Below are 53,348 nucleotides of genomic sequence, written 5' to 3'. Positions count from 1 at the left end.
GCCGTTCGCCTTTCAGGCTCCACTCGTGGATTGCTGCTAGCTAACTGCCACTGGCAGTCCTCCTTTTAATTTCAAATGTTGTTTTCCTATGCTTTTTCTTTAAGGCCGCTGGTGAGGAAGGGCGCTAGCGGGTTGGTTGTCGGCTGGGGATTAGATTGTGTCACTTCCAGTGTTTTTGACTTGTGCCTTGTGCCGATGCGTTTAAAAATATGGACTCAGTAAGTAAAAAATGTATGGAGAAGTTTAGCGAGAACAATTGCTCTCGACACATTTTTTAAAGCTGTCTGTTTGATTCAATTAGGGATTTTATCTTTGTTTTAAAAATAACTCAAACGTTGCCTTCCTCGATAAAAAATCAATTCAAACTACTGATTGATCATGTCAAAAACAAATGAATAGGGATTCTCTAGATGAAAGTTGTCGTTAAGTTGTTAATTATTGCTATTATTTATAAAGGAATAGTATATTCGCTGCATCACAACTCTTCTAAACAAAGGCATTGCCTAGTACTGTTAGTAAGAGCCGCGGAGCGCATCCAGAAGTTTCGTTTTGTGCTTGTTTACGATGTTGTGTGACAATCAAGTAGCGGATACTGCATGGAAATAATAGGCATAGGATGCTGTTTTTTGATGTAATAGCTGATACAATTTATTTATATTTGCTTGCAATAACTAAAGTGTTTTTTCTTTTGACATCGCTCGATATGATGCGTACAAGGATGAACTCAACCTAAAAATACGATGTAGCATAAACTAATGAACCAGCAAGAAAATAATACCACGGAATGGCTGTTTGAGATAACACCTAAAAACAATTTTTTCTCCCTAAATCTCAAGGAGGTATGGCAGTATAGGGATTTGCTGATGCTTTTCGTGAAGAGGAACATCATTACTGCATACAAACAAACGGTTCTCGGGCCTTTGTGGTATTTAATTGAGCCTTTGTTCACTTCGGTAATATTTACGTTGATATTTAACAATATGGCCAATATTTCAACTGGAACAGTGCCGCCATTTTTATTCAACTTGGCAGGAATTACTATTTGGAATTATTTCACGGCTTGCTTTTCAGGTACTTCAAACACCTTTTCTGCTAATGCGGGAATCTTTGGGAAAGTCTACTTTCCTCGGTTAATTATGCCACTTGTTGCGGTGATTTCAAATTTGCTGCGGTTCGGGATTCAATTCTTTATTTTTATGGCATTTTTTGGCTATTACTATTATAAAGGGGCCAACATCAGTATCAATGAATATGCCTTTTTGTTTCCGGTCATGGTGTTAATTATGGGGATGTTAGGTTTAGGATTGGGAATGATTATTTCCGCAATGGTCACCAAATACAGGGATTTAAATATTTTAGTGGGATTTGGAATGCGGTTATTGATGTATATTTCGGCAGTAATGTATCCTGTTTCCTATTTTGTGGAAAAATTGCCAAAATATGCCTGGGTAGTGCAATACAATCCGTTGTCGTTTGTCATAGAATCTGTTCGTTATATGCTCTTAAACACGGGTGTTTTTAATCTTAGTATGTTCATTTATACCTTAATCACCACCGTAATCATTTTGTTTGTGGGTATCATCATCTTTAATAGGGCTGAGAAGAGTTTTATAGATACGATTTAGTGGTCAGTGAGTAGTGATCAGTGAGTAGTGAGTAGTGATCAGTATTTAGTAATCAGTGTTCAGTGTGCAGAATCAAGTTCTAGATTAAAAATTTATTATTAAGGAAATTGTTTATTAATTGATTAGATGATTAATAAAATAAATAAATACACGATTAACCTATTTCAACTTTGGAAAAAGATATTATACTAAAAATAGAAAACCTCTCCAAGCAATACCGTCTAGGTGTCGTGGGTACCGGTACGATGGGCGACGATTTAAAACGCTGGTGGGCTAATTTAAGAGGTAAAGAAGACCCGTTTTTGAAGATAGGCGACGTAAATAACCGCGCAATAAAAGGCAGCTCCGATTATGTTTGGGCATTAAAAGACATTAATTTTGAAGTGCAACAAGGTGAAGTGCTGGGCATCATAGGCAAAAACGGCGCAGGAAAATCTACTTTGCTAAAAATACTTTCCAAAATTACCAGCCCTACAACTGGAAGTATAAAATCTAAAGGACGCGTGGCCTCGTTATTGGAAGTAGGCACAGGCTTTCACGGTGAAATGACCGGTCGCGAAAACATATTTTTAAACGGTGCCATTTTAGGAATGACCAAAAAAGAAATAACTGACAAACTGGACGAAATTATAGAGTTCTCCGGTTGTGAGCGATATATAGATACGCCAGTAAAACGCTACAGCAGCGGAATGACTGTGCGTTTGGCCTTTGCCGTGGCGGCATTTTTAGAGCCCGATATTCTAATTATTGATGAAGTTTTGGCGGTGGGCGATGCCGAATTCCAAAAGAAAGCCATTGGCAAGATGCAGGATATTTCTCGTCAAGGTGGCAGAACGGTTTTGTTTGTAAGCCATAATATGGCGGCGGTGAAGAGTTTATGTACGAGAGGAATTTTATTGGAGAATGGTAGAATAAAAGACATAGATAATATTAATAAAATAATCTCCAATTATTTATTAATGAATTCAGATTCTAGTGCTGAATGGAAAAGAGAAGTTGAAACTGATAGTGAATTATTTTTTGATAGAATTTATGTCTCGAACTCCGATTCAAAAATTACAAATCAAATTGCATCAGGTGAAGATTTTACAATAAACATTTTTTTGAATGCCCTTAACAATATAAGTAAGTCTACAGTTTCAATTAAGATTGTAAATGCTGAAGGCATTGCTGTTTTTACAACGTCTTTACACGATTTTGATAATGATTTTGAAGTCATTGAAAAAGGTAATTATGAATTAATTGCTAACATATCTAAAAACATTCTCATACCTGGAAGTTATAATTTGGTTATTGCTTGTTTCATTTCAAGAACCAAACTTTTTGATATTATAGAAGATAAAATATCAATTAAAATTGAGGATTTAGGTGTTAATAAAAGAGATTTAGACAGAGAAGGGTTTGTCGTGCCAAACTACAAATGGGATTTTTTAAAATTAGAATAACTTAGAAATGAAAATTAGTATCTATCATAGTATTATTTATAATTTATTATTAAAAACATATAAATTAAGAGATAGTAAAGGAGTTTTTGCAAAAAAATGGCTACTTCTTTGGAATTATTCAACTAATATTTATTCTGGGGCAGTATCAACTGTCATTCATGGTTTTAAAGTTAAAGTTAATAATGGCAATTCATATGCACTTTATGCAAGATTGTTTCCAAATTATAACAATCCATTATTGCAACTTGTCGATTCGGTTTATAATTTATATAATCGAGAACTCAATATAATAGATATTGGTTCTGCTGTTGGCGATACTAATTTATTTTTGATAAAGAATTTACCTAATAAAATTGAAAAGTTTTACTGTGTAGAGGGTGATTTTGAGTTTTTTCAATATTTAGAAGAAAATAAAAAACACTTTCCAAAAAGTCACTTGTTTAATGCCTTATTAAGTGAATCCGATAATAATAAAATAAATAGTTTGGTAAAAACTCATTTAGGAACGGCTAGTGCCATTGGTAAAGATAAAGTTCAAACAATTAGTTTAGATACGCTTTTATTTGATAAATTAATTAGAGGAGTTGACATAATAAAAATAGATGTCGATGGCTTCGATGGAAGAATACTAAAAGGGTCTGAGAAAATTTTAAAGTATTATAAACCTTTTGTTATTTTCGAATGGCATCCGATTATGATAAAAAAAACTCAAAATGATTTTCATGAACATTTTGAAATACTTTACAAATGTGGATATAATAGATTCGTATGGTTTAATAAGTATGGTGATTTTAGCCATTTTGATTTAAATGAGAATTATTTAAATCTAGAAGAGTTAATTAAATTGTGTTTGAGAAATTTACATGATTTTGATTGGCATTATGATATAGTTGCGATAAATTCTGAATCAGATATAGATATTTTAAAAATTGCAGAGTTAAAAAAAGCGAAATCAAAAGAATCAAGTTTTTAATTTAATATTTGAATATGAATGTATTGTTCGATGCTACTTGGATTGGTACTCATTTTAAGCAAAATGCTATGCATGGAGGATTGAGAGTAATTTATGAATTAACTAAACGGCTTGAAAGCGCTAATGAAGTTGATTTGTTTTACTCATCAAACAGATATGATAGAGTGATAATTAATAATTTACATTCATTTATTAAAGAAAATAATTATTCGAATCATCAAAATAAAATAGCAAATAATCAGACTGAAATATTTAGAATAATTAATTATTTAAATTCAAATCTTAAAAAGCCAATACTATTAAATCATTTTGATAAGCATAAATTAAAAATGATAAATGTTTATCATTCTCCTATTGAAGCGATACCGGAAGCGATAAAAAATTATAAAAATATTAAAAGAGTTTTTTCTTCTCATGATTTGATGCCTTTTACTAGGCCAGATTTAGCACCTGTAAATTTCGCGAAACTTTTAAAACCAGCATATGATTCAATAGATAAAGAAACAAAAGTTATATGTGTATCAAAGTTTACTAAGTCTGAATTATTAAATTATAGGAAAGATTTAGATGAAGACCAAATAGACGTTATTTATTTAGGTGCTGATAAAAACACATTTTTTCCAAATTTATCCACAACAAATTATTTAGTATTAGCCAATAAATATAATTTTAAATTTGAAAAATATTTATTGTGTTTGAATAGAAATCAGAAATATAAAAATACAGAACATATTATTGAAGCCTATATTAGGGTAGTTAATGAAAGTCAAAATACTGATTTGGGATTAGTTTTAATAGGAAATTTTGACGATATAGAAACCAAAAAAAAGTTTATGCTTAAGTATGGTACTTACAAACATATTCATTTCATTGAGTATGTTCCTGATATTGAATTGTCAGTTTTTTATTCAAATGCTTTAAGTTTTGTTTATATGTCACTTTATGAAGGTTTCGGTTTGCCTATAATTGAAGCAATGCAGTGTGGTACACCTGTAATATCATCAAACCAAGCCTCTTTGCCTGAAGTTGTAAATGGATATGGAATTTGTATTGATCCCTTAGATATTGAGTTATTAAGTAATCAAATATACTTAATTTTAAAGGACTCAAAATTATCTAAAAATTTATCAACTAAATCCCTTGAACGATCTAATTTTTTTTCTTGGGAAAAGAATTTAGAAGAGACTATTCAGGTTTATAAAAAAGCAATTAACAATTAAGATGCAAGTAAAAATAAAAGCGATAGCAATCTATTTGCCACAATTTCATCCTATACCAGAAAATGATGAATGGTGGGGAAAAGGTTTTACAGAATGGACGAATGTGACTAAAGCCAAGCCTCTGTTTAAAGGGCATTATCAACCTCATTTGCCTGCTGATTTGGGGTTTTATGATTTGCGATTGGAAGAAGCAAGACTTGCTCAGGAGGCAATGGCTAGGGAATATGGTATTCATGGTTTTTGTTATTACCATTATTGGTTTAATGGAAAAAGAATTTTGCACGAACCTCTAGATAGAAAGCTTCAGAATCCTGAGGAAGATTTTCCATTCATGATGTGTTGGGCTAATGAGAACTGGACTAGAACTTGGGATGGAGCAGATCATGAAGTATTATTAAAACAAGAATATAGTTTAGAAGACGATTATAATCATATTCTGGAATTGATTACTGCTTTTAAGGATGATAGGTATATAAAAGTGAATGGAAAACCTGTTTTTATAATTTATAGACCAAAGTTTTTTCCAGATATCCAAAAAACAATTGAAATATGGAGGAAAGAAGTAAAAAAGGCTGGTTTTCCTGATTTGTATCTTGGTTTTTCTCAAAATTTTGAACATCTATTCGAGCCAAAAACGAAAGGATTTGATTTTGCATTTGAATTCCAACCTAATTTTTCGAATACACCTGCGAGTATACAGTACCCAAGAACCATTTTTGAGAAAGTAATCCGAAAGATTAAAAAGAGTATAAAAAGTAAAGTAGTGCATTTAAATTATTATTTTGGATATTGTGCTTTTGTTGATAAACAAATAAAGGTAGGATTCAAAAAAGATGTTTTTCCTGGAATTACTCCCATGTGGGACAATTCGGCTAGGAGAAAAGAAAATCCATTTATTTTACACAAATCGACTCCTGAAAAATATAAAACGTGGTTAAGTCACATCAAAGAAAATTATCCTTGGGATGCTGTTCCAGAGCAATTTTTGTTTATTAATGCTTGGAATGAATGGGCTGAAGGAAATCATTTGGAACCTTGTCAAAAATGGGGTAATGCTTATTTGGAAGTTACCAAAGAAATATTAAAATAAATGCTTGCAATCATAATTCCATATTTCAAACTCACCTTCTTTGAGGAAACGTTACAATCACTAGCCAATCAAACTGACAAACGCTTTAAAGTCTACATCGGTGATGACGCAAGTCCAGAAAATCCATTGGAGTTACTTGAAAGGTGTAAGGGGAAATTGGATTTTGTGTATCATCGGTTTGGAGAGAATTTAGGAGGAACTAGTTTAACTCAGCAATGGGAACGCTGCATCGAAATTACTGCAGATGAAGAATGGTTAATGATCTTGGGTGATGATGATGTTTTGGGGGAGAATGTGGTGGAGGAGTTTTTTAAACAATATAATACTTTCGAAAATAAAACTAATATTGTAAGATTTGCTACAGTCAGTCATGATTATAAAAAATCACAGACATCAAAAGTTTTTACGCATCCTAATTGGGAAATGGCGGCTGATTCCTATTTTAGAAGGTTAATAGAATTAACTCGAAGCTCTCTTTCCGAATATGTTTTTAAAAGATCAATATATGCAGAATATAAATTTTATAATTATCCTTTGGGTTGGCATAGTGATGATTGGGCATGGCTCGAATTCTCAAATGGAAAGCCTATATTTACAATAAATAAGAGTATAGTAAGTATTGGTTTTTCGGAAATTAGTTTATCTGGTATGGATAATAATAATGAATTAAAAAATGAAGCAAGTTTAAAGTTTTACAGCAATATTTTTAAAAAAAAACTTTCTCTTTTTTCAAAAGAGCAATCATTAGAGTTGTTAATGAGATATGAAATTCTTATAAAAAAAAACAGGAGCTTAACAGTAGAGGAATGGAAGTTATTAATGCATAAATACAGCTTAAATTTTAAATTAGTTCCTTTTATGAAGTTGATAAGGAGAGTCTTGTTTTTTATAGTCAAAAAATGAATCCTTTAGTGTCTATAATTATCCCGACGTATAACCGTGCTCATCTAATCAGTGAAACGCTGGATAGTATTCTTGCGCAAACTTATATTAATTGGGAGTGTATTATAGTGGATGATGGTTCTGTAGATGATACTAAATTAGTTTTACAAAAGTATCTTGATTCAGATATTCGATTTCAATACTATATAAGGCCTGAAAATATGAGAAAAGGTCCTAATTCATGCAGGAATTACGGGTTTAGAAAAAGCAAGGGAGAATTTATAAATTGGTTTGATAGTGACGATATACTTTTCAAAAATTCATTAGAATTAAGGATTAAAAATTTTAATAGTAATAGTGATGTTGTTGTAGGTAAATGTGAAATATTTGATTCATTTATGGGAATTAAAATAGCTGAAAATACAATTTTGTCCTTTGGGAATATTATAAAAGATTATTTCGTGGGAAATATAACATATTATGTTTCAGGTCCCATTTGGAGAAGAAGTTTTTTAGAAAAGCAAAAAGAACTATTTGATGAAAAAATTAGATATCTAGACGATTGGGATTTTAATCTTAGAATGATTTATCAAAAACCAAATATTAAATTTTTAGACATACCAGTTTTTAAATATAGGTCTCATACCAATTCTTTGTCTAAACAAATTGAGTATTCGAATATTGAAGAATTCAAATCGGAATGCCTTGCTAGAAATAAACAGTTAAAATTACTTTCAAAAGTTCTTATTAAAAATACTCAAATAAGAACTTTTATTATAACTAGGCACAAAGTTTTTCTAAAGGAAGCATTAATAAAAAAAGATATAAGTAGTTTTTGTTTTTTTTGGAGATTAATTATGGTGAAAATAAGGTTTGGTAAATTAATATAAACGGTAGGAATGTTTTTGGGTTTCGCTATTTATTATAAAAAAAAATATAAAATTTGACATGTTGATGAATGATACTAATATGACGATTCCAAAAATTATCCATTATTGTTGGTTTGGTGGTAAAACGAAGCCAAAGTTGGTTAGAGATTGTATTAAGTCATGGAAAAAGTATTTGCCAGATTATGAAATTATAGAATGGCATGAAAAGAATACTGATTTAAGTCATCCTTTTGTTAAACACGCCTATGAATCACAAAAATGGGCTTTTGTAAGTGATTATATAAGACTAAAAGTTTTGTATGAAAATGGGGGGATATATTTAGACACAGATATGATGCTATTAAAATCACTTGATGATTTTCTGGAAAACGAATGTTTTTTTGGTGCAGAAGAGGAGAATATTGTAAGTTGTGGTATAATTGGAGCTGTTAAACAAAATAAGTTTATTAAAGAATGTATAGAGCATTATGATTTTATCGATTTAGAAAAAAAAACTAATTGGCATAAAACTGTAGTTACAATTATCATAACTAAATTGTTTAGAACAAAATATCATTTTTATGGAGTTTTTGATAAAAGGATTAATTATGATACGATTACAATTTATCCAATTAACATTTTTTATCCATTCCCTTATGAAAAGAAAGAAGATATTGTCAATTATAAACAGTACATCAAACCAGATAGTTATGCGTTACATTTATGGGTAGGATCTTGGATTGTTTACAACGAATTTAAGTTTTTAAGAAATGGGGAATACTGGAAAGGCTTTAAAATTATATTTCAAAAAACATTATGTAAAAATTTGAATGTTAAATATATAAGAAAAATAATTTCGGCAATAAAGCAGTCATTGACTAAATAATAAATGAATTTAATTATAATAGATGAGGTGTACAAAATATGACATTACGGTTGTTCTGTGTTGTTACAATAGTGCAAATAGATTACAGCCAACTTTAAAACATTTGTTTAAGCAGAAATTAAATTCTGATATTAGTTGGGAAGTTTTACTTATCGATAATAATTCTAACGATAATACGGCAGAAGTAGGTACCGATATTTGGAAAAATTTTCATTCTGAGATCAATTTAACAGTAATTTCAGAACCTATGCCAGGTTTATCATATGCAAGAAAAAAAGCGGTAAGTTCAGCTAAGGGAGAATTGTTACTTTTTTGTGATGATGATAATTGGCTAGATGAGAATTATTTGCAAATTGCTTTTGATTTTATGAAAAACAATCCCAATGTGGGAGTTTTAGGAGGTAAAGGCATTGCCGTTAGTTCAATAGAGTTTCCAGATTGGTTTACCACATATCAAGGAGGTTATGCCGTGGGTGTTCAAAATATAGGAAGTGATAAAATAAATAATAGAGGTTATGTATGGGGTTCGGGAATGGTGGTAAGAACAGGAGAAATTTTGTCATTATATAATTCGGGATTTATTAGTTTACTTACCGGTAGAAAAGGAGTTAATTTAAGTGCGGGTGATGATTCTGAAATATGCAAATGGTTTTTGTTAGTAGAGAAAGATTTGTTTTTTAACGAACAGTTGATTTTCAAGCATTATATTGAGCCATTTCGTTTAACAGTTGAATACTATAAAAATATGAACAACGGTTTTACACTCTCACAAAGAGCTTTAAATCAATATGATTTTATTTTGTTTTTATTGAATAAAAAGAGAAAAGCATCTTTTTTCAAGATTATATCTCTTTTTGTGATTTTTCTATTCGAGAGAAATAGGTTGAAAATCAAAATTCTTTTAGAATTTATAAATAAAACTCCATTGACTTTTCATAGACAAACAAAAAATATTTTGCAATCAAGAAAGCTTTTTATTGAGAATGAAAGCGAAGCATAATTTATTCTTGAAAGGCGAGAATTATAAAATCAATTAAAGTTCTTAATATTAAGAATGGGAATTACGAAATATAGTTACAATATGTTTAAATTATCAATCATTACTATTAATTATAATAATTTGGGAGGTTTAATGTCAACTATTACTAGTGTGCAAAATCAAACTTGGCAAGGGTTTGAGTATATTGTAATTGATGGAGGTAGTAATGATGGTAGTAAAGAATATTTGCTACGCCACAACCAATATATTGATTATTGGGTTAGCGAACCAGACAAAGGGATTTATAATGCCATGAACAAAGGAATAAAGGAAGCCAAAGGGACTTATTTATTGTTTTTAAATAGTGGAGATCATTTTTTTAATGAAAAAGTTTTAGAATTAAATCATGCTGTTTTGATTCAAAATGATTTGATATGTTTTAATTTACAAATGGTTAGAAACGGGATTTCTAAAATTGCAAAATCACCAGCAAATCCATGCTTTTCAGATTTATATACTACTTCATTGCCCCATCCAGCTACTTTTATAAAAAGAGAATTGTTTAATAAAGTCGGTTTATATGATGAGAACTTAAGAATTGTTTCTGATTGGAAATTTTTTCTTTTGGCTTTATTTAAGTTTAATAGTAGTTACCTTAAAGTTGAGCAGACTCTTAGTACTTTCTATTTAGACGGAGTAAGTACTTTGGAAGACAATTCTCACGAAAGAAAGTTGGTATTGAATCAATACTTCAATAAATTTATATCAGATTATGAATGCTTAATTGAAAGTAGAAAATGCGTAAATTCAAATCGCTTTAAAATGCTACAAGAAATCGAAAGAACTGTATTTGGGAAAAAAATAGTTTCATTGTTTTTTAGGACTTATGTCGTAATGTTTTCCAAAAAGAGATTGAGAGATGTGCTAGTTTCTAAAAAATCTTTATAGGTAATTATATTTAGCATTTTGTTTTACTTTTGTAAATACATTCTAATAGAAAAATTAAGTGGAAGATATAAAAATTGATTTTGTAGACTTTTGGCCAGATTTAATAAAGACCAATAATTTTTTTTATAATTTATTATCTGAATTTTATAGGGTGGTAATTGATACTGCAAATCCTGATTTGGTTTTTTATTCTTGTTTTGGTTACGACCATCTCAAATATAATTGTAAAAGAATCTTTTATACAGGTGAGAATATAAGGCCCAATTTTTCTGGATGTGATTTTGCATTTTCGTTTGACTTTAATAATAAAAAGAATCATTACAGACTACCACTATATTTATTTTATATTGATGATCATAAAATGATTAATAAACTAGAAAATTTAAAGGTTAAAGAAGAGTATAGGGAGATTTGGTCTAAGAAAACAAAGTTTTGCTGTATGGTTGTGTCAAATCCTAAAGCCATTAAGAGAATTGAATTTTTTAATACTTTATCTAAGATAAAAAGAGTAGATTCTGGAGGGGCTGTTTTAAATAATGTAGGAGGCCGAGTAAAGGATAAGATGGAATTTATAAATGATTATAAGTTTGTTATTTCTTTTGAAAATGAATCACAAGATGGCTATACTACAGAGAAAATTTTAGAACCTATTTTTAAAGATTGTATTCCTATTTACTGGGGAAATAAATGGGTTCATGAGGATTTTAATCCTGCTAGGTTTATTAATTATCATGATTTTAACTCGGAAGAGGAATTAATTCAAAAATTAATTGAGATTGATCAAAATTTCGATTTAGGTGTCGATATGATATCTCAGGCTGTTTTTGCAACAGAAAAACAAGATTGGAATATAGAAAGAAAACATATTCTTTTAATGATAGAAAGTGTTTTGAAACTAAAGAAAAAACCAATCGCAAAAACTTTTACAGGAAATTTTTATTATTTAAAGATAAAATTGAAAAGTGTGAAAAAGAAATTAAAAAATACACTTGTAAAATAATGATTAAAAAAAGTCCAAAAGTTACCGTAGTAATTCCCTGTTTTAATGACGGAAATTTTATTCAAGAAACAGTGAATTCAGTCTTTAAACAGACTTTTCAGGATTTTCAAGTAATTATTGTTGATGATGGTTCTAATGAATCGACAAAAGAAGTTTTAAAAGCTTTAAAAAATGATCGGGTTAATATAATTACACAAAACAATAGAGGACCAAGTTCAGCTAGAAATACCGGTATGAAAAACGCAAATTCAGAATATATTTTAATAATTGATTCTGATGATACATTTGAAGTTTCTTTTCTTGAAAAAGCAATAACTATTTTAAATGAAAATTCTGATATTGGAGCAGTTTCAAGCCATTGTACTGTTTTTATAAATAATGATGAAGTTATATCAGAACACAGGCCAAAAGGTGGGGGAATAAGCGATTTTTTATTTGATAACAATAGCGTTTCATTTGCCTTGATACGCAAAAAAACTTGGGAAGAAGTTGGCGGCTATGACGAGAAAATGATTAATGGTTTTGAAGATTGGGAATTTTGGATTGCCCTAACAAAAAAAGAATGGAAAGTAGGCATGATTCCAGAACTGTTGTTTAATTATAGGATTAAAGATGAAAATTCTGTAAATCAAAATGCCAAGTTGAATTATAGAGAATCTAATTTAAACTATATTTACAAAAAACACCACGATGTTTATGTCAATCATTTTTCTGAAATGGTAGATTTTTTAACGAATTTAGCCCAACGAAACAAACGAAACGAGATTAAATATAAAAATTCAATTGATTATAAAATTGGTAGATTTATACTATGTCCTTTACGTTTTATTAAAAAATCACTTAAGTAATGGTAGATCCCTTAGTTTCGGTAATTATTACAACATATAATAGACCAACCTACATAAAACAGGCAGTGGAAAGTGTAATTAAACAAACGTATGACAATATTGAAATTTTAGTTGTAGATGATGGTTCTGAAGAAAATTACGCAAAAATTATTTGTGATAAATATATAATATGTACTTATCATTACAAAAAGAATGGGGGGTTGGCTTCCGCAAGAAATTTTGGAGTTTCTATAGCTAAAGGAGAATATGTTGCTTTTTTAGATGATGATGATTTTTGGAGAGAAGATAAAATTGAAAAACAAGTTGAGCTGTTAGAAAATTACCCTAAAATAGATTGCGTTCATTCATCAGCTATTATAGTTAATGAAACCGGACAAGAAACCGGACAAATTATTGGCGCATCACAAAACAAAATTCAAAAAAGATCAGGTTATGTGTTTTGGGATGCATTAGGAGTTTGGGTTGTGAAATCTCCAACACCGCTTATTAGAAAAAGTGTTTTTAAAACCGATATGCAATTTGATGAAAATATAAAAGTGGGTGAAGACGTTGATTTTTACCAACGAATGTTTTATAGGCATATGGTATTATACATTAATGAGCCACTGGCTTATTACAGGGAATATAATAATAATGAAAGGTTATCAGTTCAAACAGAAAAATATGTAGGAATTGAAAGGACGATGTATGAAAATTTTCTAAAAATGGGGATTTGGAACCCTTTTTATTTATGGCTAATAGCCATAAAATTAGCTAAATCTTCTTTAATAAAACAACATGATAAATCAATAGTAAATAAAATAACGAGTCTGATTTCACCTCTTTATTTTCTTAAAAAATATTCATGTGAATTCAAGTAAAGTAGATAATTTGTTATTAAAATAAATGCACATTTTTTTTCAAATAATTCATAAGGCGCTAAAAAAAGAAACTATAAAATTATTGATTTATATTATTATATGGAAGTTTCTAGAATTCCTAAAAATAAATTAGAAGCACTAATTGAAAAATTACAACCATATCAAACAGATAAGGGACTTGTGAGACTTGGTCCAAATGGAGATGGAGGGTATTTAGTTCCAAATGATTTGGAAGGTATAGTTGCTTGTTTTTCTCCAGGGGTAGATTTAACAAGTGGTTTTGAGGAAAATAGTTGTAAATTAGGAATGGAAATATATTTAGCGTCTGTATCAGTTATAAAACCTAATCTAAATTTGCCTGATGATATTTATAATTTTTTGAGCAAATATATTGGTTGTACCAATAACAAAGATTTTTTAACAATTGACGAATGGGTTAAATGTGTAAAGATAGAAGAACATTTCGATTTGTTATTACAAATGGATATTCAAGGGCAGAGTATTGTACAATTTTAAATATGTCAGATTCAATCCTAAACGAATTTAGAATAATAGTTATTTAATTTCATCAATTACAAAATTTATGGAATAATCAATTTTTCGTCATGGCAGAAGAAGTATTTAATAAAATTTTACAATCCCATACTTGTGTACATTTTCATCCAAATAATTGTATAGGAATTGATGTTCAGATGGGAATCGAAATTCCGAAGATTGCTGAATCTACTTTTTTGAGAAAGGATAGAATTCAATATAAAAAACATCAAACTGTGTTTCCTCATGAATTGGATTATGATAATACTGATAGAAATCACATTGTTGTACCTAAAAATTGGCATAAATAATTTTAATTCATGAGAATAGGTTTCAATCCAAATAAAGATAAAATAATTGAAAGTACCGATTTTTTTCATCAGGTGATTCTACCTGTTTATATCGCCAATGAAGAAGGTTATTTCAAAGACAGTTTTACTATTTTGCAATATTGTTTAAATTCCCTTTTTAAAACTAGCCATGGCAAAACCTATTTTACAATAGTTAATAATGGAAGTTGTACTAAGATTGAGGACTATTTAAACCAACTGTATGAAGAAAATAAAATTCACGAACTGATCCACACCACAAATATTGGTAAATTAAACGCCATTTTAAAAGGATTGATTGGTCATCAATTTCCTTTAATAACTATTTCAGATGCAGATGTGTTGTTTTTAAATGATTGGCAAAATGAAACCTATATTATTTTCGAAAGATTTCCCAAGACAGGTGCGGTTTCACCAACTCCCAGCTCTAAAATGCTGCGCCATTATACTTCAAATGTATTATTTGAAAAAGGATTGTCAAAACACTTGTGTTTTACTGAAGTTTTAAATCCCGAAGCAATGAAAGCTTTTGCCCGCAGTGTTGATAACCAAGAATTATATAATGAATGCCACTTAAAAAAATACCTGACAATTTCAAAAGGAAATGTAAAAGCGGTGATTGGGGCAGGTCATTTCGTAACCACATATAGAGGGGCTATTTTCGAAAATTTAAAACAACGAAATTCAAATTATGGTTTAGGAGGAAATAGTGAAGACGAAATTTTGGACAAACCTGTTTTTGATCAGGGATATTGGAGATTGTCCACCCAAGATAATTACGCTTTTCATATGGGAAATATTAAAGAATCTTGGATGAAAGTTCAAGTTGATGCCCTTAAATTAAACTTGGAAATAAATAATACCCTGCCTATTTTAAGGAAAAAAATAGACGCTAAGTTTAAGATAGCCTTACAAAGTTTTATTTTAGCAAAATTATTTTCAAGAAAACCGATTTGGAAGCTGTTTTTAAAATATAAAGGATTAACTAAAAATGAAGCAAATAAGTATTAGCATGAGAATTCTTATAAAAAAAACACTTCTTTATTTTTTAAATTCAGTTGAGGTAAAAAATGAGGTTAGGCTTTCCGGTTTCTCCAGAGGGCTGAAAAATGTTAACTTTGAAGGTAAAAATGCAGTACCTGATCGATGCAATTTTTCGGGTACTGTAATTATTGGATACGCAACAACTTTAGGATATAACAACTTTTTTCATGGAGATATTGCGATTGGTAAATATTGTCAAATTGGTTCGGATGTGGCAATACACGCATCCAATCATCCTACAAATTATCTAACCACCTACATCAATAATAATTTGTTCAATGGTGAATTAAAAAAATTGAAGGAAACCAAAAAAGTAATAATTGGTCATGATGTGTGGATTGGGCATAATGTAATGATTGTTGGAAAGGTTACTGTTGGGAACGGAGCCATCTTAGCAGCGGGTTCTGTGGTAACAAAAGACGTGCCCGCTTATGGCATGGTTGCCGGTGTTCCTGCCAAAATTGTTAAAAATAGATTCTCTGAAAAAATTGTTCAGGAAATAGAAGCGCTTAAATGGTGGGATTTGTCGGAAGCAGAATTAGAGAAAATTAAACCATTGTTTTTTAAGAACTTTGAAAACAAAGAAAGTATTTATGACCATTAAACCTTATTTAATAGCAGAAATTGGCCAAGCCCATGAAGGCAGCTTAGGAATTTTACATTCCTATATCGATGCTGTTGCTTCCACAGGCGTTCAGGCTATCAAATTTCAGATGCACATTGCCGAAGCAGAAAGCAGCGAACGCGAACCTTTTCGGGTGCAGTTCTCTTTTGCCGATAAAACCCGTTTTGACTATTGGAAACGAATGGGGTTTACTTTGGAACAATGGCACGGTATCAAAAAGCATTGTGATGAAGTTGGGCTGGATTTTATCTGTTCCCCCTTTAGTAACTTAGCAGTAGATTGGTTAGAGGAAATAGGGGTACAGCAGTATAAAATTGGTTCGGGCGAAGTTACAAACCTACTGCTGTTGGAAAAAATATCCAAAACTGGCAAACCCATAATTTTATCTTCCGGGATGAGCAGTTATGCTGAATTGGATGCCACCGTACATTTTTTAAAAGGCAGAAACGTCTCGTTTTCCCTATTGCAATGCACGACAGCCTATCCTACGCAACCCGAGAATTATGGATATAATGTCATCCGTGAATTGAAAGAACGCTATAATGTTACAGTTGGATTTTCAGATCATTCGGCTACAATTGCTGCCGGTATCGCTGCTGTCGCTTTAGGAGCTGAAGTACTGGAGTTTCATGTAGTTTTTGATCGGAGTATGTTTGGACCTGATAGTAAATCGTCGTTAACACTATCTGAAGTTTCTGAATTGGTAATTGCTGCCAATGCTATTTACAATGCTTTACAGCATCCAATGGATAAAAATAAAAACAATCAGTATATTGCGCTAAAAGCCATTTTTGAGAAATCACTGGCAGTGAATAAGGATTTACCCAAAGGGCACGTAATAACATTTGATGATCTTGAAACAAAAAAGCCCAAGGGTTATGGAACGGATGCTTTGCGGTTTGAAACTGTTTTAGGTAAGACTCTAAAAAGGGATTTAAAGCAATGGGATTTTTTAAATGAGGAGGACTGGGTATAATGAATTATTGATTGTTTGAAAACCAATATAGAATAGGGTGTATCGAGTCGTCCCTTCGAGTGTTTTTGGCTTGAATAGTCCTGTTTTAAAAATAGAGAGTTCAAAAAGCCAAAAATGTATCGAGAAGTTTTAATTGCACAGGTGATCTTGATACAATTTTTAAAGCCAGCGTATTTCGTTTTTAGAAAGTGGGTATTCGGTTAAAAAATACTCGAACGGAGTGAGTTTTGTAACGATTTAAAAGAATAAAATATGAAGCAATCCTATGTTTATATATTAAAATGTTCTGATGACACTTATTGTATAGGAGTTACAAGTAATTTGGAGAGCAGAACTTTTAAGCATAAAACTGGATTCTATCCTGATTGTTATACTGCAAGCAGGCGCCCACTACTATTAGCTTTTTATTGTGAGTTTACAGATGTAAATTTGGCAATTGAAAAAGAAAAGCAAATCAAGAAGTGGTCTAAAGCAAAAAAAGAAGCATTGATAAAAGAAGATTTTGATGCTTTAGTTAATTTGGCAAAGAAGAGATTTGATAAGTAGGTTCTCGATACAATTTTTAAAGCCAGTGTATTTGCTTTTTAAAAAGAAAGCATTTATTAACTTTAAAAATCACTCGAACTGGCGGTATGAAAATTACAGGCCAAAAAGTATCGATACTTTTTGCTTGTTTAAACTTTTCCCATTTTCCCCTTTTTTTTGTCTACTTTTAAACCCAAGAATAAAAGTAAAAAATGCCAAAAAGAAAAATAACCGTTGTCATTACTGCACGTCCTTCTTATAGTCGTGTAAAAACAGTTTTATCCGCGATTCAAAATCATCCTGATTTGGAATTGCAATTGGTGGTTGCCGCATCTGCCTTGTTGGATCGCTATGGGTCGGCGATAAATTATATTGAAAAAGATGGTTTTGCTATTGCGGCACGCGTGTTTAATGTATTGGAAGGAGAAAATTTAACGGCTGCTGCCAAAACTACCGGTATAGGTATTTTGGAGTTGTCTACCGTATTTGATAATTTAAAACCCGATATTGTGGTCACTGTAGCCGATCGATTTGAAACCATGGCCACGGCAATTGCGGCTTCCTATATGAATATTCCTTTGGCGCACATTCAGGGCGGCGAAGTAACGGGTAATATTGATGAGAAAGTGCGTCATGCCATTACCAAATTAGCCGATTATCATTTTGTAGCCTCAGCAAGTGCGCAGCAGCGGGTGATTAAATTGGGTGAAGACCCTAAAATGGTTTTTAATACGGGCTGCCCGTCTATCGATTTAGCTGAAGAAGTGTTGCTCAGTAAAATGCTTCCTTTTAATCCGTATGAAAAATATGGAGGGGTTGGGGCACAACCCGATTTGGAGAAGGGGTATTTAGTAGTCATGCAGCATCCCGTAACCATAGAATATCAGGATTCCCGTAAACATATTGAAGTTACGCTGGAAGCCATTTACAAATTAAATAAACCCACCCTTTGGTTTTGGCCGAATGTGGATGCAGGAGCCGATGGAACTTCCACCGGAATTCGGGCATTCAGGGAACATCATGAGCTACCCAATGTTCATTTTTTTAAAAATATGGAGGGTGTCGATTTTTTGCATCTGTTGCAGCATAGCGATTGTCTGATAGGCAATTCAAGTGTTGGCATCCGGGAATGCGCCTATTTGGGTGTTCCGGTAGTCAATATCGGCTCCCGACAAAACAAGAGGGACCGGGGTGGCAATAGTGTAGATGTCGAATATTCTCAGCAGCAAATAGAAGAAGCTGTTTTGCAAGCAATACAAACTGGAAAATCAGGTTCTTCCTCCCTTTATGGTGATGGGAAATCAGGTCATCAAATAGCGGAATTGTTAAGACAATTGCCCTTACAATTCCATAAAACCATTATGTATTAGATGAGAATTTTAGCGATAATCCCTGCGCGCGGCGGTACCAAAGGTGTTCCGGGAAAAAACATCAAAGTATTGGGAGGGAAGCCGCTTATTGCCTATACTATTGAAAGTGCATTACAAAGTGCATTGCTCACGACAGTGATAGTTTCTACTGATAGTTTAGAGATAATGGAAATAGCCCAACAATGGAAAGCAGAGGTTCCATTTCAGCGCCCGCCTGAATTAGCAGAGGATGATACTGCATCATTAGCAGTAGTGCAGCATGCCCTTGGGTTTTATGAAGAAAAAGGAGAGGTATTTGACGCGGTTTGTTTGTTGCAGCCTACCAGCCCTTTTCGTGAAGGGGGGGGTATAGACGCAGCCATTCAGCAATTTATGTTAAGTAATGCAGACGCGCTAGTGAGTGTTTTGCCCGTGCCGCATGAGTTCAACCCACATTGGACATTTGAAACTAATGACAAAGGTTTTTTAAAAATTGCAACGGGAGAGAATGAATTAATTACAAGAAGACAAGAATTGCCAAAAGCATTTCATAGGGATGGTTCCATATATATAACAAAAATTGAAACAATAAAGAAAGGCTCTTTGTATGGACAGAAGTTAAGTTACATTGAAAGTAATCCAAATTTCTATGTAAATATAGATACTGCTGATGATTGGATTAATGCAGAGAATTTATTAAAAAATTATTAATGATGGAAGAAATAAATCCTGTTATTTCGTTTGTTAGCCCGGTGTATATGGCAGAAAAAATAGTAGATAAACTTGTGGTTGAAATTCAAAAGGTTATGATTACGATCAACCAGCCTTATGAAATTATTTTGGTCGATGATAGAAGTCCTGATAAAAGCTGGGAAAAGATGAAAGCGATAGCAAACAAATTTTCAGAAGTTAAGAGTGTTAGGTTGAGCAGAAACTTTGGACAACATCCAACAATTATGGCGGGTTTGTCTATGGCAAAAGGAGAATGGATTGTGGTGATGGATTGTGATTTACAGGACCAGCCTAAAGAAGTAGTGAAGTTATTTAACAAAGCCAAGGAAGGATTTGATGTGGTTTTGGCCAAAAGGAAAAATAGACAAGATGGTTTTTTTAAAAAAACATCTTCCTTTATTTTTTCTAAAATATATGGTTATTTTACGGATACTAATTATGATAACGAAATCGCTAATTTTGGTATTTACCATAACAAAGTAATTAAATCAATTTTAGAAATTTCTGATTCTATTAAATTTTTCCCCTTATTCATTAAATTTGTAGGGTACAATTCAACTTCTATAATCGTGGAACACGCAAAAAGAGAAGAGGGAAACTCAAGTTATAATTATATCAAATTGGTAAGTCTTGCTTTTAATTCAATAATTTCGTTTTCCAATAAACCTTTAAAGCTTTTTGTTAAGTTTGGATTGATGATTTCTGCAATATCATTTATGTTTGGATTGTATAATATTTATTTAACGCTAACCAATCAAATAGATGTTTTGGGATATAGTTCCATTATTGTCTCTATATGGTTTTTGTCGGGTATTATTATTACAACTACTGGCGTAACTGGAATTTATGTTGGAAAAATATTTGATCAGACAAAGAATAGACCTGTTTTTATTATTGATGAAATAAGATGAAAGTTAAAGTATTAGAATGGGATTCAAATTTTTTTAATAAGAAAATTGGAGTAATTGAGATAGAAGAAGAAATTGGAATTCTTTTAGATTTTGAGGGCCTTGATTTAATATATGTCAAACAAATTGAAAACGAACACTTTGAAGCTAAGGGTTTTAAGGAGGCCTATGCCGATACAAAAGTTGTTTTTTCTAAAAGTATCTCAAAAAGCAACAATCTCTTAAAGGGTTTTATTTTTTCAGCTTTCGATACAGATATAAATAGAGAGCAAATTTATAAGTTGGCTTATGAAAGTGGTAAGTTTAGTAGATTTAAATTAGATAATAATTTTCAAAAACATGAATTTGAAGCACTATATAAAAGGTGGGTTGATAATTCTTTTAGTAAAGAATATGCAGATGCGATTCTAGTATACAAAGATAATAGCGCCATTTTAGGATTTATTACCTACAAAATTTTTAAAAATTACGCAACTATCTGTTTAATAGCTGTTTGTGTAACCCATCAGGGAAAAGGAATTGGAAGTGCACTTTTAAAAGCAGTAGAAAATGAGCTAGCCAATACGTTTGTTAAAGAGTTAAGAATTCCGACCCAATTACAAAATGAACAGGCTTGTGGATTTTATACAAAATTAGGATACAATATAATTGAGAAAACAATCATTAAACATTATTGGAGGCTATGATTCCATTTAACAAACCCTATTTAACAGGCAAGGAAACGCTATACATTGAGGAAGCCGTAAAGTCAGGTAAAATTTCAGGAAATGGCATGTTTACTCAAAAATGCCAAGCCTTTTATGAAGAAAAATATGGTTTTAAAAAGGTATTGTTAACCACCTCGTGCACTGACGCATTGGAAATGTGCGCCATTTTAGCGAACATTCAACCGGGAGATGAAGTGATAATTCCTAGTTTTACTTTTGTTTCAACTGCTTTGGCATTTGTTCGTCAAGGCGCTAAAATTGTTTTTGCTGATTCTTATGAAGATAATCCCAATATAGATGTAAGTAAAATTGAAGCGTTGATCACGCCTAAAACAAAAGCCATTGTGCCGGTACATTACGCGGGCATTGCCTGTGATATGGATATGATTATGCAATTAGCAACACAATACAATTTAATTGTCATTGAAGATGCAGCACAAGCTATCGATGCTTACTACAAAGGAAAACCATTGGGTTCTATTGGTCATTTGGCCGCTTTTTCTTTTCACGAAACTAAAAACATTATTGCTGGAGAGGGTGGGATGCTCACCATTAATGACGAAAGATTCTGTAATAGAGCAGAAATTATTTGGGAAAAAGGAACTAACAGGGCTGAATTTTTTAGGGGAGAAGTCAATAAATATGGTTGGGTAGATACAGGCTCTTCTTTTTTGCCTTCCGAAATAACCGCGGCTTTTCTTTGGGCGCAAATTGAAAATTTGGAAAAAATTCAAGAAAAGAGATTGGAACATTGGCGTTATTATAATAAGCATTTAAAAGGCTGGGCTGCACAGCGTCATATAAAAACAATGATAATTCCAATTGATGCAACAAACAATGCCCATATGTTTTATTTGGTTTGCGGATCGCAGGCACAACGTGCACAAATTATTGAGCATTTAAAAAGTCATGATATTTTAGCTGTTTTTCATTACATCAGTTTACATTCCAGTCCTTATTATTTAGAAAAACATGATGGAAGAATCTTGGTAAATAGTGATAACTTTACTGCCAGATTGGTTCGGTTACCCATGTATTATGAGTTGAATGTTGCGGCTGTTGTAGATAAAATAGTGAATTATGGAGAGTAAAATATTAAAGCATGTAAAAACTATATTTATTTGCTGTACAGTATTATATAGTATGATTGCGGTCTTTTATTTTTTAAAAAAGCCCTTTGGAGGTGGGGATGAAAGCTTATTTATATCAGATTTAGAATTGATAAATAACGAAGGTTGGATTGCTGCAATTAAAAAAGGTATTTCAATACCTTTTATGGCAATAGCATATCCGTTGTCACAGTTTATGAAAAATTATCTGGCGCTTCGGTTGGTTAATATATTGCTTTTAGCAATATTATTCTTTTATTTTTACAAACAAAAAAACAATTTTTCGGGTTCATTTTACGGCTATTTACTTTTCTTTATAAGTACGGCAGGTTATTTCTATTTAGGCACAAATGACACACTTTTTTTTGTGGGTTTAATTATTTTTATCAACGAAGTAAATAATTTGCAAAAAGAAAAAAATTGGAAGGGCACTTTGGCATTTTCGGCATTAATTATCGCTTTTTTTACAAGAGAGTTGGTAATTGTATACAGTCCGGTAATTATCTTTTGTTTTTATGTCATTTATAAAGAGAAAGGATTTGCAATATTAAGAGTTCCGTTAAGTCTGCTGCTTTTGTTTTTAGTTCTTAATATCCCTTCATTTATTGCCAATGGTAAAATTTCTTACGATTTAAAAGCGCCTCCAGCCTCAGCAAAGGCGACTTGGGCGCAACGGCAATATCTTGCCCAATTGAAAGTGAATATAGGAGAATTGGCAAATTATAACCATCCTTCTTGGGAAGAAACAGATGCTTATTTGAGTAAGTATGGCGAAAAATCATTGCCTAAGGGGATTTTAGGAGGCTTGTTTTTTGATATTGGATTGACGATTGAGGAATTCTTTAAAGATTTTTACTTTTGCATTATTTTCGGATTTAGGCAATTGGCATTTATGCTCTTATTTCCTTTTTGGTTTTTGGCTAAAGATGTTTACCGTGCAAGAAAAATGAATACCACAATGTTAATTCCTATCTCGTTAATTATGATGATGACAATATTCTCACTGATCATCATTTCGTTCGTTGAATTAAGATGGCTGGGACCGGTTTTTATATTGAGTATTGTTTATTATGCTAACTTGCAAAAAAGGGAATTGATTCCAGATCGTTTTATGATTTTAAATTATGGTGTTTTAGTTATCATGAGTATTTACGGGAGTTTCAATATCATAAACAAAATGGGATTATTTAATCTTTAAACTAAATTTTGCGTAAATTGACAATTCAAAAAGATAAAATTTTATTGCTTTTCCCCGATGGAGTAGGAATCCGGAACTATTTATATTCGGATGTGTTTCAAGGGGTCGAAAAGGACTTGGTTTTATTCCATGCCTTTGATGCCCCAGCGGCAGTAGCTGTACAAAACATCACAAAAATTGAAGAAGCATTCAGTATCCCCAATTACAAGGAGTCGGTGAAGGAAAAATTTTTCCGCGAATTGATTTGTTTGGCGCGATTGAAACATAACGCCAAATTAGTGGACAATCCTATTATTTTGTCTAATTGGAAAACGGAACATAAAACGGTTAAAAATAAATTATTCTACAAAACAATAGCATTTTATGTAAAAGCAATAACCCAATACACGCAAATAAGTAAACTAGAAAAAAAGTACCAAAAAGCCATACGAGGGAATTCTTTTTTCAAGGAAATAACAGTTTTACTAAACCAAATTCAACCTACTCAAATTTTTTGCTCCCATCAACGAGGCGTGCAATGTGCTACAGTTTTTGCAGCAGCAAAAGACCTAGGAATCAAGACAAGCACGGTCATTTATTCGTGGGATAACCTGCCTAAAGCGAGGATGGCACTGCAGGCAGATCAATATTTGGTTTGGTCCCAATACATGAAAGAAGAATTGAATTTGTATTATCCAGAAATAGAAGAAAAGCAAATTTTTATAACGGGAACCCCGCAATTTGAGTGCTACCAGCAAGCTGAAAAGATAATCCCAAAAGAAGTGTTTTATAAGCGATATGACTTAGATATCAATAAAAAAATCATTTGTTTTTCAGGTGATGATGTAAAGACATCTCCAAATGATTCTCAATATTTAGAAGATTTAGCATCGGAATTGATGAAAAGTGGACTTGCAGCAGAATATCAAATACTGCTGAGACGTTGCCCGGTCGATGTTTCAGGAAGATTTGAACCGGTAGTGGCAAAATACCAGGAACTCATCAAGCAAGCGCCGCCGTTGTGGAATTTTAAAGCCAACAGCAGTTGGACCACTATTTATCCTTTGCCGGAAGATGTTTCGCTTTTAGTGTCCACAGCCTATTACAGTGATGTGGTGGTCAATGTTGGCTCCACTATGGCTTTTGATTTTGCGATGTTCCAAAAACCCTGTATTTATATTAACTATGACCAGCAAAATAAAGTAAATTCCAATTGGTCGGTCAAAACAATTTATCAACTACAACATTTTAGGAGTATGCCCAATAGAGAGTGCGTAATTTGGTGGAATAAGAGGGAAGAAATTTCAAAATTACTCAAAAGCGGCACTTTTTCACCAGCTATGGACCAATGGAAGTCAGCTATTTTAGCAGAGTATGATAACGCTTCAAATAAAATTAATAAAATAATCACAGCATGCACATCTGTCTCCTAACCAATGAATACCCAAAAGAAGGTTTTCCACATGGCGGCTTGGGAAGTTTTGTAAAAACATTGGCAGAAGCCTTGGTGAAATCAGGCGTAAAAGTTTCGGTAATTGGACTCAATTATACGCCAAATGAAGAAATACAAATGCTTGAGGGGGTAAAAGTGTACCGTCTTAAAAGAAGCAAGTTGAGAGGGTTGGCATGGTTCTTTAATTCCACTATGATTAATGCAACAATAGCGTCATTAAACAAAAAGTACCCCATAAACATAGTAGAATCGCCGGAATTAGGATTGGCATTTATCAATAAAATAAAAAACATCAACTATGTAATCAGACTGCATGGCGGACATCATTTTTTTGCCGAAGCAGAAAAGAGAGGGATCAATCGCTGGAAAGGGTTTCAGGAAAAACGTTCCTTTCAAAAATCGGATGCATTTATAGCAATTTCTCGTTATGTAAAAAGCCATACCGAAACCTATTTAAGCTACCTTAACAAGCCAGTGGTCTATATTAACAATCCGATAAACACAAAGCTTTTTACCCCCGTACTTGGTAATGAAAAAGAAGGCCAAATTGTTTTTGCAGGAACCGTATGCGAGAAAAAAGGAGTACGACAGTTAATACAGGCTTTTCCATTAATCAAAAAACAATTTCCCAAAGCGACATTAGAAATCTACGGCAGAGATTGGCTTTTCCCGGATGGGAGTTCTTATATGCAAATGCTAAAAGACAAAGAGTTACCGCTATTAGGAGTAATAGCCAAAGACCTTCATTTTAATGGAGCAATTCCCTTTACAGAGATTCCTTCAATATATGCACAAGCCGAAGTCTGTGTTTTTCCTTCTCATATGGAGACATTGGGATTGGTAGCACCTGAAGCTATGGCGATGCAAAAAGCGGTTGTTTTTACCAACAAAGGCCCAGGCCCCGAAATTATCATCGACGGTAAAACAGGATTGTTATGCAACCCACATAGTCCAAGAGACATTGCCGCTAAAATTATTTGGATGTTAGAACACAAACAAGAAGCGCAACAAATGGGTGTGGAAGCCGGAAAAGCTATTTTGGAACGCTTCGATCTTGAAGTTTTAGTTCAAGAAAACATCTGCTTTTATGAGCAGATCATAAAGAGTTAAAAAACAAAAGAAAAACTCCGTTTTAAAATCATATCTAGAACATCTTGCCATCCAATAACCAACCGTCAAAGAACCTCTACAAGATTCAAAGTGGTAAATGCACTATTATGCAAAACATACTGCGTTGCGTTGACGACCTGAAAAAATCGATTAGCAGCACATACAATTGGTTTCCGATTTATGCTTGGCATAGCGTTACGCATTAAATGCACCAACGAAGAGGCATTTCTAGCAAGAAATACTATATTTACCACACTATAAATGTTGCTTGAATGATGACTGTTTTCCAACTGATTGCCTCAGACTATAAAAAATATAAAAAATACGGAGGTCATTTCGTCGCCATTGTGTTTTTTACCCAGGGGTTTTGGGCATTACTGCAATATCGTATCGCCAATGCAATTTACAGGAAGGTACGTATTCCTCTGATAAGGCAAGTTTTTTTGCTTTTGTGTTTATTCTGGCAAAAAATAATAGAAATTACCACGGGCATTTCGATACCTGCTTCGGTCCAAATCGGACATTCGTTTTACATAGGACATTTTGGGGGTATTATTCTGAATGGAAAAGCGGTTATTGGAAATAACTGTAATATCTCGCAAGGGACCACAATCGGAGTTTCGGGAGTTGCAAACAGTAGAGGAGTTCCAGTAATTGGGGATTATGTCTATATCGGAGCGAATGCTATTGTCGCTGGAAAAATAACTATTGGTAATAATGTGTTGATTGGCGCCGGTTCACTGGTCACTACCGATGTTGCAGCCCATAGCATAATGCTGGGAGTGCCCGCATTGTTTATTTCAGATAAAGGATCGGAGGGCTACATCTAATGAAATTACTAATTCTATCATCGGCTCCTTTAATCCCCTCCGAGAACCAGTGGAAGGCCTACGGCCCGTATGTTAAGGAAATTGAGATTTGGGCTAGGCATGCCGATTCCATTCAGTTTTGTTGTCCTATTTGGAAAACTGACAGGGGGGTTTTAGTACAAACCATTCCGTTTGAAACCACAAAAGTAATTAGCTTGATATCATTCGACATCAAGTCAGTCGGTCAGGGATTCAAAGCGCTGTATGCAGTTATTATTAATAGTATAAGAATTGGCAAAGCCATGCGTCAGGCAGATCATATTCATATACGTTGTCCAGGAAATATAGGATTATTGGGGTGTTTTGTTCAAATATTTTTCCCTAATACACCTAAAACAGCTAAGTATGCCGGAAATTGGGATCCTCAAAGTAAACAACCTTGGAGTTACCGTTTACAAAAATTGATTTTAAACAATACATTTTTGACCAGAAAGATGCAGGTTTTGGTCTATGGTGAATGGCCCAATCAATCTAAAAACATAAGGTCTTTTTTTACGGCCACTTACAAAGAAGAAGATAAATCACAATTTGAAGTAAAAGAGTTTAATTCGAAACTACAATTTATTTTTGTTGGCACATTAGTGAAAGGAAAGAATCCATTATATGCCATTCAATTGGTAGAAGTATTAATTAAAAAAGGTCATCAAGTATCGCTATGTCTATATGGAGAAGGGGTAGAAAAAGAATCGTTACAAAAATATGTTTTAAAAAACAATCTAGAAAGTAACATAATATTAAAAGGTAATCAAAATCAAGAAGTCCTAAAAAAAGCCTACCAAGAAAGTCATTTTGTAATCTTAGCTTCTATAAGTGAAGGTTGGCCCAAAGCTATTGCTGAGGGAATGTTTTGGGGATGTTTTCCATTAGCAACACGGGTGTCCTGTGTGCCATTTATGCTAAATTATGGGAAAAGAGGAATTCTATTGGAAATGGATTTAGATAAGGATTTAAAACAAATAGAATTGCTGTTGCAAAATCAATCTGCTTTTACCTCCGCAAGTAAAGGAGCCTTGACTTGGTCTAGAAAGTATACCGTTGATGTTTTTGAACAGCAAATAAAGCAGTTTCTGCTTCAGGAATAAACCAAGACTTAGCAGTTAAAACTGCTATCTTGTTGTTTTTCAGGGTGTGTGTTGTTTTTTTAAGCCAATATTTTAATGTTTTCAGTTGTTTTTTATTACTATTAGCATCTAAGACCCAACGTCGTTTAATGACTAATTTTTTTACTAAAATTAATATAAAAAAAGATTTCGTTGCACCAGCGAAGAAATACAAAATGATAAAACAAGAAATGCGTATACTTCAATTAATAGATAGTTTAGAAGCTGGTGGTGCCGAGCGTATGGCAGTAAACTATGCTAATGCCTTATCGGAGAATATTCCCATGTCGGCTTTGGTAGCGACAAGGAAGGAAGGTGTTTTGAAAAAACAATTGGATGAGAAAGTTTCCTATATGTTTTTGAATAAAAAACATACAGTTGATTTAAAATCAATTTTCAGATTACGGTCATTTGTTTGCAAACATAAAATAAATATAGTTCACGCACATGGCACTTCATTTTTTATAGCTGTTTTACTAAAATTAATATATCCGCGAATTAAAATTATATGGCATGAGCATTACGGGGCAAGAGAAACTCAATCCAGAATAGATAATGTAGTGTTATTTTTTTCTTCTATTTTTTTTTCTTCTATTTTTGTAGTAAACCATCACCTAGAAGTTTGGGTAAAGAGAAATTTATTTCCATCTACAGTGTATTTTATTCCCAATTTCGCAATATTTGATGCAAAACAGAATGAAACAACTTTTTTAAGAGGTAATGATGAAAGGCGTATTGTTTGTTTGGCAAATTTAAAAAGACCGAAAAATCATTTTGCAATATTAAGCGCTTTCAAAAATTTGAAATTAAGTAATTTAGGTTGGTCAATGCATTTAATTGGCAAAGATTATAAGGACCATTATTCAAGTGTCTTGAAAGATTTTATTAAGGAAAATAATTTGGATAGTTCTGTTTTCATTTATGGGTCAAAAAATGATATTCAACATATTTTAAGACAAGCTACAATTGGAATTTTAGCTTCAAGTGCAGAAGGTTTTCCAGTAACCATATTGGAATATGGATTAGCAAAATTACCGGTAGTGTCAACTAATGTTGGATATTGCTCTGAGATTATCCAAGACAATGTTGGTGGTTTGTTATTTGATCCTTCAGATAACCTACAAATACAGAATCAAATTCTCAAAATAATTATGGATAAGCAGTTAAGAGATGAAATTGCTTTGGAATTGCATAAATCAGTTTCAAATAATTATTCTAAAGATAAAATTATAGCTTTTTTGTTGTCCTGTTACAAACAGATACTTTAAAAGATTAAAACTATTATACATGAAAAAAGAAGAATTAAATTATCTCTATTTAGTCCTATTCCATGTGTTTATTGGGTTTGTTATTTATTTAGCCCCATTTGCTGCAAAGCTATATGGTTACTCTATTTTTATACTGGGGGGCTATTTCGTGATAAAGACCCAAAACAGAAATCATGAAGCCTTGATAGTGGCAGCTTATATCGTAGGTAGTGAAGTGCTACTGAGGATGACCGGCGGAAACATTAGTTATGAGTTTTCGAAATACGCAGTGATAATTTTTGTGCTTTTTGGGATGTATTTTAGTGGATTTTCAAAAGGGGCGACGCCTTATTGGTTTTTCTTGCTGCTGTTAGTGCCTGGTGTCATCCTATCAACCTTTGTTTTGAATTATGATACCAATATCAGGACGACAATTGCCTTTAATATATCTGGACCAGTCTGTCTGGCGGTTGCCTCCATATATACCTATAAGCGTAAAATAGCTTTGGAGCAGGTGAATAACATGCTTCTCAGTATGGGGCTACCTATAATAAGTTGTATGGTTTACCTCAGTTTGTATACTCCGAACATAAAAGATGTGATTACAGGAACGGGGTCTAATTTTGAAACTTCCGGTGGTTTTGGTCCCAATCAGGTAGCCACTTTTTTAGGGTTGGGAATGTTTATTTTTTTTTCCCGAATTATTTTAGAATCAAGGTCTAAGTTTTTGGTGGTTCTAAATTTGATCATAGTTTTCAACATTAGCTATCGGGGAATGGTCACTTTTTCCCGCGGTGGTATGATTACCGGATTTTTGATGATTGTCTTGTTATTACTTTTTCTTTATTTTAAAATGAATTATCGAGGTAAAGTGAAGTTGAACTATGTTATTGTCATTATTGGTCTGACTATGATGGCAATTTGGGGTTATGCCTCCTTCCAGACAGGAGGGTTGATTAATAAGCGTTATGCTAACCAAGATGCTGCTGGAAGAGCAAAGGAAAGCCGGTTTACAGGAAGGGAAGATGTAGCCAAAACTGAAATTAATATGTTTTTAGAAAATCCTGTTTTTGGAGTTGGAGTTGCAAAGGGATTAGAAATAAGAGAATCAGAAACAGGGATTTTGATTGCTTCACATGATGAAATTACTCGGATGTTGGCCGAGCACGGTAGCTTTGGTATTTTGGGGTTAATGATTCTCTTTTTTACTCCGTTAATTTTGTATCTGGAAAACAGTTTCAATATGTATTTGTTGTGCTTTGTCGCTTTTTGGTTTTTAACAATAAACCATGCGGCAATGCGAACTGCGGTTCCTGCCTTTGTGTATTCGTTGTCTTTATTGAATGTACAGTTGGGTACGAATAGGAAAGTGAGTGATCAGTGACGAGTGTTCTGATTTCAGATTTCAGATTTCAGATTTCAGTGGTTAGTTTTTAGTAATCAGTGTTCAGTAATGAGTGTAGAAGACCATTGATAGCTATTTCTCCACTACTACAGAGATTAGATCTTTTAAAAAAAAGAATCTTCTTAAAATATTTAATATTTTTTAGAATGATATGAGCTCAAAAGGACTAAATTGCGCAGATAACCACGAAACATAAGATGTCCAAAAAAAAAATACATTTTGAAATCTCAGAACGAAAAATGATTCTTCGGCTGTTTGATGTTTTTTTTGTTTTGGCAGCCTTATACTTGATAGGTAATGGACTCGAATTAAGTTATTTGAAAGCGTCGGTTTCTAATGTTTATTTGCTACTTGTTTTGGCTATTTACATTAATGTTTTTGGAGCGATTTTCGAGATGTACAATCTGCAGGTAGCCAGTAATGAATTTCAAGTTTTAAAAAGTACACTACTTACCGTTTCCACCGTTGTTTTGGTGTATTTACTGACTCCCATTTTTTCACCAGAATTGCCTAAAAATCGGCTTCAGATTCTGGCTTTTTATGTGGTCGTATTCGTGGCTTTGATCTTATGGAGGCTTTTTTATGTTAAGTTTTTGGCGTCTAATCGTTTTCTTCAAAATGCGGTATTGATTTGTGAAAAGGAGCAGCTAGAAGAATTGGTTCTAGGTTTGGAAAATATAGATCCCCATTACAAAATTATTGCTTACGTTAGCGCAGATCCTGTTGAGAACGATGCGCTTTCAGGTTACCATTATGTACCACATATTAAGAGGGATGATTTGACTTCTTTTGTAAAGGAAAATGGTGTTTCCGAAATTGTAATCGCGTCAAAAAATACCCAAGGAATTACTTCTGGATTATACCAACAGTTACTTCAACTTTTAGAATCTGGTAAAATCATTAGGGAATATACACAAGTGTATGAAAGTAAGACTCAGCGGATTCCAGTTCAACATATGGCAAGGGATTTCTATAGTTTTTTTCCGTTTAGCAGAAGTAACCAAAATAAATTGTATTTATCGGTAGTACGTTTTTTTGAAATTGGCTTTTCTTCCATAGGATTGGTTATCGGGGTTTTATTGTCGCCATTGATACTATTAGGAAATGCTTTGGGAAATAAGGGGAAATTGTTTTATACCCAAGAGCGAACAGGAAAAGATGGTGTGGTATTCCATATTTTGAAATTCCGTACGATGGTCAAAAATGCAGAGTCAAACGGTGCCGTTTTTGCCACAATCAATGATTCCAGGATAACTAGTTTTGGTAAATTTTTAAGGAAATCAAGAATAGATGAAATCCCACAGTTTATCAATATTCTTAAAGGAGAGATGGCAGTTATTGGTCCACGGCCCGAACGGCCCCATTTTGTTAAGGAAATTAGGGGACTTATGCCTTTCTATGAGACGAGACACGTGATTAAACCGGGACTGACCGGTTGGGCTCAGGTGAATTATGCATATGGCGAGACAATAGATGACAGCCTAATTAAACTGCAATACGATCTCTATTACATCAAGCATAGGAGTTTCTATCTGGATTTGAATATTGCGCTAAAAACTATCACTACCGTTTTGTTTTATAGGGGACAGTAGGATACTTTATTCTTTACTTAAATGTAATAATTGTATAAATACAAATCTAAAGGAGTGTTCAATTTTTAGTTATGAGTTATAAATGAATGTGAAATTTTCGTTTTACCCCAGCCCTAAAGGGAGCCGAAAATTAGAACTTGTAGGATAAAGTATTGCTATTTTCCTTTTGTCCCCACCCTAAAGGGAACTAAAAATTGGGAGTCTCGACAAAGGAAAGATCACAGAATAAAGAGCAGATAATTCTGGTAGATCGGAATTGTTTTTAATTAACGTGATTTTTTTATTAAGATATCTTTTTCTTTTACCTTGATGCAAAAGAAACAAAAGATCAAGCCTGATCCCGATAGTTATCGGGACAAAAGCTTGAAAACTAGCTTGAAGTGCCGCTCCGCAGCCCAAGCCGTTCGTCCTTCGTCCTTAACTCGCGGACTGCTGCTACCTGACTGCCACTGGCAGTCCTCCTTTTAATTTCAAATGTTGTTTTGCTGTGTTTTTTAATTAAGGGCGGGTTGGGAGTATTTAGTGCTCAGGAAGTAGTGTTCAGTTATTGTTCGTTTTGAGGAGTAAGTTTTTCTTTGAAGAGGTTCTTTTCTTTTACCTTGATGTAAAAGAAACAAAAGATCAAGCCTGAAAATTAAAAGCTTGAAAACTACCTTGAAGTACCGCTCCGCAGCCCAAGCCGTTCGTCCTTCGTCCTCAGCTCGTGGACTGCTGCCGCTTTACTTCTTCATCGTTTTACTATGCTTTTTATTTAAGGGCGGTATGAGCAGTGGTGAGTAGGAGTGTTCAGTGTTCAGGAAGCAGTATTCAGTGTTCAGCTATTGTTGGTTTTGAGAAGTAAGTTTTTCTTTGGAAAGAATCTCTCGATTTTCGTTGCCCGTTTTTCGATTTTCGTTGGAAAAATGGTGTAAACGGTGGTCGGGACACGAGTTTTGATTGACGTTAATGGATGTCAGATGTTCGTTCGAAAAAACGTAAACGATGGACTATAAGCGATGGAAGGTTAGGTTAACGAGCAACGGTCAACGGTGATCGATGTTCGTTTGCTTCCGATTACCAATCTCACTAATACAATTCCGCTCGTTAAAATCAAAGGTAGCACAATCAAAAGATGCGCTTTGTTGATTAGAATAAGTAAGTAGACGACCAATGCAGCCAGATTAAATAAAGACAGTGCATACACCCATTTCTTGTTCTTTATGAAACAGAAATATAACAAAGCTAGCGCGACTGGATTAAATAACAGTACGTTGTAATTGTATCCCAATTCCAGATGGCTTGAATAGAATCCGACTGCCAAAAAGAACAAACCTAACAATCCCATAATCAGAAGATAGAGCTGGTTGCTGAACTTTCTGTTTGCAAGAACAATAGCGCCTAGTAAAAGCAGGTAGGAATAGCAATTGTTCCACCAAGAAATCGGAGGGGTTTCGTTGAACTCGAGTAAGGTCTTGTTTTCTTTTGCCAATAGCTGGTTGTTGTATTGTACTTTTTTTAAACTTTTTTGTAACTCAAACGGTAAAAAAATCTTTATTCCCAGTTGATCTACTTTTTTTCCAAAAATAATGCTGGTTCCCAGTTTTTCGTAAAAATGATTGTCAAAATAGGGATACAGGATCGTTCTATATGTGACATTGGTATCGGTGTTTTTTACTATGGCGACAGTATCTAAGGTTTTGTTAATGATGTCCACCACCATAGACGTACAGTTCTTGTCGATAAATTTATAGGTGTAATGGCTTTCCCCAGATGCCAAGGAGGTGTTGAGGTTCTGAAATAGTTTTTGTTTAAGAGCATACGGCATAGTTAGTTCCTGCTCATATACCGATCTTTTTTCATAGTTATATTCATTCATAAAGTCAGTAAAAGGATGGGCTACAGCAAAATATTGTAGGTCTCCTTTTGTGAATTTTGCAACGAAATTTGGCGTATTAAAATCAAAAGCACCATAATTATAAACGAGATCGATAAAATGATCTGGATCGGTGATTCGGATTGCGGTATGTCCAAACAGCGAATAGGATTCGTTACCAGTACCACAAGTCAATACACTAACCTTTGCGTTTTCTGACAATATGGGGTTTTGTCCAAAGCCTATATTCGCACTGGATAGGAAAATGGCAACTAGGATTATTTTTTTTAAAACGGAAATGTTCATTTTTATTTTATTAAAGAGTAAAATCAGTTTCTAAATAGGGATAAATCTACTTTTACCGAAAAAATATTGGAATATACAGCTGCGCTTTGATTGCCTAAATCGGTCAAAGCGTAATCCACTTGAATGCCTTTGTATTTAAATCCCAAACCAATATTGGGTTGAAAGCCTATTTTTTCGGTACTATCCAATTGCTGTATGTTTTGAAAATTACCTACACCAGCGCGAACAAAAACTAAATCAGTATATCCAAATTCGAGACCAACGGCCGGATCAACGCTAACAAAATCAGTCGAAATCAAATCATTGGTTTTGGTAAATCGCATATTGACATTGGCTGCAGCCAAAAGACTATAGTCATACCGAATGATGAACTTTTTAGAAAGCCCCAATTGGGCTTTGGGAGCGGTTATCTCTGTGCTTTCGGGTAGTTCTTGATTTTGTCCGGGTACTGCATCAGCAATTTTTTGATATTCCTGCTCGTCTATATTCCACACATTATAGGTGGTAGTGATATCGCGAACCATCAATCCAAATTGCCAGTCGTTTTTTTCGAATTGTAATCCCACATCAAAACCAAATCCCCAAGAATTAGCAAACTTACCTATAATACGTCTGATTAGTTTGGCATTGACACCATATTGAAATCCTGGAACGGCTAATTTTCGGGCATAAGAAAAAGTAAAGCCATAGTCAGCAGTAGAAAAAAGGCTGATCCTATTGTAGTCAATATTACCCTGGCTATCGATCAATTCCGTTGTATTGAGGATGTCATCGACTCCAAAACGGATTAAAGAAATTCCCCACGCACTTCGGTCGTCTATAGGGCTTGCGTATGCGATATAGTCGTACTGCGCGATATTAGCAAAGTAATTGGCGTGCATTAAAGAAATCTGATGGTCTTCCAGTTGTGTTAGACCAGCTGGATTCCAGTAACCCGAATTGACATCGTTACTAGAGGCTACAACTGTGTTTGCCATGCCCAAGGCCGCCGCATCGACACCAATATTCATGAATTCATTGGAATACTTTCTAACGGTTTGCCCATAATTTAAGGAGCAAATCAAAAGAAATATTAAGAATTGAACTTTTTTCAATCGTATTGTTTTTACAAGCTTGAGAGCTGTTTAATTTTTATCAAAAATATAATTTTTTACTGAGCTTCCTTCGGTCTAGCAGTAAATAAATGACAATGGGAAAAGAGCTGTTAATAATCTCTATGAAAAACGGCTGTTGCATTCACTTATTATATTAAATTTGTCAGCTAAGACTTAAAATTTGATTTGCAATGAACATTAAAAAACATATCCCTAATTCAATAACATTACTGAATCTTCTATGTGGATGCATTGCGATGGTCTTTGTCTCTAAATCAGATTTTGAAATGGCTTTTTATTTTGTATGTCTTGGAATATTTTTAGATTTTTTTGATGGTTTTTTTGCCCGATTATTGAAAGTCTCCGGTCCTCTGGGTTTGCAATTGGATTCTTTGGCTGATATGGTTACCAGTGGGCTAGTGCCTGGATATGTGATGTTTTTTCTGCTTTCCAATAGCCAGCATGAGATTTCTGCCAGTCCAATATTGCCGTACTTGGGATTTATTATTACTATGGGGTCCTGTTATCGTTTAGCTGTGTTTAATATCGATACGCGTCAGACCAATTCTTTTATTGGTTTGCCTACACCCGCTAACGCTTTGTTTATATTGAGTTTGCCTCTGGTGTTAAAATATTCTGATTCCTTATTTATTTTGGAAGTCCTGACAAATCAATGGGTTTTATTAGCCATTACACTTTTTAGCGCATACATTTTAAATGCTGAGATTCCGTTGTTTTCTTTGAAGGTCAAAAAGTTTAGTCTTAAGCATAATGCACTTCAGATTGTGTTTTTGTCGTTTTCTTTCTTGTTGTTACTTTTTTTCCAATATGCTGGGATTCCATTGGTGATCATTAGTTATGTGTTGCTATCAATAGTAAGCAATAAATATTTATTGGATGAGAAGAAAAAGCGTTAAAAGAAAGCCTGCTGTAAGACGTAGAACTAAAAAGAAAGCTTCTTTTTTTTCTGGTAAAGTATTACGGTTCAATATACTTGCTTTTTTTGCACTTCTTTTTTTGGGACTGGGTTATCATTATCGAAATGGTCTTGCCTATTATTTTAGTTTCAAATCAAATCATGTTTTACAACAGCAGGCCGAAGACAAGCGTATTTCAGATGTTCGTAATTACCAAGTTTTAGACAAACACGAAGGAAAGGCAATAGGACTAGATGTGTCTGAGTACCAAGGAAGGATCAGCTGGGCTGAAGTTGATACTTTAGAAAATAAATATCCCGTTCATTTCGTATTCATTCGCGCAACAGTTGGTGATGATAGACTGGATACTCAATTTAAGGAAAATTGGCTTGGCGCCAAAAAAAACAAACTTTTAAGGGGAGCCTATCACTATTATCGCCCCAACGAAAATTCACTGGAACAGGCGGAACTTTTTATTAAGACGGTTACTTTAAGCAAGGGCGATTTACCTCCAGTTTTGGACATTGAAAAATTGCCTGAGAAACAATCTGTGGAACGATTAAAAATTGGACTAAAGAGATGGCTAAAAAGAGTGGAGGAGCATTATAAAGTAAAGCCCATCATTTATACCGGAGAGAGGTATTACGACGATTTTCTGAAAGAAGAGTTCAGTGATTATCTTTTTTGGATTGCCAATTATAATTTTTACCGAGAGGAAATTGATGAGCAATGGTTATTCTGGCAATTTACGGAAAAAGCATCTGTCAATGGAATTAAAGGCAATGTGGATGTCAATATTTACAATGGTGATTTACAACAGTTACGTTATATTACGGTTGAGTAGTTAGTGATCAGTGATCAGTGATCAGTGATCAGTTTTTAGTGTTCAGAAATCAGCATACAGTGTGTAGTGTGTAGTGAGCAGTGTTCAGTTTGCAGGAATCAGTATTCAGTGATTCGTAATTAGTGATCAGTATTAAATAACAATATAAGTAATGAAATTTCAAGATTTATTAGCATATCAGAAATCATTTTCACTGGCGATGAAAATTTTTGAAATAACGAAGCTATTTCCGAAAGAAGAAATGTATTCTTTAACGGATCAAATTAGGCGTTGTTCAAGAAGCGTCCCCGCTAATATCTCAGAATCCTATAGAAAAAGAGTTTATCCCAAGAATTTTCATAGCAAATTAACCGACTCAGATGCCGAAAATTCAGAAATTCAAGTTTGGCTTGAGTTTTCATTTAAATGTAATTATATCACTGAAAGTGTTTACAACGAATTGCTAAATGAAAGTAATGAAGTTGGCAAACTGATTAATTACATGATTTTAAATCCGCAAAAATTTGGTGTGGCTCTTTAGTGATTAGCTTGCAGTCATCAGTGATCAGTGTTCAGTAGTCAGTATTTAGTTTTCAGTAATATTATTTTGGAAGAAACAAGGCTATCCCAATTATTATAATAATAACAATAACAAAAAAGGCAACTGAAATAGAATTGGCAAAATTAACTGTCCAGCCGGCCCAAGCCATTCTTTTAGGAGGAAGTATGCGTTTGTCTTCTTTATTGTAGTAAAAGATACCAAGCTTCCAATTATTGGGATCTTTGTGCCATTTCTTAAGCGTTTCTGTAGATGGTTTTTCTTTTTGGCTCATAACAAATTGGTTTAAGTGTTGATTTAATATTCTTTAATCTTGGAACAAAACAAGGGCTGTTTCCAGAACTGAGCACTCTTTTTAAACTAATTATTGAATAGTAAACAGTTTTTTAAAACTCCAGTTTTTTCTTTCTCAGCTCAAAATTTTGTCCTAAATACACTCTACGTACCATTTCATCTTCCACCAATTCCTCTGGAATTCCAGCTTTCAAAATACCACCTTCAAACATTAGATAGGTTTTATCAGTAATTGCAAGAGTTTCCTGAACGTTATGATCAGTAATTAGAATTCCTATGTTTTTATTTTTTAATTGAGCTACAATTCTTTGTATGTCCTCAACAGCAACAGGGTCAACACCGGCAAAAGGCTCATCGAGCAAGATAAATTTGGGATCAGTAGCCAGGCAACGAGCTATTTCAGTACGACGTCGCTCTCCACCAGATAGTAAATCCCCTCGATTGGTGCGAATGTGCTCTAGGCTGAACTCAGCAATCAAACTTTCCATTTTGGCCTCTTGTTCTTCTTTTGATAGAGTAGTTAGCTGCAAAACGCTCAATATATTGTCTTCAATACTTAGTTTTCTAAAAACAGAAGCTTCTTGTGCCAAATAACCGATCCCGTGCTGTGCCCTTTTGTACATAGGGTAATCGGTAATGTTCATGTCATCAAGATAGATGTTTCCTGAATTTGGTTTAACCAAACCCACAATCATATAGAATGAAGTTGTCTTTCCAGCGCCATTTGGTCCTAAAAGGCCAACGATTTCTCCTTGGTTTACTTCAACCGAAATGCCTTTTACGACACTTCGGCCTTTGTATTTTTTTACTAAATTTTCTGCTCTTAAAATCATTTCGTTTCGTGTAATTGTTTGATGAAAGTTCTGCTTAAACGTTACAAATAAACGAATAAACAAATAAGAAAATCAAGCTGTTAACAATTATTTAGTTTCTTTTCAAATGAAATTGCCTTCGCAAAAAAGGTCTAGACGATTTCTATTTTTAAAGGAATGTTATTTTGTAGCCTCTTCTTCAAGGGCTTCCCAGAACTCATAAGCTCTACGTAAATGGGGTACAACGATAGTTCCGCCAACTAGTGTGGCAATTCCCATTGCTTCCATCATTTCCTCTTTGGTAACGCCTTCTTTATGGCTTGTTTCCAGATGGTATTTCACACAGTCATCACAGCGTAAAACGGTTGAGGCAACTAGTCCTAGAAGTTCTTTTGTTTTTACGTCAAGAGCACCAGCAGCATAAGCATTAGTGTCTAAGTTGAAAATGCGTTTTACTATTTTGTTGTTGTCAGATAGTAATTTTTCGTTCATTCTAGAACGATATTCATTGAATTCTTCGATTATTGCAGCCATTTTATTTTTTTTCATTTTTAGAAACAAATACCGAAATGAAGATACTTGCTTCAAAGATTAATAACATTGGAATCGCAACAATAGTTTGACTCACCACGTCTGGTGGGGTTACTATAGCTGCTATAATTAGTACAAGGACAATTGCATATTTTCGATTGTTTCTTAAAAAAGAGGGGGTTACAAGTCCCAGTTTTGTTAAGAAATAAATGATAATTGGTAATTCAAAAAACAATCCACTTGCTAGAACGGATGTTTTTACCATTCCTATATAGGAGTCTAAAGTGAACTGGTTTAGTACGACATCACTGACCGTAAAGGTCGCTACAAAGTTAACGGACATTGGAATTACTACAAAGTAGCCAAATAAAACGCCCATAAAGAAAAGCAGCGATGAGAAAAAGATAAAGACTTTGGCGTTTTTCTTCTCTTTTGTGTATAAGGCAGGACTGATGAATTTCCAGATTTCCCACAATATATAAGGGAAACTCAAAATAAATCCGGCTAAAATACACACCCAAATAAAGACATTTACTTGGCCTTCCATCTGTGTATTTTGTATGATGAATGGCATTTCAGTGATACAGATGTTGTCTGCAAAACCTAGTGAATGTGATAACTCACAGAAGAACTGATAGGTAAAAAACGTAGGTCTGGTGGGGCCAAATATTATCGTGTCAAATAGGTAGTCACTGATGAAATAAGTGACGAATGCCATTAGGATTATCGCTACTGTACTTCGTACTAACAACCATCTTAAATCTTCAAGATGATCTAAAAACGACATTTCGTTTAAGTTTTTCTTTGCCATTATAGTATTCCTTCTTTTAAAATATCATGTAAATGTAAAACACCTTTGTACTCTTCGCCGTCTACCACGACCAGTTGTGTAATGGAAAAATCTTCTAGAATATTAAAAGCATCTACTACCATGGCTGTTGATTGAATCAATTTTGGGTTTTTAGTCATGATGTCTTTTGCGGTTAAATCGGTAAAAGAGTCCCTTTCGTTGAGCATTCTTCTAATGTCACCATCAGTAATAATCCCGATAACTTTTTCCTGATCCACAACTGCAGTTACACCTAATCGTTTTTCTGAAATTTCAAAAATCACTTTCTTTATAGAAGTGTCTGCTGAAACCATAGGTTTTAAGGTGTGTTCTAGCATATCTTGTACCCTGAGTAATAGTTTTTTTCCTAGAGCACCTCCTGGATGGTACTTGGCAAAATCTTCTGGTTTGAAACCGCGAATTTCCATTAAACATATTGCTATTGCATCGCCCATAACTAATTGGGCAGTGGTGCTATTTGTTGGAGCTAAATTGATTGGATCGGCTTCTTTTTCTACCGTAGTATTTAAAACAAAATCAGAACCTTTTGCCAAAAAAGAGGTCGTGTTTCCAGTAATAGCGATTAAAGTATTTCCAAAACGTTTTAAAAGTGGGACTAAAATTTTTATTTCAGGACTATTTCCGCTTTTAGAAATACAAATGATTATGTCATCATTTTGTATCATGCCTAAATCTCCGTGAATTGCTTCAGAAGCATGAAGGAACATTGATGGCGTTCCGGTTGAGTTGAAGGTAGCCACCATTTTTTGGGCTATGATAGCGCTTTTTCCTATGCCGGTGACTATTAATCTTCCCTTTGAATTGTAGATTGCTTGTGTTGCGTCTGAAAAATTATCGTCTAGTAAGTCCGTTAACTTTGTAATCGCTTCGCTCTCAGATAAAATGGTTTTTTTGGCGATAGCCAATATATTTTCTTTAGATATCAAAACAGAATATTTAAAATTTGTATGTGTAAAAGAAATTTGTATCTTTATGTGGTGCAAATTTATACAAAATACCACGTAATACCACATCATAATACCATATAATAAAGAATGAATTCAAACGAAATTGACATACATAAAGAATTAAAGAAATATTTTGGCTTTAGCCAATTTAAGGGCCTGCAGGAACAAGTGATAAAAAGTTTGCTCGACAGGCAGAATACATTTGTTATCATGCCCACTGGTGGTGGGAAGTCGCTCTGTTATCAACTACCAGCTTTAACTCAAGACGGAACGGCTATCGTTGTTTCTCCTCTGATCGCTTTAATGAAAAATCAGGTAGATGCGATTCGAAGCTTGTCTTCAGAGAATGGTATTGCCCACGTTTTAAACTCTTCACTTACAAAAACAGAAATTACGCAAGTTAAAAAGGACATTACGTCCGGACTGACAAAACTGTTATATGTTGCGCCAGAGTCGTTGACTAAAGAGGAAAATGTCAATTTTCTTAAAACAGTCAAGATTTCTTTTGTTGCTATTGATGAAGCGCATTGTATCTCTGAATGGGGGCATGATTTTAGACCAGAATACAGGAATCTTAAACATATCATTAAGCAATTGGGAGATTTACCTATTATAGGCCTTACTGCTACTGCAACCCCGAAAGTTCAGGAAGATATCCTGAAAAATTTAGATATGTGTGATGCTACTACTTTTAAGGCATCATTCAATAGACCTAATTTGTATTATGAGGTACGCACAAAAACAAAAAATGTAGAATCGGATATTATCCGTTTTATAAAACAACATAAAGGGAAATCTGGGATTATTTATTGTTTAAGCCGAAAGAAAGTGGAGGCAATTGCTCATGTTTTACAGGTGAACGGTATTAGTGCTGTTCCTTATCATGCTGGACTAGACGCAAAAACACGTGCCAGACATCAGGACATGTTTCTTATGGAAGATGTAGATGTGGTGGTGGCTACAATTGCTTTTGGGATGGGAATTGACAAGCCTGATGTGCGTTTTGTGATTCACCATGATATTCCAAAATCGTTGGAAAGCTATTATCAAGAAACGGGTCGTGCTGGTCGAGATGGTGGTGAAGGTCATTGTTTGGCTTACTATTCTTATAAGGACGTAGAGAAACTAGAAAAATTCATGTCGGGAAAACCCGTTGCAGAGCAAGAAATCGGCTTTGCTTTATTGCAGGAAGTGGTGGCTTACGCCGAAACTTCAATGTCTAGAAGAAAATTTTTGTTGCATTACTTTGGTGAAGAATTTGACAATGCAACCGGTGAAGGTGGTGATATGGATGACAATGTCAGAAATCCAAAAGTAAAAATCGAAGCACAAGACCAAGTCGTTAAGTTACTGGAGATAGTTAGGGATACTAAACATTTGTACAAATCCAAGGAAATTGTTTTTACTCTGATAGGTAGGGTCAATGCCGTTATAAAAGCGCATAGGACAGACATTCAGGCTTTTTTCGGGTCAGGAGCTGCCTTTGATGAAAAATATTGGATGGCCTTATTGCGGCAAGTCCTTGTAGCTGGGTATTTGACTAAAGATATTGAGACTTATGGTATCGTTAAAATTACTGATCAGGGATTAGACTTTATAAAAAACCCAAGTTCTTTTTTGATGTCTGAGGATCATGAATACAATGAAGCAGGAGACGAAGCCATTGTAACCGCTTCAAAATCATCTGCAGTTATTGATGAGGTCCTGATGAATATGTTACGAGATTTACGTAAAAAAGTCTCTAAGAAAATAGGAGTTCCTCCTTTTGTGGTTTTCCAAGATCCATCATTGGAAGATATGGCTTTAAAATACCCTATTTCTGTAGAGGAATTAATCCATATTCATGGAGTTGGAGAAGGGAAAGCAAAGAAATATGGTAAGGAGTTCGTTGAATTGATAAGTAAATATGTCGAAGAGAATGAAATCCTGCGTCCCGAAGATTTAATCGTAAAATCAACAGGGATAAAATCAGCCAATAAACTGTATATCATTCAAAATGTTGATCGCAAATTATCTCTTGATGATATTGCTAAAGCCAAAGGGTTTACAATGGATCTACTGATGAAAGAAATGGAACAAATAGTCTATTCTGGTACCAAGTTGAATATCAAATATTGGATTGACGAGATGTTAGATGATGATCAGCAAGCGGAGATTTACGACTATTTCATGGAGTCCACCACAGATAAAATAGAAGATGCCTTAAAAGAATTTGAGGGCGATTATGATACTGAAGAATTGCGTTTAATGCGTATTAAATTTATTAGTGAAGTAGCAAATTAGTCTTAAAGTTGTAAAGTCATAAAGTATTAAAGTCTGTTCTATAATTTTAATACTTTATGACTTTTGAGCTTCAACATAAATTTCTCCACGATGCGGTTTCAAGGCATCACGTACCTGAATCATATGCTCGTCCGTAACTACCATATAAGCAATAGCCACCATTTCACTCTGAATTTCAAAACCCGTAATGTTTAGCGGTAATTTTTCGATGGCAATGTATTCCTTTAGGTGGATTTCATGATGTTCAGCTGTTTTTGCTGAAGCAGGTCCACGGAAATCCCATATTAATTTTATTTTTCTAGACATTTTTTGATGAGGTTATAAGATTTATACGGCTCAAAGTTACAAAGTCTATTTTGAAAAATAAGCCGTTTTGAAAATGGATTCTTCTTTCCATACCAAGAGTTCGTTACAAAATACTACTTTTGTACCGGATTATTTTGACTATTTCTAAAAGTCAGATAATCTAAAAATCGAATAATCTAAAAAAATGCCGCAAGAACACCTGTTACAAGTATCTCCAGAAATAGCCGCAAATGACTTGCTGCTAAAAGATTATCTTGGAAAATTACTAAAGATTTCCCCAAAGGAAATTCAGCATGTTTCCATATTGAAACGTTCGATTGATGCTCGTCAAAAAACGATAAAAATCAATTTGAAAGTGGCTATTTATTTGAAAGGGGAGCCTTTTCAGGAGAGAAAAATGGAAATTCCAGATTATCCCAATGTCGCCACTGCACAAGAGGTTATAGTCGTAGGTGCTGGTCCTGCAGGACTTTTTGCTGCTTTGCAATTAATCGAATTGGGATTAAAGCCAATAGTAGTTGAACGTGGTAAAGACGTACGCGGTCGTCGTCGCGATTTGAAGGCAATTAATGTCGATCATATCGTTAATGAAGATTCTAATTATTGTTTTGGCGAAGGCGGAGCAGGAACTTATTCTGACGGAAAATTATATACGCGCTCTAAAAAAAGAGGAGATGTGACCCGAATCTTGGAGTTGCTAGTCGCTTATGGTGCAACACCAGATATATTAGTTGAGGCGCATCCGCATATTGGTACAAATAAATTACCTCAAATTATTCAGGACATTCGTGAAAAAATAATCGAATGTGGTGGGCAAGTATTGTTTGAGACTAGGGTCACTGATATCTTACTCAAAAACAATGAAGTGGAGGGAATTGTGACCCAAAATGGAACGACTATTCTAGCGAACAAATTAATTTTGGCAACAGGACATTCTGCCCGAGATATTTTTGAGTTACTGGATCGGAAGCAAATATTTATCGAGGCGAAAGCTTTTGCCTTGGGCGTTAGGGCTGAGCATCCGCAATCTTTGATTGACAGTATTCAATATAGCTGTGATTATCGCGGAGAACTTTTGCCGCCCGCTCCTTATAGTATTGTAAAACAAGTGGGAGGACGTGGGATGTACTCTTTTTGTATGTGTCCTGGAGGTGTAATTGCCCCTTGCGCAACTAGTCCGGGGGAAGTGGTTACTAACGGTTGGTCTCCATCAAAAAGAGATCAGGCTACTGCCAATTCAGGAATTGTTATCGAACTGAAATTGGAAGATTTTAAGCCTTTTGCCAAATTTGGTGCTTTGGCTGGAATGGAATTTCAAAAAAGCATCGAACAAAAAGCATGGCATTTGGCAGGAGAAAGTCAAAAAGTTCCAGCGCAACGCATGATTGATTTTACTCAAAGTAGAGTTTCTTCTGAAATTCCGAAAACCTCTTATGTTCCAGGTACTACTTCCGTAGAAATGGGGCAAGTTTTTCCAGGCTTCCTAACACAGATATTACGTGAAGGTTTCTCTGAATTTGGAAAATCCATGAAAGGCTATTTGACCAATGAAGCTATTTTGCATGCTCCGGAATCCAGGACATCGTCGCCTGTTCGTATACCTAGAGATGCGATAACATACGAGCATGTTCAAATTAAAGGATTGTATCCTTGCGGAGAAGGCGCAGGTTATGCAGGAGGAATTATATCTGCTGCCATTGACGGTGAAAAATGTGCTTTAATGATTGGAGAAAGTCTACATAAAAAAACCTCGAATCAGTAAAGAATCGAGGTTTGGTATAAATTCAAAGATTTCTTATTTTATGGGATAAGAATTATTTTTCCTGTGCTTTTTTGCTTCCGAAAATTTAAAGATAGTTAGGTCAATGATTTTTTAAATATAAAATTATATTCTTGCTGTTGTCGATTAGTAATCGTTTCTGTAAGGTTAAAGTATTTTGATACAGATACATGTTAAGAGAAATGTTCTAATTTTTTTTCTGTTTTGAAACTAATAATGTCTTGTTATTTTCAAATATAGAAAAAATCTATTGGCTTACATTTTAATCAAAATCGCCTCCCTTTTTTTAATTTAATTTACAGATGTGTCTATTGATCTTACTTAATAATGATTTTTCATCGATAGGTTTAGAAATATAATCATTCATGCCAACTGCTTTACATTTATCTACATCTGCGGTAGTCACGTCAGCAGTAAGAGCAATAATTGGGGTTTCAGATTTTAGGATGTCGCGGATGTAGGAAGTAGCTTCAAATCCGTTCATTTCTGGCATTTGTAAATCCATTAAAACGATATCATAATTGTTTTTTTGGAATTTTTCAATGGCAATTTTACCATTATCAGCTACGTCAATTTCGTACCCGAAGTCCAATAATATAATCTTCAATAAGAGCTGATTCAATGTCATGTCTTCTACAACCAAAACCTTAATTTTTTCAGTCGTTGACTTATTTTGGGGAATTGGAAGTAGTGGGATGATGTCTTCTTTAATAGCTTCTTCTTCGGAAATTGATTTTTCAAAACTCATAATGAAACCAAAGGTAGATCCTGTGCCTTCCTCACTTTTTGCAATGATTGATCCTCCTTGAAGTTCTACTAACTGTTTGACGATTGCAAGACCAAGTCCTGTTCCTCCATAAGAACTACTAGTGGCTTTACTTGCTTGTTCGAAATTATTGAAAATTTGTCCCAGTCTATCTTGAGGTACACCAATTCCTGTATCTGTTATTAAAAATTCAATGGTGGCTTTATTGTTGTCTTGATTTAATAATTGAATAGTTACGCTTATTTTACCTTTTGAAGTGAATTTTATCGCATTGCTCATTAAATTTAAAATAATCTGACGCAAACGCATCGGGTCTCCTATTAAAAATTTGGGAATGGAGTCGTCACATTCATGAAAGAATTCTATATTTTTTTCTTTTATTTTTTGTTCGAAAAGGTGAAGAATTGTCGTAATGGACTTGGATAACTTAAATGGGGTATGGTCAAAGGTCATCTTTCCAGCGTCAACTTTAGCGATGTCTAAGATGTCGTTAATTAAAATTATCAATGCATCCCCGGATTCCTTAATGGCGCTAATATATGCTGTTTGGGATTCGTCTAAATTAGTCTTAAGAATCACATTCGTAAATCCGATAATTGCATTCATAGGTGTCCTTATTTCATGACTCATATTTGACAAAAATTGCTGTTTTGATATTACGGCTTCTTCTGCAATTTTTGTTTTTATTTCTGCGTTAATTTTTGATTCGACCAGCTCATTTTTTACTAATACCTGAGGCGTTACGTCATAAGCAATGATAGTAACTCCTGAAATTGTTTCATCGGCTTCATAATATGGCTGATACACAAAATTAAAATAAGCATCTCTTAATTCTCCATCATGTATAATGGGTGCAAGAAGTTCGTTTCCGAAAAAAGGAATACCGGTAGTAAAAACATTGTCTAGTAATAAAGGAAATTCTTTATCTATTAGTTCAGGTAAAACATCGTTGAATCTTTGACCTTCTAAATTTTGACCTTTGCCCCACATTGCTTTGATGCTATCATTTGCGAGAGAAATAACCATGTCTTTACCTTTTAATATAGCTATTGCAAATGGGGACTGCAGCAGTATCATGTTAAATCGTTTGTTGCTGTCTTCAATCTCTTTCGATGCCTTTTTTTGTATCTCAAGTAGTTTTTCGAATTCTCTTTTTTCTTTATTTTGAAGTTCTAGTGATAAGCGTCTTACTTCGGAAACATCTTGTATAGCTAGTAGGATTGTTTTTTCATCATGTGTTTTTTGAAAAATATAATTTGCGCTAACTACAATTGTTTGTGGGGCAATAGTTGAAATGTCATAGGCTATTTCTACTTTATGAAAGTTGATGCTTTTTGAAAGCATTTTGTTCAAGAGGTCTCGTAATTCAGGTAAGTCCCATTTTCTATTGTCTATGTCAAAAACTGATATCCCTTCAATTTCTTCTTTGTATATAGAATACTTTCGGCAAAATGAATTGCTGGCGGATTTGATTTTAAGGTCTTCATTGAGAACCAACATTGGCTCCATCATTGTAGCAATGATTTCTTCGGAAAATTCGTATGATTCCGCCAAAAGTTTGATATTCTTTTTTAGTTTAATATTATTAGAAAGTAGCTTCTTGTTGTTGGTTATATCCTCAACAACTTGGATTATATGTGTGACATTATTATCTGAGTCAAGAATAGGGGAGTTGATAATTCTCCAATAACGGCCTTCAAAGCCGCCTCCTTCTGATGTGGGTTTTTGTATGTCGTATTTTATATCCTCCATTCTCTCCTCCGTTTTGTTTTCCAAAACTCGGTTTAATGAAGCTCTCAGATTAGTCGTGGATTTGGCTAGCTCTTCTTCTGGATTATCAGGAAATATATCAAAAACATTTTTGTCAATAATGTTTTCCCGTGTAGTCATCGTGACTTTTAAATAACTATTAGTTACGGTTACTATTTTGAAATTAGTATCCATTACCAGCGACATGGCAGGAGATTGCTTAAAAAAGTCAATATAATCGTTACTAGTCATAGACGGTAAGAAATTAATGGTTGTATTTCTGATTTTAAAGCGGTTATGCTTTTAAAACTTTATGGTGAACGATTTATTCGACTCTTTTACAATTATCGGTCAAATATACATAAAAAAGCATTTGATTCTCGCTGAGCAAATTTCATTCCAAAAGATGGCATGTGTTTTTGATAGTAGTCTTTAATAGTGGAATTAGGCCTGAAAGAACGAGATGTTTAAATTGAAAAAAAAGGATAGTGTGCTTTATTTCAATAGTATGTGCTGCTATTTAAATAGATAAAAACAAGAGTAATTGGTGTAGGAACTTCATTGAAAAAAAACAAAAAAACCGAAAATTGCTTTTCGGTTTCAGGATCTATTGTTTTCGATTAATCAACTCTTATTTAAATGTTGCTTAAAGTTTTGGCACATATAAATAGGGTGATCGCTGGTGCCTTAGATTTGTTTTGGTCTTTGGAGCGTTGTACAAACCTGGATGGCGAAGTTGGTATGTATTTAAAAAAAATTTTATGCTATTTGTTATCAGGGATAAAGTCAAGCGCGATAGAATTCATACAGTATCTTTTTCCGGTTGGTGCTGGGCCATCATCAAAAAGGTGGCCAAGATGGCCGTCACATCTGCCACAAAGTGCCTCTATTCGCACCATTCCAAAGGAGTTGTCTTTTTTATAAATAACGCTGTTTTTGTTGTCTTGTTCAAAAAAACTAGGCCATCCGCAACTACTTGAAAACTTAGCGCCAGATCGAAATAATTTGTTGCCACAAGCAGCGCAATAATAGGTTCCTTTTTCATCTGTGTTCCAAAACTTCCCGGTAAATGGTCTTTCGGTATCAGCATGTCTCGTGACTTCATAGACGTCTGGGGATAAGATTTTTTTCCATTCGGAATCAGACAGATGTAATTTTGTGTTGTCGGTATTGGAGTAATACGGATTTTCCGGTTTGTTGATTTTGTTTTCCATAATTGAAGATTTATTAGGGTTGTTCTTTTTTTTTATTGCTTGGCTGTAAGCTGGAACCACGAATAACGAAAGGAGTACTAACAGACTAAATAATGATTTTGTTTTCATAAGTAAACATGGTTTGATGCTTGACTGTACAAAGGTAAGAAGCTATTGTGCGATGTAATGTCTAACGTTTGCAATTAACATGCATTTGTATTTATGTTAACTAATGTTAGTTGAGAATAAATGATGCTTCTGGTTTTGTCAGCGTTTTTTTTACAGTCCTGTTCTCATATTGATCAAATGTTTTTTGAAGCCTGCTTTTTCATAAGCTTTTATGGCTGAAGGATTGTCATTATAGACGTCCAAACGGAGTTCGTATATGTCGAGTGAATGGCACCAGTTTTTTAGTGCTGCTATAATTTTTGAATTTACCCCTTTCCCTCTATGTTTAGGATCTGTAAACATAAAACCCAAATAACCATAGTTTGGATGTTTTAAGTAGGGTTTGGCGGCTGTTATCCTCGCATAACCGGAACCTATGATAACCGCATCAATTTCAGCGACTAGGACTTCGATGTCAGTGGCTAAAATCATTTGTTCAACATCATAATAATGAATTTTATCTTCTTTTAAAGTGGGATCGTACGGACGTTCTGCGGTAATGATACCCTGTTCGAATTCGAGTAGTGTTTTGAGGTCGTTCAGTGTGGCTTTTCGGATTTTTATCAGGTTCATTTTGAGTGATCGTTAGGTCTATCAAAAGTACGAAACAATATTTGAATGGATTTATAAGATTCGATTAGAATTTGAATGGGTCTTTAGGAGTTCAACAAAAAGAAACAGAACGTTAAAGGCCACCCTGTTGTTTATCTTTTTTGTATTTTTGTGACGCTAAAAATAGATATGATAGAAGAAAACGTAATATTAGTTAATAAAGACGATGAGCAGATTGGATTGATGCCTAAATTGGAGGCACATGAAAAAGCAGTTTTGCATCGCGCCTTTTCTGTTTTTGTTTTGAACAGTAGAAATGAAATCATGCTGCAGCAGCGTGCACATCATAAATACCATTCCCCTTTGCTTTGGACTAATACCTGTTGCAGTCATCAGCGGGAAGGCGAAACCAATATCCAAGCCGGAAGTCGAAGACTATTTGAGGAAATGGGTTTTAAAACTGATCTCAAAGAGCTTTTTCACTTTATTTACAAAGCTCCTTTTGACAATGGTTTGACAGAACACGAACTAGATCATGTGATGATTGGTTATTATGATGAAAAACCAGAAATAAATCCAGAGGAAGTGGAGGCTTGGAAATGGATGAATATTGAAGAGGTTAAAAGCGATATGTTATTACATCCTGAAATCTATACAGTATGGTTTAAAATCATATTTGACGAGTTCTATCATTTTTTGGAAGACCATAAAGTATAAAAAATACAGTTCTGAGATTTTAGTAATCTTTTAAAAAAAAAGACATTACCATGAGAGTAACAATAAGTAGAAAAGCACATTTTAATTCGGCACATCGCCTATATCGTAAGGATTGGACTTTAGAAAAAAACGATATGGTTTTTGGCAAGTGTAATAATCCCAATTTCCATGGTCACAACTATGATCTGATTGTTAGTGTTACTGGAGAAATTGACCAAGAGACGGGTTTTGTCATGGATGTTAAAATTTTGGCAGACATTATTAAAGAAGAAGTGGAAAATCAGTTTGATCACAAAAATCTAAATCTGGATGTTCCGGAATTTGAAAATCTAAATCCGACTGCAGAAAATATTGTCGTGGTGATTTGGAACAAAATAAGAAAAAGAATTGAATCCGAATTTGATTTAGAAGTGGTTCTTTATGAAACCGCGCGTAATTTTGTAACCTATAAAGGAGAATAATGGAATTAAAAGTAGGAGATAGGATTCCGAATTTTACAGCAAAAGATACAGATGGAAATGTCTTTGACAGCCGGGATTTTGTTGGAAAAAAAGCACTAGTTATTTATTTTTATCCTAAAGACAATACACCGGGATGTACAACACAGGCATGTGGTTTTAGGGACCAATATGAGGATTTTAAAGATTTGGGTGCTGAGGTTATTGGTATAAGCGGTGACGATGTTAGTTCACATCAAAAATTTGCCAGACAATACAAATTGCCCTTTATACTATTGTCCGATAATGATAGGAAGATCAGGAGATTATTTGGAGTTCCATCTAATATGTTTGGTTTGTTGCCTGGAAGGGTTACCTATGTTACGGATCGAAATGGGGAAATAAAAATGATCTTTGACAGTATGATGGCTAGTAAACATATTCCTATAGCCCTAAAGGCAATTAAAAAATTAGCATTATAAAGTAATCAGAATGGCAGATGTGATTTTAAGAAATTGCGAAATTGTTTGCTGGAAATAAAGAAAAGACAATGATGATAAAAATATACCCTTTACAGTTTGCGCCTATTTTAAAAGAAAGAATCTGGGGAGGTGAAAAGCTTAAAACAGTTCTGAATAAACCCATCAGCTCAAAAATTACTGGAGAAAGCTGGGAGTTGTCCACTGTAGAAGGTGATGTTAGTGTTGTTGCTAACGGAGAATTAAAAGGGAAATCATTGACGGAAATCATTGATGAGTCGCCAAACGAAATCTTAGGGACAGCTGTTCATGCTAGATTCGGGAAGCAGTTTCCGTTACTTTTTAAATATTTAGATGCACGTGAAGATTTATCAATTCAAGTACATCCTAATGATGAATTAGCTAAGAAGCGTCATAATTCTTTCGGGAAGACTGAAATGTGGTATATCATGCAGGCAGATGAAGATGCTAGAATCATTGTTGGTTTCAAAGAGAAATCAAATTCAAATGAATATTTAGAAAATCTAAAGAATAAAACATTGCTTTCTATTCTTGATGACGTCAAAGTAAAAGAAGGGGATGTGTTTTTTCTAGAAACAGGTACCGTTCACGCTATCGGTGCTGGATTAGTTGTTGCCGAGATTCAGCAAACTTCTGATATTACCTATAGGATCTATGATTTTGACAGAGTGGATGCCCAAGGGAATACAAGGGAATTACATGTCGATTTGGCTCTCGAAGCAATTAATTATGATAGGGTAGATACATACCGTGCCTATAGTAAGGAAACGAATCAGTCGAATGAGATTGTGGACTGTCCTTATTTCACTACTAATTTTATACCATTAGATGGTATTGATGCCGTTAATAAGAAAGGGGATAGCTTTACTGTTTATATGTGTATTGACGGTGAATTTGAGTTGGAATACAACGAGGTTACTTCCAAGTATAAAAAAGGAGACACTATATTGATACCTGCAGCAATGAATAATTATGTACTAAATGGAAAAGCTTCTATTTTAGAAATTTACATTTCATAGCGAGTAATAGAAAGATTATATGTACTTTTGCAGACGCAAATTAAAATTAAAAATAAAATGGCAAATATTAAGAATTTAAAAAAAGACATCAACTACGTTTTAGGAGATATTATTGAAGCAGTTTACTTGTTTGAAATTTCAACTACAGGAAAACCAACAACTGAAACTAACAATTTAATTGATGAAGCTATTGCTGCATTTGACGAATTGATCATAAAAGTGAACGCAAAGAACGTTGAAAACAAAAAAGCACACTTCAAACAAATCAATGTTGAATTAGAACAAACTGCAAATCAATTGATTGCTAAAATCAACGAATTGTAGTCGAAAAAAACGATAAAAAAATGCAGATTTGTTTTGGAGAAATCGAATTCATCTGTATATTTGCACCCGTAATGAGACGCCAGCGTAGCTCAGTTGGCTAGAGCAGCTGATTTGTAATCAGCAGGTCGTGGGTTCGAGTCCCTCCGCCGGCTC

Annotated in this window: 53 protein-coding genes and 1 tRNA gene; 43 read left to right on the top strand and 11 right to left on the bottom strand. The window is 33.9% G+C overall.

The features are described from left to right. The first annotated feature begins 755 nt into the window (after nt 1-755). The 32 genes from HJ01_RS01410 (at nt 756) to HJ01_RS01260 (ending at nt 32,416) form a co-directional block, all read left to right on the top strand. The gene (locus HJ01_RS01410) at nt 756-1,625 is read left to right on the top strand and encodes an ABC transporter permease (RefSeq protein ID WP_040473580.1); all 870 of its coding nucleotides are present in this window, start codon (nt 756-758) and stop codon (nt 1,623-1,625) included. A 170-nt stretch (nt 1,626-1,795) separates the two neighbouring features. Beyond that, nucleotides 1,796-3,070 carry an ABC transporter ATP-binding protein gene (locus tag HJ01_RS01405; protein WP_007136467.1) on the top strand — a complete coding sequence of 425 codons (1,275 nt, stop codon included), beginning with the start codon at nt 1,796-1,798 and terminating at the stop codon, nt 3,068-3,070. Nucleotides 3,071-3,077: 7 nt separating this feature from the next. After that, nucleotides 3,078-4,043: an FkbM family methyltransferase gene (locus HJ01_RS01400; protein WP_007136466.1), complete on the top strand. Its 966-nt coding sequence runs from the start codon at nt 3,078-3,080 to the stop codon at nt 4,041-4,043. Nucleotides 4,044-4,057: 14 nt separating this feature from the next. Continuing rightward, on the top strand, nt 4,058-5,263 hold the full coding sequence (locus HJ01_RS01395) for a glycosyltransferase family 4 protein (RefSeq protein ID WP_007136465.1): 1,206 nt from the start codon (nt 4,058-4,060) through the stop codon (nt 5,261-5,263). A gap of 1 nt (nt 5,264) precedes the next feature. Further along, a complete protein-coding gene (locus tag HJ01_RS01390; protein WP_007136464.1) occupies nt 5,265-6,353 on the top strand; it encodes a glycoside hydrolase family 99-like domain-containing protein in 1,089 nt (362 codons plus the stop codon). Further along, on the top strand, nt 6,354-7,256 hold the full coding sequence (locus HJ01_RS01385) for a glycosyltransferase family 2 protein (protein WP_007136463.1): 903 nt from the start codon (nt 6,354-6,356) through the stop codon (nt 7,254-7,256). After that, complete coding sequence (locus tag HJ01_RS17085; RefSeq protein ID WP_007136462.1) at nt 7,253-8,125, top strand: glycosyltransferase family 2 protein; 873 nt, start codon at nt 7,253-7,255, stop codon at nt 8,123-8,125. The genes HJ01_RS01385 and HJ01_RS17085 overlap by 4 nt, the downstream gene beginning before the upstream one ends. 31 nt (nt 8,126-8,156) lie before the next feature. Beyond that, a complete protein-coding gene (locus HJ01_RS01375; RefSeq protein WP_316928969.1) occupies nt 8,157-8,990 on the top strand; it encodes a glycosyltransferase family 32 protein in 834 nt (277 codons plus the stop codon). A gap of 22 nt (nt 8,991-9,012) precedes the next feature. Next, on the top strand, nt 9,013-9,990 hold the full coding sequence (locus HJ01_RS17080; RefSeq protein ID WP_081478690.1) for a glycosyltransferase: 978 nt from the start codon (nt 9,013-9,015) through the stop codon (nt 9,988-9,990). Nucleotides 9,991-10,044: 54 nt separating this feature from the next. Next, nucleotides 10,045-10,917, top strand: coding sequence for a glycosyltransferase family 2 protein (locus HJ01_RS01365; RefSeq protein ID WP_050855202.1), 873 nt, complete (start codon nt 10,045-10,047; stop codon nt 10,915-10,917). 58 nt (nt 10,918-10,975) lie between these two features. Beyond that, nucleotides 10,976-11,917, top strand: a complete 942-nt coding sequence (locus tag HJ01_RS01360) for a glycosyltransferase family 10 domain-containing protein (RefSeq protein WP_050855201.1) — start codon at nt 10,976-10,978, stop codon at nt 11,915-11,917. Then, nucleotides 11,917-12,765 (top strand): glycosyltransferase family 2 protein, encoded by an 849-nt coding sequence (locus HJ01_RS01355; protein WP_007136457.1) that lies wholly within the window; start codon nt 11,917-11,919, stop codon nt 12,763-12,765. Before HJ01_RS01360 ends, HJ01_RS01355 begins: the two co-directional genes overlap by 1 nt. Then, entirely contained in the window at nt 12,765-13,625 is an 861-nt protein-coding gene (locus tag HJ01_RS01350; RefSeq protein ID WP_007136456.1) for a glycosyltransferase family 2 protein, read from the top strand. Before HJ01_RS01355 ends, HJ01_RS01350 begins: the two co-directional genes overlap by 1 nt. A 99-nt stretch (nt 13,626-13,724) precedes the next feature. Next, nucleotides 13,725-14,141 carry a hypothetical protein gene (locus HJ01_RS17075; RefSeq protein ID WP_007136455.1) on the top strand — a complete coding sequence of 139 codons (417 nt, stop codon included), beginning with the start codon at nt 13,725-13,727 and terminating at the stop codon, nt 14,139-14,141. A gap of 89 nt (nt 14,142-14,230) precedes the next feature. Next, on the top strand, nt 14,231-14,470 hold the full coding sequence (locus tag HJ01_RS17070) for a hypothetical protein (protein WP_007136454.1): 240 nt from the start codon (nt 14,231-14,233) through the stop codon (nt 14,468-14,470). Nucleotides 14,471-14,479: 9 nt separating this feature from the next. Continuing rightward, nucleotides 14,480-15,499, top strand: coding sequence for a glycosyltransferase family 2 protein (locus tag HJ01_RS01340; RefSeq protein WP_007136453.1), 1,020 nt, complete (start codon nt 14,480-14,482; stop codon nt 15,497-15,499). Further along, entirely contained in the window at nt 15,480-16,136 is a 657-nt protein-coding gene (locus HJ01_RS17065; RefSeq protein WP_050855200.1) for a CatB-related O-acetyltransferase, read from the top strand. Before HJ01_RS01340 ends, HJ01_RS17065 begins: the two co-directional genes overlap by 20 nt. Then, entirely contained in the window at nt 16,126-17,133 is a 1,008-nt protein-coding gene (locus tag HJ01_RS01330) for an N-acetylneuraminate synthase family protein (RefSeq protein ID WP_007136451.1), read from the top strand. Before HJ01_RS17065 ends, HJ01_RS01330 begins: the two co-directional genes overlap by 11 nt. Before the next feature lie 252 nt (nt 17,134-17,385). Next, nucleotides 17,386-17,679, top strand: coding sequence for a GIY-YIG nuclease family protein (locus tag HJ01_RS01325; protein WP_040473578.1), 294 nt, complete (start codon nt 17,386-17,388; stop codon nt 17,677-17,679). Between the two features lie 191 nt (nt 17,680-17,870). Next, nucleotides 17,871-19,028: a UDP-N-acetylglucosamine 2-epimerase gene (gene neuC / locus HJ01_RS01320; protein WP_007136449.1), complete on the top strand. Its 1,158-nt coding sequence runs from the start codon at nt 17,871-17,873 to the stop codon at nt 19,026-19,028. After that, a complete protein-coding gene (locus HJ01_RS01315; protein WP_007136448.1) occupies nt 19,029-19,718 on the top strand; it encodes a cytidylyltransferase domain-containing protein in 690 nt (229 codons plus the stop codon). Beyond that, a complete protein-coding gene (locus HJ01_RS01310; RefSeq protein WP_007136447.1) occupies nt 19,718-20,650 on the top strand; it encodes a glycosyltransferase family 2 protein in 933 nt (310 codons plus the stop codon). The genes HJ01_RS01315 and HJ01_RS01310 overlap by 1 nt, the downstream gene beginning before the upstream one ends. After that, a complete protein-coding gene (locus tag HJ01_RS01305) occupies nt 20,647-21,333 on the top strand; it encodes a GNAT family N-acetyltransferase (protein WP_007136446.1) in 687 nt (228 codons plus the stop codon). The genes HJ01_RS01310 and HJ01_RS01305 overlap by 4 nt, the downstream gene beginning before the upstream one ends. Then, complete coding sequence (rffA, locus tag HJ01_RS01300) at nt 21,330-22,445, top strand: dTDP-4-amino-4,6-dideoxygalactose transaminase (RefSeq protein ID WP_040473577.1); 1,116 nt, start codon at nt 21,330-21,332, stop codon at nt 22,443-22,445. The genes HJ01_RS01305 and rffA overlap by 4 nt, the downstream gene beginning before the upstream one ends. Next, nucleotides 22,435-23,661 (top strand): hypothetical protein, encoded by a 1,227-nt coding sequence (locus tag HJ01_RS01295; protein ID WP_138984263.1) that lies wholly within the window; start codon nt 22,435-22,437, stop codon nt 23,659-23,661. Before rffA ends, HJ01_RS01295 begins: the two co-directional genes overlap by 11 nt. Before the next feature lie 17 nt (nt 23,662-23,678). Then, nucleotides 23,679-25,073: a hypothetical protein gene (locus HJ01_RS17060; RefSeq protein ID WP_050855199.1), complete on the top strand. Its 1,395-nt coding sequence runs from the start codon at nt 23,679-23,681 to the stop codon at nt 25,071-25,073. After that, nucleotides 25,055-26,203 (top strand): glycosyltransferase family 4 protein, encoded by a 1,149-nt coding sequence (locus tag HJ01_RS01285; protein ID WP_007136442.1) that lies wholly within the window; start codon nt 25,055-25,057, stop codon nt 26,201-26,203. Before HJ01_RS17060 ends, HJ01_RS01285 begins: the two co-directional genes overlap by 19 nt. 272 nt (nt 26,204-26,475) lie before the next feature. After that, nucleotides 26,476-27,033 (top strand): serine O-acetyltransferase, encoded by a 558-nt coding sequence (locus tag HJ01_RS01280; RefSeq protein WP_007136440.1) that lies wholly within the window; start codon nt 26,476-26,478, stop codon nt 27,031-27,033. Further along, complete coding sequence (locus HJ01_RS01275; protein WP_007136439.1) at nt 27,033-28,154, top strand: glycosyltransferase; 1,122 nt, start codon at nt 27,033-27,035, stop codon at nt 28,152-28,154. Before HJ01_RS01280 ends, HJ01_RS01275 begins: the two co-directional genes overlap by 1 nt. Before the next feature lie 128 nt (nt 28,155-28,282). Beyond that, nucleotides 28,283-29,440 carry a glycosyltransferase gene (locus HJ01_RS01270; protein WP_007136438.1) on the top strand — a complete coding sequence of 386 codons (1,158 nt, stop codon included), beginning with the start codon at nt 28,283-28,285 and terminating at the stop codon, nt 29,438-29,440. A 19-nt stretch (nt 29,441-29,459) separates the two neighbouring features. Then, nucleotides 29,460-30,803, top strand: a complete 1,344-nt coding sequence (locus HJ01_RS01265; RefSeq protein WP_007136437.1) for an O-antigen ligase family protein — start codon at nt 29,460-29,462, stop codon at nt 30,801-30,803. Nucleotides 30,804-31,021: 218 nt separating this feature from the next. Then, nucleotides 31,022-32,416 carry a sugar transferase gene (locus HJ01_RS01260; protein WP_040473576.1) on the top strand — a complete coding sequence of 465 codons (1,395 nt, stop codon included), beginning with the start codon at nt 31,022-31,024 and terminating at the stop codon, nt 32,414-32,416. Nucleotides 32,417-33,419: 1,003 nt separating this feature from the next. On the opposite strand, the gene HJ01_RS01255 is transcribed toward HJ01_RS01260, so the two are convergent. Continuing rightward, complete coding sequence (locus HJ01_RS01255; RefSeq protein WP_007136435.1) at nt 33,420-34,574, bottom strand: DUF4105 domain-containing protein; 1,155 nt, start codon at nt 34,572-34,574, stop codon at nt 33,420-33,422. A 23-nt stretch (nt 34,575-34,597) separates the two neighbouring features. After that, nucleotides 34,598-35,584, bottom strand: coding sequence for a PorV/PorQ family protein (locus tag HJ01_RS01250; protein ID WP_007136434.1), 987 nt, complete (start codon nt 35,582-35,584; stop codon nt 34,598-34,600). A 275-nt stretch (nt 35,585-35,859) separates the two neighbouring features. Here HJ01_RS01250 and HJ01_RS01245 point away from each other — a divergent pair, with 275 nt between their 5' ends. The 3 genes from HJ01_RS01245 (at nt 35,860) to HJ01_RS01235 (ending at nt 37,949) form a co-directional block, all read left to right on the top strand. Further along, nucleotides 35,860-36,585: a CDP-alcohol phosphatidyltransferase family protein gene (locus HJ01_RS01245; protein ID WP_007136433.1), complete on the top strand. Its 726-nt coding sequence runs from the start codon at nt 35,860-35,862 to the stop codon at nt 36,583-36,585. Next, nucleotides 36,566-37,429 (top strand): glycoside hydrolase family 25 protein, encoded by an 864-nt coding sequence (locus HJ01_RS01240; RefSeq protein WP_007136432.1) that lies wholly within the window; start codon nt 36,566-36,568, stop codon nt 37,427-37,429. Before HJ01_RS01245 ends, HJ01_RS01240 begins: the two co-directional genes overlap by 20 nt. Before the next feature lie 151 nt (nt 37,430-37,580). Next, nucleotides 37,581-37,949 carry a four helix bundle protein gene (locus HJ01_RS01235; RefSeq protein WP_007136431.1) on the top strand — a complete coding sequence of 123 codons (369 nt, stop codon included), beginning with the start codon at nt 37,581-37,583 and terminating at the stop codon, nt 37,947-37,949. Nucleotides 37,950-38,010: 61 nt separating this feature from the next. Here the strand turns inward: HJ01_RS01235 and HJ01_RS01230 are convergent, their stop codons facing one another. The 5 genes from HJ01_RS01230 to HJ01_RS01210 form a co-directional block, all read right to left on the bottom strand. Then, nucleotides 38,011-38,241: a DUF5808 domain-containing protein gene (locus HJ01_RS01230; protein ID WP_007136430.1), complete on the bottom strand. Its 231-nt coding sequence runs from the start codon at nt 38,239-38,241 to the stop codon at nt 38,011-38,013. Between the two features lie 112 nt (nt 38,242-38,353). Then, the gene (gene lptB, locus HJ01_RS01225) at nt 38,354-39,094 is read right to left on the bottom strand and encodes an LPS export ABC transporter ATP-binding protein (protein WP_007136429.1); all 741 of its coding nucleotides are present in this window, start codon (nt 39,092-39,094) and stop codon (nt 38,354-38,356) included. A 159-nt stretch (nt 39,095-39,253) separates the two neighbouring features. Next, entirely contained in the window at nt 39,254-39,607 is a 354-nt protein-coding gene (locus HJ01_RS01220) for a carboxymuconolactone decarboxylase family protein (protein ID WP_040473582.1), read from the bottom strand. Nucleotide 39,608: 1 nt separating this feature from the next. Then, entirely contained in the window at nt 39,609-40,415 is an 807-nt protein-coding gene (gene tatC / locus HJ01_RS01215) for a twin-arginine translocase subunit TatC (protein WP_040473575.1), read from the bottom strand. Beyond that, nucleotides 40,415-41,380 carry an SIS domain-containing protein gene (locus HJ01_RS01210; protein WP_007136426.1) on the bottom strand — a complete coding sequence of 322 codons (966 nt, stop codon included), beginning with the start codon at nt 41,378-41,380 and terminating at the stop codon, nt 40,415-40,417. The genes tatC and HJ01_RS01210 overlap by 1 nt, the downstream gene beginning before the upstream one ends. Nucleotides 41,381-41,488: 108 nt before the next feature. On the opposite strand from HJ01_RS01210, the gene HJ01_RS01205 reads away from it, so the two are divergent. Continuing rightward, entirely contained in the window at nt 41,489-43,684 is a 2,196-nt protein-coding gene (locus tag HJ01_RS01205; protein ID WP_007136425.1) for a RecQ family ATP-dependent DNA helicase, read from the top strand. Nucleotides 43,685-43,738: 54 nt separating this feature from the next. On the opposite strand, the gene HJ01_RS01200 is transcribed toward HJ01_RS01205, so the two are convergent. Beyond that, nucleotides 43,739-43,990, bottom strand: a complete 252-nt coding sequence (locus HJ01_RS01200; protein ID WP_007136424.1) for a hypothetical protein — start codon at nt 43,988-43,990, stop codon at nt 43,739-43,741. A gap of 184 nt (nt 43,991-44,174) precedes the next feature. Here HJ01_RS01200 and HJ01_RS01195 point away from each other — a divergent pair, with 184 nt between their 5' ends. Beyond that, nucleotides 44,175-45,752: an NAD(P)/FAD-dependent oxidoreductase gene (locus tag HJ01_RS01195; protein ID WP_007136423.1), complete on the top strand. Its 1,578-nt coding sequence runs from the start codon at nt 44,175-44,177 to the stop codon at nt 45,750-45,752. A 304-nt stretch (nt 45,753-46,056) separates the two neighbouring features. Here the strand turns inward: HJ01_RS01195 and HJ01_RS17055 are convergent, their stop codons facing one another. The 3 genes from HJ01_RS17055 to HJ01_RS01180 form a co-directional block, all read right to left on the bottom strand. Next, the gene (locus HJ01_RS17055; protein ID WP_007136422.1) at nt 46,057-48,537 is read right to left on the bottom strand and encodes an ATP-binding protein; all 2,481 of its coding nucleotides are present in this window, start codon (nt 48,535-48,537) and stop codon (nt 46,057-46,059) included. 512 nt (nt 48,538-49,049) lie between these two features. After that, a complete protein-coding gene (msrB, locus tag HJ01_RS01185; protein ID WP_007136420.1) occupies nt 49,050-49,607 on the bottom strand; it encodes a peptide-methionine (R)-S-oxide reductase MsrB in 558 nt (185 codons plus the stop codon). Between the two features lie 150 nt (nt 49,608-49,757). Continuing rightward, a complete protein-coding gene (locus tag HJ01_RS01180; RefSeq protein WP_007136419.1) occupies nt 49,758-50,219 on the bottom strand; it encodes a GNAT family N-acetyltransferase in 462 nt (153 codons plus the stop codon). Between the two features lie 168 nt (nt 50,220-50,387). On the opposite strand from HJ01_RS01180, the gene idi reads away from it, so the two are divergent. The 6 genes from idi (at nt 50,388) to HJ01_RS01150 (ending at nt 53,347) form a co-directional block, all read left to right on the top strand. After that, nucleotides 50,388-50,915 (top strand): isopentenyl-diphosphate Delta-isomerase, encoded by a 528-nt coding sequence (gene idi, locus HJ01_RS01175; RefSeq protein WP_007136418.1) that lies wholly within the window; start codon nt 50,388-50,390, stop codon nt 50,913-50,915. 50 nt (nt 50,916-50,965) lie between these two features. After that, nucleotides 50,966-51,376, top strand: coding sequence for a 6-pyruvoyl trahydropterin synthase family protein (locus tag HJ01_RS01170; RefSeq protein ID WP_007136417.1), 411 nt, complete (start codon nt 50,966-50,968; stop codon nt 51,374-51,376). Beyond that, entirely contained in the window at nt 51,376-51,834 is a 459-nt protein-coding gene (locus HJ01_RS01165; RefSeq protein ID WP_007136416.1) for a peroxiredoxin, read from the top strand. Before HJ01_RS01170 ends, HJ01_RS01165 begins: the two co-directional genes overlap by 1 nt. A gap of 68 nt (nt 51,835-51,902) precedes the next feature. Beyond that, the gene (locus HJ01_RS01160; protein ID WP_007136415.1) at nt 51,903-52,871 is read left to right on the top strand and encodes a type I phosphomannose isomerase catalytic subunit; all 969 of its coding nucleotides are present in this window, start codon (nt 51,903-51,905) and stop codon (nt 52,869-52,871) included. Nucleotides 52,872-52,928: 57 nt separating this feature from the next. Continuing rightward, nucleotides 52,929-53,195, top strand: coding sequence for a hypothetical protein (locus HJ01_RS01155; RefSeq protein WP_007136414.1), 267 nt, complete (start codon nt 52,929-52,931; stop codon nt 53,193-53,195). A gap of 78 nt (nt 53,196-53,273) precedes the next feature. Continuing rightward, nucleotides 53,274-53,347 (top strand) — tRNA-Thr (locus HJ01_RS01150). Nucleotide 53,348 lies beyond the last annotated feature (1 nt).

It is taken from the genome of Flavobacterium frigoris PS1, assembly GCF_000252125.1.
GTDB classification, from domain to species: Bacteria; Bacteroidota; Bacteroidia; order Flavobacteriales; family Flavobacteriaceae; genus Flavobacterium; species Flavobacterium frigoris_A.
Note: the sequence above shows the minus strand (reverse complement) of the source record. Positions and strands in the feature narration are given on the sequence as shown.

What these genes read in the sequence shown, in the direction of transcription:
- HJ01_RS01205 (WP_007136425.1), top strand. Translation starts at nt 41,489, where the DNA reads ATGAATTCAAACGAAATTGACATACATAAAGAATTAAAGAAATATTTT.
- HJ01_RS01235 (WP_007136431.1), top strand. Translation starts at nt 37,581, where the DNA reads ATGAAATTTCAAGATTTATTAGCATATCAGAAATCATTTTCACTGGCG.
- lptB (WP_007136429.1), bottom strand. Translation starts at nt 39,094, where the DNA reads ATGATTTTAAGAGCAGAAAATTTAGTAAAAAAATACAAAGGCCGAAGT.
- HJ01_RS01160 (WP_007136415.1), top strand. Translation starts at nt 51,903, where the DNA reads ATGATGATAAAAATATACCCTTTACAGTTTGCGCCTATTTTAAAAGAA.
- HJ01_RS01170 (WP_007136417.1), top strand. Translation starts at nt 50,966, where the DNA reads ATGAGAGTAACAATAAGTAGAAAAGCACATTTTAATTCGGCACATCGC.
- HJ01_RS01180 (WP_007136419.1), bottom strand. Translation starts at nt 50,219, where the DNA reads ATGAACCTGATAAAAATCCGAAAAGCCACACTGAACGACCTCAAAACA.
- HJ01_RS01295 (WP_138984263.1), top strand. Translation starts at nt 22,435, where the DNA reads ATGGAGAGTAAAATATTAAAGCATGTAAAAACTATATTTATTTGCTGT.
- HJ01_RS01350 (WP_007136456.1), top strand. Translation starts at nt 12,765, where the DNA reads ATGGTAGATCCCTTAGTTTCGGTAATTATTACAACATATAATAGACCA.
- HJ01_RS17055 (WP_007136422.1), bottom strand. Translation starts at nt 48,537, where the DNA reads ATGACTAGTAACGATTATATTGACTTTTTTAAGCAATCTCCTGCCATG.
- HJ01_RS01260 (WP_040473576.1), top strand. Translation starts at nt 31,022, where the DNA reads ATGTCCAAAAAAAAAATACATTTTGAAATCTCAGAACGAAAAATGATT.
- HJ01_RS01230 (WP_007136430.1), bottom strand. Translation starts at nt 38,241, where the DNA reads ATGAGCCAAAAAGAAAAACCATCTACAGAAACGCTTAAGAAATGGCAC.
- HJ01_RS01400 (WP_007136466.1), top strand. Translation starts at nt 3,078, where the DNA reads ATGAAAATTAGTATCTATCATAGTATTATTTATAATTTATTATTAAAA.
- HJ01_RS01355 (WP_007136457.1), top strand. Translation starts at nt 11,917, where the DNA reads ATGATTAAAAAAAGTCCAAAAGTTACCGTAGTAATTCCCTGTTTTAAT.
- HJ01_RS01245 (WP_007136433.1), top strand. Translation starts at nt 35,860, where the DNA reads ATGAACATTAAAAAACATATCCCTAATTCAATAACATTACTGAATCTT.
- HJ01_RS01265 (WP_007136437.1), top strand. Translation starts at nt 29,460, where the DNA reads ATGAAAAAAGAAGAATTAAATTATCTCTATTTAGTCCTATTCCATGTG.
- HJ01_RS01155 (WP_007136414.1), top strand. Translation starts at nt 52,929, where the DNA reads ATGGCAAATATTAAGAATTTAAAAAAAGACATCAACTACGTTTTAGGA.
- HJ01_RS01285 (WP_007136442.1), top strand. Translation starts at nt 25,055, where the DNA reads ATGCACATCTGTCTCCTAACCAATGAATACCCAAAAGAAGGTTTTCCA.
- HJ01_RS17070 (WP_007136454.1), top strand. Translation starts at nt 14,231, where the DNA reads ATGGCAGAAGAAGTATTTAATAAAATTTTACAATCCCATACTTGTGTA.
- HJ01_RS01390 (WP_007136464.1), top strand. Translation starts at nt 5,265, where the DNA reads ATGCAAGTAAAAATAAAAGCGATAGCAATCTATTTGCCACAATTTCAT.
- HJ01_RS01240 (WP_007136432.1), top strand. Translation starts at nt 36,566, where the DNA reads ATGAGAAGAAAAAGCGTTAAAAGAAAGCCTGCTGTAAGACGTAGAACT.
- HJ01_RS01325 (WP_040473578.1), top strand. Translation starts at nt 17,386, where the DNA reads ATGAAGCAATCCTATGTTTATATATTAAAATGTTCTGATGACACTTAT.
- HJ01_RS17065 (WP_050855200.1), top strand. Translation starts at nt 15,480, where the DNA reads ATGAAGCAAATAAGTATTAGCATGAGAATTCTTATAAAAAAAACACTT.
- HJ01_RS01165 (WP_007136416.1), top strand. Translation starts at nt 51,376, where the DNA reads ATGGAATTAAAAGTAGGAGATAGGATTCCGAATTTTACAGCAAAAGAT.
- HJ01_RS01195 (WP_007136423.1), top strand. Translation starts at nt 44,175, where the DNA reads ATGCCGCAAGAACACCTGTTACAAGTATCTCCAGAAATAGCCGCAAAT.
- HJ01_RS01280 (WP_007136440.1), top strand. Translation starts at nt 26,476, where the DNA reads ATGATGACTGTTTTCCAACTGATTGCCTCAGACTATAAAAAATATAAA.
- HJ01_RS01275 (WP_007136439.1), top strand. Translation starts at nt 27,033, where the DNA reads ATGAAATTACTAATTCTATCATCGGCTCCTTTAATCCCCTCCGAGAAC.
- HJ01_RS01305 (WP_007136446.1), top strand. Translation starts at nt 20,647, where the DNA reads ATGAAAGTTAAAGTATTAGAATGGGATTCAAATTTTTTTAATAAGAAA.
- HJ01_RS01310 (WP_007136447.1), top strand. Translation starts at nt 19,718, where the DNA reads ATGATGGAAGAAATAAATCCTGTTATTTCGTTTGTTAGCCCGGTGTAT.
- msrB (WP_007136420.1), bottom strand. Translation starts at nt 49,607, where the DNA reads ATGAAAACAAAATCATTATTTAGTCTGTTAGTACTCCTTTCGTTATTC.
- HJ01_RS01330 (WP_007136451.1), top strand. Translation starts at nt 16,126, where the DNA reads ATGACCATTAAACCTTATTTAATAGCAGAAATTGGCCAAGCCCATGAA.
- neuC (WP_007136449.1), top strand. Translation starts at nt 17,871, where the DNA reads ATGCCAAAAAGAAAAATAACCGTTGTCATTACTGCACGTCCTTCTTAT.
- HJ01_RS17085 (WP_007136462.1), top strand. Translation starts at nt 7,253, where the DNA reads ATGAATCCTTTAGTGTCTATAATTATCCCGACGTATAACCGTGCTCAT.
- HJ01_RS17080 (WP_081478690.1), top strand. Translation starts at nt 9,013, where the DNA reads ATGAGGTGTACAAAATATGACATTACGGTTGTTCTGTGTTGTTACAAT.
- HJ01_RS01200 (WP_007136424.1), bottom strand. Translation starts at nt 43,990, where the DNA reads ATGTCTAGAAAAATAAAATTAATATGGGATTTCCGTGGACCTGCTTCA.
- tatC (WP_040473575.1), bottom strand. Translation starts at nt 40,415, where the DNA reads ATGGCAAAGAAAAACTTAAACGAAATGTCGTTTTTAGATCATCTTGAA.
- HJ01_RS01270 (WP_007136438.1), top strand. Translation starts at nt 28,283, where the DNA reads ATGACTAATTTTTTTACTAAAATTAATATAAAAAAAGATTTCGTTGCA.
- HJ01_RS01410 (WP_040473580.1), top strand. Translation starts at nt 756, where the DNA reads ATGAACCAGCAAGAAAATAATACCACGGAATGGCTGTTTGAGATAACA.
- idi (WP_007136418.1), top strand. Translation starts at nt 50,388, where the DNA reads ATGATAGAAGAAAACGTAATATTAGTTAATAAAGACGATGAGCAGATT.
- HJ01_RS17075 (WP_007136455.1), top strand. Translation starts at nt 13,725, where the DNA reads ATGGAAGTTTCTAGAATTCCTAAAAATAAATTAGAAGCACTAATTGAA.
- HJ01_RS01395 (WP_007136465.1), top strand. Translation starts at nt 4,058, where the DNA reads ATGAATGTATTGTTCGATGCTACTTGGATTGGTACTCATTTTAAGCAA.
- HJ01_RS01250 (WP_007136434.1), bottom strand. Translation starts at nt 35,584, where the DNA reads ATGAATATTGGTGTCGATGCGGCGGCCTTGGGCATGGCAAACACAGTT.
- HJ01_RS01365 (WP_050855202.1), top strand. Translation starts at nt 10,045, where the DNA reads ATGGGAATTACGAAATATAGTTACAATATGTTTAAATTATCAATCATT.
- rffA (WP_040473577.1), top strand. Translation starts at nt 21,330, where the DNA reads ATGATTCCATTTAACAAACCCTATTTAACAGGCAAGGAAACGCTATAC.
- HJ01_RS01255 (WP_007136435.1), bottom strand. Translation starts at nt 34,574, where the DNA reads ATGAACATTTCCGTTTTAAAAAAAATAATCCTAGTTGCCATTTTCCTA.
- HJ01_RS01340 (WP_007136453.1), top strand. Translation starts at nt 14,480, where the DNA reads ATGAGAATAGGTTTCAATCCAAATAAAGATAAAATAATTGAAAGTACC.
- HJ01_RS01220 (WP_040473582.1), bottom strand. Translation starts at nt 39,607, where the DNA reads ATGGCTGCAATAATCGAAGAATTCAATGAATATCGTTCTAGAATGAAC.
- HJ01_RS01315 (WP_007136448.1), top strand. Translation starts at nt 19,029, where the DNA reads ATGAGAATTTTAGCGATAATCCCTGCGCGCGGCGGTACCAAAGGTGTT.
- HJ01_RS01385 (WP_007136463.1), top strand. Translation starts at nt 6,354, where the DNA reads ATGCTTGCAATCATAATTCCATATTTCAAACTCACCTTCTTTGAGGAA.